The sequence below is a fragment of the Amycolatopsis decaplanina DSM 44594 genome (assembly GCF_000342005.1).
In the GTDB taxonomy this organism is placed as follows: domain Bacteria; phylum Actinomycetota; class Actinomycetes; order Mycobacteriales; family Pseudonocardiaceae; genus Amycolatopsis; species Amycolatopsis decaplanina.
Genome location: NZ_AOHO01000048.1, coordinates 338,459 through 394,873, shown reverse-complemented (window position 1 = coordinate 394,873; position 56,415 = coordinate 338,459). Strand labels below are relative to the sequence as shown.

Below are 56,415 nucleotides of genomic sequence, written 5' to 3'. Positions count from 1 at the left end.
TCGGCCTGGGCGAGGGAAACGGAATCCGCGCCCGTCGCCTGCACGGTGATCTGACTCAAACTTCCGTAGCCCGCCAAGGAGTTCTGTACCGCGGAGATCGGCGCGATCGCGATGTCGTCGGCGTTCTGCGGCCCGGTGCTCCCCTGGGCTTTCAGCACTCCGGCGACGGTGAACTGGATACCGTTCAGCAGCACGTTCCCGCCGACCGGCTCGGCCGTGCCGAAGATCGACTGCGCTGTCGTCGCGCCGAGGACGACGACCTTGCGCGCGGCCGTGACGTCCTCGGCGGTGAACAGCGCGCCGGCGGCGATCTCCTTGTTGGTCGTGGTGAAGTACGCGGGTTCGGTACCCACGACGCTGGGGATGTCGTACGACGTCTGGCCGCGGGTCGCGGTGGCCGTCGTGGTCACCACGGGCGAGGCCGCTTCGACGTCCGGCGCACCGATCGGGTCGACGAGCGCGTGCGCGTCCTGCACCGTGAGCGGACGCGCCGTCGCGCTCTGCCCTCCACCGCGCGCCGGGGAGACGTTGACGACGTTCGTGCCGAGGCCTTGGATGCTCGCCGCGATGGCGGCGGAAGCGCCGTTCCCCACCGCGACGAGCAGGATCACCGCCGCGACGCCGATGGTGATGCCGAGCGTCGTCAGCGCCGAACGCAGCTTGTTCGCGGTGAGACCGCGGACCGCGAACCGCAGGATCTCCAAGAGGTTCACGACGCCGCCCCCACGACGCGGGCCGGCTCGTCGGAGACGATCAACCCGTCGTCGACGCGGATCACCCGGCGGGCGTGCGCGGCCACCTCGTCCTCGTGCGTGATCACCACGATGGTGCGGCCGAGCCTGTTCAGCCGGTCGAAGACGCCGAGGACATCCGCGGTGCTACGCCGGTCGAGGTTGCCGGTGGGCTCGTCGGCCAGCAGCATCGCGGGCCCGGTGACCAGTGCTCGCGCCACGGCCACGCGCTGGATCTGCCCTCCGGACAGCTCACTCGGCAAGTGCTTCGCGCGATCGGACAGGCCGACCATCTCCAGCGCGGCGAGCGCGCGTCGCCGTCGCACGGACCGGCGGAGTCCACTGTAGACCAAAGGAAGCTCTACATTGGACACCGCGGAGGCACGGGGAACCAGGTTGAAGGACTGGAACACGAAGCCGATCTTGCGGTTGCGCAGCAACGCCAGCTGCCGCTCGGTGAGTTCGCCGACGCCGAATCCGTCGAGCAGGTACTCGCCCGAGGTCGGCACGTCCAGGCAGCCCAGCATGTTCAGCAGCGTCGATTTGCCCGAACCGGACGCGCCCATGATCGCGACGTACTCGCCGGGCAGGACGGTGAGGTCGACCCCGCGCAACGCGTGCACGGCGGTTTCCCCGTGCCCATAGGTCTTGCGCAGCCCGGAGACCGCGATCACCGGGTTCATCCCCGACCACCGAATCCGCCTCCGGTGCCGCGCTGACCACCGCCGGGGAATCCACCGGCCCCGCCGCCGGGAAGGCCGCCGGTGCCGCCCGTCCGTCCGGCGCCCGCGGTGCCGGCGGTGGCCGTCGCGGTCAGCACGACGTTCTCCCCCTCGCTCAACCCCGAGGTGATCTGCACCGTGGACTCACCCCGGATCCCGACCTGCACCTGGCGCTGGACGTTCTGGCCATTCTCCTGGACGGTGACGATGTTCGAGCCGCCGGCGGTCCGCACCGCGGCGGCGGGCACGCTCAACGCGTCCCGAGCCTCGGCCACGGTGACCACGACACTCGCCGATTGGCCGGGCCGCAGGCCTTCCGGCGGATCGGTCAGCGCCAGCTTCGTCCGGTAGGAGACGACGCTGCCACTGGTCGTCGGTGTCAGGTCGACGCTGGAGACGGTCGCTTGGACCGGTTTGTCCGGCGACGAGTTGAGCGTCACCGTCGCTTTCTGTCCCCCCTTGACCTTGCTGACGTCGATTTCGGCGATCGAGGTGTCGACGACCAGGTCGGCCAGGTTCGTGATGGTGATGAACCCGCCGCCACTGGACGAAGACGACGTCGCGGCGCTGGAATTCCCCTGGTTTCCGTTCGGCGCGGACGATTGGGAGCTTGACGACGTATTGCTGGAGGACCGCTGCCCGACGGTGCCGTCGATCGCCGTGACCGTCCCCGCGCCGGGCGCGTGGAGCGTGGTGTCGTCGAGCGCGGTCTGCGCGTTCTGGACGTCGAGCTCGGCCTGGTCCAGCTTGGCCTGCGCCGAAGCGACACTGTTCTGAGCGCTGTTCTGCCCGGTGCTGGGGGTGTTCTCCGCCGTCTCGGCGGCGTCCAGGTTGTCCTGCGCGACCGAGAGGTTCGCCTTCGCGACCTGAAGCTCCTTCGCGGCCTGAGCGCTTTCGATGGTCGCGAGCTTCTGACCCGCCGACACGACGTCGCCGACCTTCACGTCGATCGACGCGACCTTGCCGGCCGTGGCGAAGTTCGCTGTGCCGGTGTAGCCGCTGGCGAGCGTCCCCGCGGCGGAGACGGTCTCGGTGACCGTGGCCCGGCGCACCGGCGTACTGCGCGTCTGCGCCTCCGCCGCGTTCTTTCCGGGGCTGAATGCCTGATATATCCCGAAACCTGCTCCGGCCAGCAGCACGATCAGGACACCGTTGATCACCCAGGCCTTGAAGGAACGAGCTCGCGTCATGCGGTGACCCTGCTGCCGCCGCTTGGCAAGAGACTGTTGATGGGCTGTGTGTCAGCTGTGTATCCGTGAACGAGCGTCTTCGCGGCGACAAGCTTGATGATCACATGGTGATGGGCGGAGCGTCCTTCGCTTCCTCCATGAGCTCGTCGAAATCCTCGCCGGACACTTCGGCCACGATGCTCATGAGAGTTCCGAACATCGCGGTCCCGAAGATCGCGAAGGCGAGAAAGCCCAGAACCACTTGTAGCAGCCCCGATGTGACGGCCGCACCCCAGCCGACCAGGAAACTCGCGCCGACCACTCCGGCGAGAACCAGCACCCTCAGCATGCTCGAAGACCTGACTCCACTGCGAAGCACCGTCGCCAGCGCACATAGCAGCAGGATGATCACCCCTCCGACGGCGACATAGGCCAGAGGCGGGTGGTCCGACGACCACCAACGCTGCCACACACCGAACGCGAAAATGAACGGAGCCAGAACAGCGCCGGACACGACATTGGCGATCACATTGGCGACGACGTTGATCGTCACGTCTCGCAGCAGCTGCCGGGAATGTCTTTTTCTTCTTAATGTGAGGGGAATCATGGCGCACAGCCTAATGACGTCACCCCTTGCCGAAAGTGCGTCGAGGTTCGCGAATCGGCACGCCGGAAAACCCGCCGGTCGGCAGCGGACCGACCGAAGACCGACCCCAGGCATGAAAAAACCGCCTCGACATGCATCGAGGCGGTTCGTTGAGCGGTGGCCAGGGCCGGGGTCGAACCGGCGACCTTCCGCTTTTCAGGTCTCGGGTAGTGCGTTCACCAGGGTTCAGGTGACGAGTCTGCACAGGGCAGCAAGGTAGTACGTCCTCAGATGAACCTACTTGGACCCCTGCGAATGGACACCTTTCTGGGCACCTTGTGACACCTCCAGGTTTGACAAACCTTCGCTGTCACTTCCCGACTCCGCGTCATGCCCAAGCTGCGGTCGTGGCGTGGAAGTGGTCGCGGATGGCGCCTGAGGCGGTGGCGGCGGTTACGGGGAGTCCGTCGAGTTTCCCGTAGTCGTCATAGTCGGCGAGTGTGGGCGCGATGACGACCGTCAGTGTGTCGGGGTGGATCGCGAGGAGTCCGCGGTCGAAGAGCCTGTGGATGTCGACGCGCAGGAGCAGGCCATCCTCATGGGACTCGTGCTCAGCGAATTTCCGCAGGTGGGCGGCTTCGAGTACTTCCTCGGGGCAGGGGCCGGTGATCGCGCATCGAACACCGTGTTCGGCGAGCAGGTTCGCCTTGAACCTGTCCTGCCCGATCCGGACCCGCGACTTGCCCTCGCGATGCCCGCCTTTGGGCGTGTCCCGTTTCTTCCCCGCCGGCAGGTGGGGCGGGGGCGGAACCGAACGTCCCTGGAGCAGCGCCAGTAACGCGTCCCCTTCCAGCGGGCGAATGGCGTTCTGCGGAGCTTGATCCAACAGGTGTGCCTGCAACTCGTCCCAGGTGATCGCGCCGGCGAGGCTACGCCAACCACGGCCGTAGCTCGCGACGAACTGCGTAACGTCTTTGGTGGCGGTGCCGGGCTCGTCGAACTCCGCCTGGCAGGTAGGTCGACGGCATCGGTACTTCGGAAGCTGGCGTTTACGCTCGTCGAACCGGGTCCCACCGCAGGTGGGGCAGACCTTCTGGGGCTTGGGCACCCCGGCCTGAGCGTCGATCCGCTCGACCCTGCTCACTCCGAGGACCTGGTCCGCGTCTCGGATGACGATCAAGTCGCCGACCGCGACGCGACGCGAGTTCGACACCTGGTTGTCGTAGACGTACTGCTCCCCCAGCACGTCCGGATAGCCACCGTTACCGCCGTACTTACGTGCCCCTCCCGCCGAGAAGAGCGACCACGCCCGCTCCACTTCCGGCCCTGCCGCCTCCGCAGGCTCTACCGGCGAAATCTCGACATCGCCGTTGACACGGGCTCGGATCGTGGCGGCCTCGGCCATCATCGCCTCAGGGTCCCGCTCGAACTCAACCAACACAGTGGTGTCGAGATGCCCACCCCTGGTAGGCACTCCGGTGTACTCCCGAAGACGGGTCTGGAGGTCATAGAGCTTGCGCTGAACACTCGCCGGCGACCGATACGTCGTCCCGTACTGGCCCGGCGTACGGATGCCCATCGACCGCAGCACACGCGACAGCTCCACAGCCCGCGGATCCCCAGCCCTCAACGCCTTCCGATCGTTCTCGAACAGAGCAGCACAAGCCAACACCAACTCTTCCCGCTTCCACGGAGGCGACGTGACCTTCTGGACCAAGAACCCCAACCTCCCGAGACGCTTCTTCACCGCCAACTCATCAGCGACCTCGTCCGACGCCAGCGGCTCACCACCAGGCAAGAACCCGGGCGCGGCTGCGGCGATCGCGGGAGCGCTGTACCGACGGCGACCCGCGACAATCACCGAGTCATGTACGCGACTGAGCCCGTAACGCTCACAAAACGCCTGCAATCCCAGATCATCGAACTCCCGCATCGCCTCGCGGACCGACTCCTCGGTCAAGCTCTCAAGCCCCATCAAACGAGACTAGCCAACCCCACCGACAAGGCCGGCCACCCAAGGCGGTTGCCAAGGCCCGAAGCGGGTCATCTGTTTACAGAAGAATCCTCAGGAGTGCTGCCTTCAGGACCGGGTTCACCCACTGCGGCACGCCTAGCCCTCAGGACCTACTCAGCGCTAGCCTTCACGGTGCAAGATAGCCAACAGAGAGGCAGCATCACGTGTCCGACGACGCCATCGACCTCGACTCTCCACTTGACTATGACTCCGGCGAGTCCGAAGACGACGTAATAGGGCGGGTCGGAGCACAACGCGCAAATGTGACCGCCACAGACTGGACGATCGAGACGATCGTTACCCAAATGCGCAAGGGGCGCCTCGACCTCTCTCCGGCGTTTCAGCGACGTGCTGCATGGACGCCTGCCCTCAAGAGCAAATTCATCGAGTCAACAATCCTCGCTTATCCGATCCCGCAGATTGTTCTAGCCGAAAAACAGGACAAGCCAGGACATTTCATCGTAATCGACGGAAAGCAACGACTCCTTGCGATTCGGCAATTCTACGCGGGCCTCCCTGAATTCTCAGATGGCGGATTCTCTCCCTTTCGACTTTCCACGATCACTTCAATCACCTCAATAAAGAACTTCACTATTAGCCGCCTAAAAGAAGAGCGACCAGACCTGTTTGACGCCTTCGAAACCCATACAATTCGCACGGTAACAGTGCGCAACTGGGAGCACGAAGAATTCCTATACAGCCTGTTCTTGCGGCTGAACACAGGAAGCGTCCCACTTTCACCACAAGAACTCCGACAGGCGCTCGTTCCTGGGCCATTTGTCGAGTATATTGACGAATCATCCGGCGACAGCTTAGGACTAAGGAAGCTACTCAACAACACAGGTCCCGACCGGCGGATGGTTGATGCCGAGATTTTAACGCGACTTATCGGCCTTTATGGTGGCGGTCCCAAATACAACGGCAATCTCAAAGAATTCCTCGATCAGGTCTGTGTATATTTCAATAGGACCTGGGGGCGACACGAGATCGCCATCGGAAACTTCCTTGACGAGATGGAGAAGGCAATCGAGGCCGCGTATGTGATTTTCGACGGCTACGCCTGCAGGAAGTGGTCCGAGACCAAGTTCGAGCGAGCCTTCAACCGCGCACTCTTCGACGTCCAAGTAGGTTGCCTCATCGGCGGTGATAACGTTCGAGAAGCCGGAATTCGAAACAAAGTCAAGCTCGTGAAAGCCTTCAAAGAACTATCTAGCGACAACGCTGAGTTTCTCCGATCAGTCACGTCTACCACAAAGACTGTCGCCGCGTTCAACACTCGATACGAGGCATGGAATTCTATTTTCCGCGAGACCACCGGAATAGAGCCGGCCTGGCCTAGCGGCCTCCCTCGCCTTTCCGCAATCGAAGCACAATCGTGAGGGCGCGGCGTGCGAATCGAACGCCTAAAAGCTGCAATAGTACAGGTAGCGGAGTCGCTACTCCCCGACGTGCCGCTTGATCAGCAGCTATCCCCTTCTGAGCAGATACAAGTGCACGCCTTTGTAGTCATCTCCCATAGCGCAATAGAAGAGTACATTGAACAACTGCTCACCGACTCATTAGATGAAGCACTGAACAAAGGACTAGCACCGGGTGGCCCCCTGCCCCTGATCGCATTACCGCTAGCGGTGCACCATTCCGCCGAGATCATAGGGCAATCTTCAGGGAAAGGTGCATTTATCACCGCAAGGTCGGTCCACCAAAAGCTGCTAGGCTTGTATACCTCGAAGGTTGTAAAGCCAAATAATGGCATTAAGAGAAAGGACATTGAAAAGCTGTGCAAGCCCCTCGGGATCGATGTCGCGGGCTTTGATGGCGATCTCGAAGTAGCGGTGACAGCCCTAGACACGCTTGGCGCCAAGCGAGGCACACTGGCACACACCCTTAGCGTGGCCGCAAGAGAAGTAATCAGGCCCGAACAAGCAAGAGAATGGGTCAACGACTCTATCGATGGCATCGAGGCTCTCACGCAACATATCGAGGAATCTGTAGCCCGGACCGTACACCAAACCGAAGATACGTTAAAAGCGGGAGAGGTCGAGAACTAACCAACCTAGTCGCCGAAGTTTTTGCTAATTGCAGCGCCAAGTTAACGTATCCGATCGAGGGATCCCGCAGACAATTACCAAAGCGGCACCCATAATCCTATCGATAACCCGGCGCTTTCGGCAGCAGATGTCGAGATTTGTTCTTATGCCGTCAAATGTTCCGCGTTGCGGCGTTCGGCGGAACCTGCCCAGAAAGGTAGGTCTTTACCTGATCCATAGCAACGACATAGCACAACACGTTGGTACCTGGGACGGTTCGCGCGCTGTGCGGACTAATGATGACACCAGAACAGCTCCAGAGGGGATGGCTCTCGGGCAGGGGCTCCGGCTCAGTGACGTCGAGCGCCGCCCGAAGCCGGCCCGCTTGCAGCTCCGCCACAAGAGCATCGGTATCGACGATCTTGCCGCGCCCAGCGTTGACCAGGAGCGCACGGTCTTCCATAGCCGCAAGAAAGTCTTTGTCGACTAGGTTGAGGGTGGCCTCATTGAGCGGGGCGGTGATCACGACGACCTGGTGCCCGCCGATGAGCGCTGGCAGTTCTGCGGCCCCATGGATTCCATCACGTGCCGCACTGGCAACCAGCGTCGAACTTGCGCCGAAGGCGCCCAGGAGCCGCGCAGTCGCGAGCCCGATACTGCCCGCACCAACGATCAGAACTCGCTTGCCCCGAAGCGTGTCGGCATCGAATCGACGGTGCGCCCACGTGTGCTCGTCCTGGTACCGGACAAGTGCTGGCCACTGCCGGAGTTGGGCCAGCACAGCGGAAAGGATCCACTCTGAGACAGGCCCTGCGTGCGCACCGCGCGCACCTGCCAGAAGCACACCTTCCGGCACCTCATTGACCCACTCGTCAGTCCCGGCCGCCGTGATCTGAACCATCCTCAAGTACGGCATCTGCTCCATCAGCGCCATGGGACGGTTCGTACCTCGGTACGGCGGAACGAAGACGTTCGCTTTCCTCTGCGCCTCGTCTAGCTGCTTGGCGGTTGGGTCATAGCCCACCACCTCGACGCCATCGATCTGACCAAACAGCCCATGAGCGACGAGGTCATCAGTTTAACCCCGCCCAGCCGCCATCAAGAGCGCCGATGGCGTCGCTACGCGATGAGCTTCGCTCACTCTTGACAGCACCAGGACGGGGCTAAGGCTGGCAGGGGCGAGGGAAAGGCAGCGGAATGCCCACCGGCCAAGCCAGCTTCGCAGCCCGACCCACCTCAGACAGCCGCACGGGAAGCTCGGAGCGGCAGGGTAGCGGCACGTCAGGAAGCCCGCCGGCTCACCTGATCAGACCAGCGGACAGGATGGGCCGCCGTGCAACCCACGTGCAACAAGCGGCGGCCAAAGAGGGTCAACCAAGGTCAACAGTGGACAGGCTCAAGATCGACCCTAAACATGAAAAAACCGCCTCGACATGCATCGAGGCGGTTCGTTGAGCGGTGGCCAGGGCCGGGGTCGAACCGGCGACCTTCCGCTTTTCAGGCGGACGCTCGTACCAACTGAGCTACCTGGCCGGGAACGCCGGCAAGGAGCCGAACGATCTTGCGACCCTGACGGGACTCGAACCCGCGACCTTCGCCGTGACAGGGCGACGCGCTAACCAACTGCGCCACAGGGCCTTGCATACTGCTTTGTAACTGTACCGCGTACTCCCAACGGGATTCGAACCCGCGTTGCCGCCTTGAAAGGGCGGAGTCCTAGGCCGCTGGACGATGGGAGCCCGGTTCGGTTTCGGCGAACCGACCGACCCGCGCTCTCCGGTGTCCCCGGGAGCGAACATAACTATAGGACACCCCTGTTTCCGCCCCCGCACAGGGGGTCCCTTAGTTGTTCACAGGGCTGGGACCTGCGAGAACGCGGTGAGTTCAGGATATCAGGGCCGACGCGTCCCGCAGGGCTCCGAGACGCCATCGAAGCTCTTCTCTCTCATCGTCCGTAAGAGTGACGGCGAGGAGTTCGGCCACGCGCTGATCGGTCAGGTGCCCGGCGTGCCGCCACCGCCCCCGCAGATCGTCCTTCGCCTCCGCCGTGGAACTCCCGGAAACCATGAGCGCGAACGCCAGCCGCTCGACGTCGTCTTCCGGACGTTCGCCGGAGAGTCTGGGGCGACGACACCCGAAAGATCGACGCGCGCTCAGTTCGCCGATGACCATGAGCAGGAACGAACCGCGGAGGCCGCGTCGACGGGCGGCAGCGCGAACTCGAAGATCCAAGACGGGAAGATGCCGAACAGCTCCGCGACCACCTTCGGCGGCGGGTCGCCCAGCGTCTGCATCGCGCCCCGGATCTATCGCGCCACCGTGATCGCCGCTTCGTCGACCATGTCGCCACACCTTCCCGCCAGTTGATTGCCGCACAACTGGTGGACGGGCGCCGGGCACAAACGAAAGCCCGGCCGCGCGGCACGCCCCCGCACGACCGGACCTCTTGAACGAACGCAGCGTGAACGAACTCAGCGCTGAACGGGCGCCTGCCCGTCCTCATCCAGCGTCAACCCCAGCATGTCCAGCAACTGGACACAGTCATCGACACCCAGCGCCCCGTTGGCCACCGCCAGCCGGGCGCGCCGCACCTGATCGTCGGACACCCGCTGGGCGTCCCCCTGACCCGTGCGCTGCGCCGGCAGACCACCCGCCAACGTTGTTGAGCTTCCCCCATCGGCACCTTCGTACCGAAGGAGGAACTGTCGAACTTCCACAGACCCACCCATGGTTCCTCCAGACGGCCAACGAACAGCTTGGCCGCGAGGCTAGCCAGAGCCGGCCGCGGCACACAGCCCCCCGGAGAGTGAACCTGTCGCCACGCTCCGCACAACGCAGAGCAATCACGCGCACGCCGCACCACATGAACCACAGGCGAACCACAGGTGGCGCCCTGACCTGAATTCTGCCCTCGCCCACTCGCCCTTCTCAGCAAACCGTGCAACAATCGATTAGCTGACACACCCCCGGTCAGCGCCTGTGGAGATCCCCTCCGACCCCCGCGTTCCTCCCCCTGGCGCGGGGGTCGCTCCGTTGTTTGGGGGCCCACCCCCCAAGCCCCCAGGGGTCGTGGGGCGGCGGTTGCCAGCCCCCGGAATCGGCTAGGTCGCGTGCCACATCTCAAGTGTCGTGAACGGTTCTCGTTCGTGCCGATGATCGCGTTTAGTGATCACCGGTGATGTCCACCCTGTGAGTGCTGGGCCAAATGGGACAGAAAAGTGAGTGTGTCGTGGCTCACTGTGGTTGGTTTGCCGAGACCGAACCGTTATCGTGGCCCGGTGCCCCTTCCTTCCCTCAGCCGTCGTAGCGGCAGCCGCACGAACTTGAAGCCGGTCAACCCCGGTCGTCACCGCAACTCCTCTTCCAAGGAGGCCGAAGCGGTCGTCGAAGACACGGAGCTCACCAGCTACCTTCGTGCCCTCGCCCCGGAAAACGACCCGGAAAGCACCGGCACCGGCAAGCGCTTCGGCGAAGCACAGGTCTTCCAGTTGCGGATGAACCTCATCGCCTGCGAACAGCTCAAGGACGCCGCCGCCGAGCGCAACCTGTCGCCGCAGGCGCTGGCGCAGGAATGGATCCTCGAGCGCCTCTCGTGGGAATCGCAGGCCAACTCGGCCCAGCAGCGCCGCCACGAGGAAGCCCACACGGACGAATTCCGCTTCGACGCCGACGCGTGGGAGCAGCCCGTCCCCCGCTGACCCCCGTCGCCCCGGAACGGAACAGCACGACTGAACAAGCTTTCAAAGGCATAGAAAAGCCCCCGGTGAGATCGCCGGGGGCTTTTCTGTTCAGTCTGAGCAACGCCTGAAGGGCGGACTCAGATCGCGCGGACCTTCTGGGCCTGCGGGCCCTTCTGGCCCTGACCGACCTCGAACTCCACTCGCTGGTTCTCCTCGAGCGTGCGGAAACCGCGACCCTCGATCTCCGAGTAGTGAACGAAGACGTCGCCCTCGCCGCCATCCTGCGCGATGAAGCCGAAGCCCTTCTCCGCGTTGAACCACTTCACAGTGCCTTGCGCCACCGCTTTACTCCTCGTTGCACATCCGCTTCGAGTGCCTCCGAAGCGACACCCAGACCGTCCCGGGCGGTTCCAACGAGTCGAGCGAAGAGCGCGTCACCGGCTCATGGCTCGCGTCAGAAGTTCCGCGAGTGTGAAGCCACGAACACGCAAAACGACGGCCTGATGGCAGCGTACCGGGATCTGGCCATATTTGAAGCCCGTGATCGGACTCTGGGCACCCCCAAGTACCAAGGTCACCGGAACGTCGTAGACCGATCCGACTTCTGTCGTACCCCCTCGTTACCCTGTCGCCCGCACGCCGACCTCCGGTCATCGCCGGACACGGACCGAAGTCGGTCATGCCCCGATCGTGAACTATGATCCACCCGATTGTGACTCGCATCACTCTCGATGGGATCAACTTACGAGGCGGTCCGGACGTCATGGTCGGTGTACAGGGGAGCAAAGGGGAAGCTTTGAGGTTCACGGAAACCGCGCGCCGCCGGGCGGCGATCGCGGCACTGGGGTTGGTGGCCGTTCTGACGCTGGGGGCGTGCAGCAGCGAGCCGACCGTGTCGGCCAGCGGGCCGGACGGCGGCGGGCCGGTGAGCAGCGACACCGGCGGGAAGGCGCCCGCGCCCGCCAAGCTGACGTACGAGCCCGCCGCGGGCGCGCAGGACGTCGCGCCGGGGCAGCCCATCAAGGTCAGCGTCGCCGACGGCACGCTCGACCAGGTCGTGCTGACCAATCCGGACGGCAAGCAGGTCGCGGGCCAGCCGTCCGAGGACAAGAAGAGCTGGTCCACCACCGAACAGCTCGGCTACGGCAAGGCGTACACGTGGTCCGGCAAGGCCACCGGAACCGACGGCAAGACCGTCGAGATCGGCGGCGCCTTCACCACGGTCAAACCGCGCAAGCAGGTGGGCGCGAACATCAACGTCTTCGACGGGCAGACCTACGGCGTCGCCATGCCGATCACGCTGACGTTCCCGAGCAAGGTCACCGACAAGGCCTCGGTCGAGAAGGCGCTGTCGGTCGAGACCACGCCGAAGACCGAGGGGTCCTGGGCCTGGGTCCACGACGACACTTCGGTGCACTGGCGGCCGAAGGCCTACTGGCAGCCCGGCACCACGGTGAAGTTCAACGCCAAGATCTACGGCGTCAAGATCGGCGAAGGCGTGTACGGCAAGGAAGACCGCTCGGCGAGCTTCACGATCGGCCGCTCGCAGATCGTCAAGGGCAACACCCAGACCCACCGGCTCCTGGTGATCCGTGACGGTCAGCAGATCGCGGACTACCCGGCCAGCTACGGCCTCGACGCCGACCCGGGCCGTGTCACGCCGAGCGGCACGCACGTCGTGATGTCCAAGCACGACACGTACTCGATGACCAACGAGCGCTACAACTACGAGAACATCGTCGTCCCGTCCGCGGTGCGGTTCTCGACCAACGGCGAGTTCATCCACGGCTACGCGCCGTCGATCTGGGCGCAGGGCAAGAAGAACATCTCGCACGGCTGCGTGAACCTGGCGCCGGCGAACGCCAAGGCGTACATGGACGGCGCCCTGGTCGGGGACCCCGTCGAGATCGAGGGCAGCACCCAGAAGATCAACCGGGCGCGTGACTACAGCGACTGGACCTACTCGTGGGAGGAGTGGTCCAAGCTTTCCGCTCTCGCGAGCTGAAGTACTTCCATGGAACCGGGCGGCCGGAGACCCCTGCGGTCTCCGGCCGTTCGTGTTGGTCGCCGTGTGCTGACTGGAACCTTCCGCGGGGCGCGGCGCCACCTCCGTCGGGCGCGGAGCGTCCTTGGGAAGACAGCGTCATGAGACTTCCGAAAACTCGGTGCAACCCCGAAGTGAGCGGGACGCATGTCTAACGACGTAAGGCGCCGCGGCCAATGAGCGGCGCCCGGATCGAGGAGACACTCTTGCGTACTCGTATCGCTCTTTCCCTCGGCGCGCTGCTGCTGGCGGGCGGCGCCGCCTTCGCGACCACGTCGCTGGCGTCGGCCGATCAGAGCGCGCCGTCGTCGACGGTCACTCCGGCGCCCCAGCCGCCGACCAAGGCGCCCACCACCACGCGACCGGCGGAACCGCCCCGCGCCACCACCGCCCCGCCGCGGGACGTCCCGAAGACCCCGTCTGTCGCCGCGCCGGGCGAGCACCGCGTGCCCAAGGCCGTTCCCGCTGGGCCGACCGGGGATCTGCACCTTCCCGCCATCGTCGAAGGAGCCGGTAACTAGGTGACGCCGAGCCGCTCGTCGAAGACCGGGACGGGCTCGCCGTGGGACGGCGAGTTCGCCCGGTACTTCGACGAGCGCGCGCACAGCCTGCGTGCCACCGCGTACCTCCTGTGCGGGGACTGGCACCAGGCCGAGGACATCACCCAGGCCGCGCTGCTGAAGCTGTACCTGGCTTGGCCGAGGCTCTCCCGGCACGACGCGCTCGACGGCTACGCGCGCAAGATCGTGCTGCGGACGTTCCTCTCCGAGCATCGGCGCGTCTGGCGCAAACGGGAGAAGCTCACGGACGCCCTTCCCGACGTCCCCGGCGAAACGAATGGCACGGAGCAGGAGATGCTGGTCAGGCACGCCCTGTCCGGCATCGCCCCGAAGCAGCGCGCTGTGCTGGTGTTGCGCTATTTCGAGGATCTCAGTGTCGAAGAGACGGCCGCGGCGCTGGGCTGCAGCACCGGGAACGTGAAGAGCCAGAGCGCGCGGGGTCTGGCGACCCTGCGCAAACGACTCGGCCCGCATTTCAATGAATTGGCCTTGAGCGGAGCGCATGACGATGGGAGGTGAGGAGATGGACGAGGACATCAAAGGCGTGCTTTCGCACGGGGCGAGCGGTCCCCCGCTGGGCATCCGGGCGGCGGACATCATCGAGCGGGGTGGCCGGATCCGGCGACGACGCAAACGGCTGGCCGTGGCGGGGAGTTCGCTGGCGACGGCCGCCGTGATCGTGTTCGGTGCGATCGCCGTCGGTGGTCGCGGCGGGGAGGGAACCGCGCCGGTCCAACCCGCGGGGCCGGGCCTTTCGACCATCGCCCCGACACCGGTCTCGCCCGCGCCGTCCGAGTCGACCCCGCAGCCGGAGGTCACCCCCGGGAAGCCGCCCCCACCCTCTTCGGCCCCGAAGACCGACCAGCCGCGTTCGACGCCCAGGACCCTCCAGCCTGGCCGTACGACGACCGCCGTTCCGCCGCGCGCGCCCACCCCGACGAAGCAGCCGAGCGAGCCGCCGACGGCGGTCACGACCCGCTGACCTGCCGCCCGGAACGTCCGATTCCCGAAGTGTTACCCAAAGTAATCGGAAATTCTCCGACATCGGCCTCACCTGGTGGATCATCACCGTTTCGGGGGAACGGTGCTCGCGCGATCGATGCAAAGCGCAGAGTCCGGACGTTTGAACACCTACGGTCGAGGGAACAAACCCTCGACGATGGGTAAGCAAACGGGTGGGTCGGGAGGTCAAACCCATGGCCGAAGAGGCGCTGAGCGCGTCACATCAGGAAAAAGGGGAACCGGCGGAGGCCCCACCTGAGCAGATCAGAAAGGCCGTCGCCGGAGCGGCGATGGGTAACTGCATCGAGTGGTACGACTTCGGTGTTTTCGGCTTCATGCCCGCCATCCTGGGTCAGGTCTTCTTCAACGCTTCAAGCACTTCCGAAGGCGCGTTGGCGACTTTCGCGGTCTTGGCGATCACGTTCATCGTGCGGCCGTTCGGCAGCTTCGTGTTCGGTCCGCTGGGGGACAAGATCGGGCGCCAGAAGGTCCTCGCGCTGACGATCATCCTGATGTCCGGGTCGACGTTCGTCATCGGCCTGTTGCCGTCCTACGCGACGATCGGCCCGGCCGCGGCGGTCCTGCTGATCCTGTTGCGCACCATCCAAGGTTTCTCGGCGGGCGGTGAGTACGGCGGCGCGGCGACGTTCATCGCGGAGTACGCGCCCGCCCGGCGCCGGGGTTTCTGGGGCAGCTGGCTGGAGTTCGGCACGCTCGTCGGCTTCGCGATGGGTGCCGGCTTCGTCACGATCTTCACCGTCGTCCTCGGCGACGAGGCGATGCGCGAATGGGGCTGGCGCCTGCCGTTCCTGATCGCGGGCCCGCTCGGCATCGTCGGTCTCTACCTGCGGAACAAGCTGGAGGACACTCCGCTGTTCCAGGAGATCGAGAAGAAGGACCAGGTCGAGAAGTCGCCGCTGAAGGCGCTGCTCAAGAAGCATTGGACGTCGATCCTGCACCTGATCGGCATCGTGGTGATGCTGAACGTCGCCGACTACATCGTCATCACGTACCTGGAGACCTATCTCAAGGACGTGGTCGGGTTCAGCGGGCACGCGCCGTTGCTGATCATCCTGGCGACCATCGCGCTGATGCTGGTCCTGATCGTGCCGATCGGCATGCTGTCCGACCGCATCGGGCGAAAACCCATCCTGATCGCGAGTTGCGCGAGTTTCCTGGTGCTCCCGATCCCGGCGTTCTCGCTGATGGGTGCGGCCGCGGACGACCAGAACGGCTGGCAGCTCACCCTCGGCGTGCTGATGATCGCGGTGCCGCTGGTGCTGATCCTGGCCGTCCTGGCGGCGACACTGCCGGCGATGTTCCCGACGCAGGAGCGCTACGGCGGTTTCTCCATCGGGTACAGCGTTTCGACCGCGGCGTTCGGCGGCACGGCGTCGTACATCATCGGCAGCCTGGTGAACGCCACCGGCGACAACCTGTGGCCCGCGTACTACCTGATGGGCGCGGCGGCGATCGCGGCCATCCCGATCCTGCTGCTGCCCGAAACGGCCGGGGTGTCGCTGCGCGGCATCGTGAATTCGCGGATCGCGCGGCGCCGGAAACCGGAAACGGCCACTCCCGGCAGTACCTCGGAGCTACCGGCGAGTTAACGTCTTTCCATGAGCCGTATCTCGCAGCCGTGGCCGCCGGTCGAAGTAGAACCGGCGACCGTCCACCCGGAAGCCCCGAAGCAGGGCAGCCACCTCGGCATCCACTTCGGTGAGTGTTTCGGATGCGGCGACGAGATCGAGGCCGGGCTCCACCTGCATTCGACGGTGGGCGAAGGGACGACGGTGTACTCCAAGTTCACCGTCACCTCCGCCCATCAGGGTGCGCCCGGTCTCGCCCATGGCGGACTGCTGGCTTGTGCCTTCGACGAGGCGCTCGGCGCGACCGTCGGCAACCTGCTGCGCCGCCCCGCCGTCACCGGGAAACTGGAGACGGACTTCCTCCGGCCGGTCCCGGTCGGCTCGACCCTGTACATCGCCACGAAACTGGACGGCATCGCCGGCCGGAAGATCTACGTGAGCGCCGACGGACGGCTGGACGCCGAAGACGGCCCTGTCGCGGTGCGCGCGCGGGCGTTGTTCGTGCGGGTCGAGTTCGAGCACTTCAGCACCCACGGGGATCCCGAGGCACTGCAGAAGCTCGCCGCCGCGCACGAGAAGGCCAAGCGCGAACGCGAGTGGGACATCAACCCCTGAGCATTTCGTCATCTGAATGCGGTGGTTCGTAAGCCGAACTGCCGCATTCAGATGACGAAATGCGTTTCTAAGTGAGAGTGCGGGGCCGGATCGCGTTCGCCTTGTCGACGAGTTCGACACGCTGGTCGACCGAACCGGCCAACCGGGCCAACGTCCGGTAGCAGCGCTCGAGCCCGAACCGCAGATCTCGTTCGTCCAGGGCGCAACCCAGTACCTTCGCGCCCGGTGTCGGCTGGTTCTGCGAGTTGAGCCAGCTGTACGCCGCTTCGAGCACCTCCGCCGACAAACGCGTGCGGCGTTCGGCGTCGAGCTGCAGGCGCTCCAGCCGGGTCGAGGCGTCGACGAGATCCCGCTCGGACACCATCACCGGATCCTTGCCGCCACCGTTGATCCTGGTCTTGATCTTGATCGCGGCGACCTGCGCGGCGACGTAGTGCGACGACGACGCCGGGACGGCCTCCAGTACCTCGATCGCGCTCGCCCTGGCGCCCTGCGCGAGGTACACGCGAGCGAGCCCGAAGGCGGCGCTGACGTACGACCGATCCGTTCGCCACACCAGCTCGTAGTAGCGCGCGGCACCGAAGTAGTCTCCGACGCCCTCCGCGCTGACGGCCAAAGCCAGCTTCGGCGCGATCTCGCCGGGAAGGTCGTCGTACACCGCTTCGAACGCGACGTGCGCGACGCGGGACCGTCCGCCCGCGAGCTCGATCAGGCCGCGATACCAGTCGATCCGCCAGTCGTGCGGGAAACCGGCCTTGATCGCGAGGTACTGCGCGGCCTGCAACTGCCGCTGTGCCTCGACCAGTTCACCGAGCTCGATCCGGGCGCGGACGATGCGCAACCGGACTTCGATCGACTCGCGCGGCGCCCCGGCCAGCGACTCGATCGCGCCCCCGGGATCGAGCGCGACCGTCGACGCGAGCACGCCCGCCGCCGGGTCGTCCGTGTCGACCTGCGGGATCGGCAGTCCCGAGACCACTTCGTTCGGATCCGGCAGCGGCACGCTTCCGCCGTGCTCCGGAACGACCATGTCGACGCCGAACGTGCGGGTCTCCGGGCCGAAGACGGTCGACGCGCCAGGGCGCGGTTTCCCGGTGCCCAGCGCCATGATCTCGCGAAGCACACCGGTCAGCTGGTCGGCCATCTCCTCGGCCGCGATGAACCGGCGGTCCGGGTCGGTGTGCGTCGCGCGCTTCAGGAAGCGGTAGTACGAACCGAAGAGCGCGAACAACGGGACGACGTCCGGGCCGGGCAAGGTCGTCTTGTACTTGCTGGTGTAACCGGAGAATTCGAAGCTGAGAACGGCGAGCGTGCGGCCGACCGTGTACAGGTCCGACGCCACCGAAGCGCCGTGCGTCGCCAGCTCGGGCGCGCTGTAGCCGGTGGTGAAGAACAGCGGGCTCTCGTAGTCGTCGATGCGGCGGACCGCGCCGAGGTCGATCAGCTTGAGCTGTTCATGCGTCTGGATGACGTTGTCGGGCTTGAGGTCGCAGTACAGCAGGTTCTGGCCGTGCAGGTAGCCCATGGCGGGCAGGATCTCGAGCCCGTAGGCGATCACCTGGCCGATCGGCAGCGGTTCCGGGCGCTTCGTCTCGCGGTGGTGCGCGAGCGCGAGCTGGCGCAGCGACTGGCCGCCGACGTACTCCATGACGATGTAGCCGACCGAGTTGCCGGTGTCGCCGTCCGGGTGCTGCACGAAGTTGTGGATCTTGACGATGTTGGGGTGTTCGACCTCGGCGAGGAACCGCTGCTCGTTGGCGGCGGCCGCCATCGCGGTGGCGTCGCCGGTGTCGATCAGGCCCTTGAGCACCACCCAGCGGTCGCTGACGTTGTGGTCTTGCGCGAGGTAGATCCAGCCGAGGCCGCCGTACGCGAGCGCGCCGAGCACCTCGTACTGGCCGCCGACGATCTCGTTCGGCCGCAGCTTCGGGACGAAGGAGAAGGGGTTCCCGCACTTCTCACAGTTGCCCTCGGGCGAGCCGGGCTTGCCGTCCTTGCCGCGGCCGACCTTGGCACTGCAACTGCCGCAGAAGCGTTTCTCCTCCGACACCATCGGGTTCTCGAGGACGGCGGACGCCGGGTCGCGGTACGGCACCTGCGGGACGTCGACGAGTCCGGCGCCGAGGCGGCCGCGGCGTGACGTGCGGGACGACGTCCGGCGGGCGGTGCCGGGGAACGAACCCGTTCCGGTGCCGGTGCCCCGGCTGCCCGATCCGGTCCCGGTGCCGGTGCCGCGGCTTTCGCTGGACCGTTCGGGGAGGACGCTTTCCGTGCCCGGATCCGGCAGTGGCCCGGGTCCGCTGTCGACGCGCGGCGTCGGCGGCATGATGCTCTGCGTCTCCGGCGTCGGCGAGGAGAGCACGCTGGTCGGCTGCGGCGCGTCGGCGGGTGCCTGCCATTCGGGGCGAACGACCTGGGTCTGCGGGCTCACCGGGGCCATGTCACCCGGCGGACGTGTCGGGTCCTCGGCTCCGGGGATCGACCGCTGCTGACCGCGCGGTGGAGTCTGCGGACGCTGGACGGGCGCGTGATAGACCGTGCGCTCGGCATCCTTCTCCGGCCTTGGCTCCTGCTTGGGCGCTTGCTTGGGCTCTTGCTTGGGCTGCGGAGGCTCGCCGAGGTCGAGCCTGCCGGAAATGGACGGTTCGGGCGTTTCCCAGCGGACCGGCGCCGGCGGTGTCCAGGAGGCGGACTCCGCCTCACGGTCCGGCGTGGCGTCGTCCGGCGCTGCGTGCCGAGGACGGCGCGGCTCTTCCGACACTGGTACCTCCCGAAATCCCCGCGACAGCGTCGAGCTAAGTCTAGGCCTGGGAGCGCAGCTCCTCCGTTGAGGGCGGTGGCGGGGGCATGGATGGACTAGACGTGAGCGGGCAGGTCGTGCCCGCGCCGGGTCGAACCCGCTACGGTGCGGGAGAGAACCGATTCAGCAGGTGATGAGGGGGAGGACCGGTGCCTGCGTCATTTTCGATGTCGATGGCCCAGCTCGACGTCGTACTCGAAGAACTCGGGCTCGGCAGATTCGTGCTGCCCTTCGAAATCCCGACCGTCGGAACCACCATCACCGAACGCGAGCGGCACTGCGAAGAGATCTGGGCGGAACTGGCCGATCGAGGCTTCGCCCGCGGCCGCGAACTCCTGCGCGACCACGAACAGACTCTCCGGCTCTGGGCCACCGGGGATTTCGTCGTCACAATGGAGGCGCACGAAGTCGAGCAGGACGCCGAATACCTCTATCGAGGTGCGTGGAACAGCCGCGTGGGAGTCGTCAGCCAGCAACGCGGATTCGACATCCTCTTCGAGCCGGTCTATCCCGAACAGGTGGTCGCGACCCTGCTCGGTTATCTGCCGTCGCTGCAACCGTTCCCCGGACGGGTGACGACGTCCAGCACACTCCCCCCGTCCAAACGACCGGACGACCCGTTCGACGAGGACCCGGACAACCTTCGCCTGGGCGCGGCCGGCCGCTTCTTCGAACACCCGCTCGCGCGGCTGGGCACGATCAGCGTCACCCTGCGCGACGATCGGGGCAAACCGCAGCAGAAGAGCGTCCAGTGGTTCGACAGCGTCCAGGGCCGCTTCATGCTCACCACCGACCGCTTCCCCGACGGCGAAGTCCGCCGCACGTTCACCCCGACGAGCGGCTCCCACCTGGCACGATGGGTCCACGACCTGGTCGAAGCCGCCCGCGTCGGTAGCGCGTGATCCTCGCCGGAAGGCGGCCTTCGAGGCCGTTTCCGCTGATATCGTGATCTGACGAGCGCTACGAGTAACCGGGACTTGGTACAGGGGAGAGACCATGACTGACGGCACCGGCGGACCGCCGGGCAACTTCTCGGACATTCTGGGCGACTTCTCGGCGCAGGCCGACCGGATGATGACGGCAGCCAAGGAAGGGCAGTTCGCTGTCAGTCCCGAAATGGGCGAGGCGTACAAGACGGCACTGCGCGAATATCTCGACAGCTGGCTCGGGACCAAGACGCGGTTCGACCATCTCGCCCAGAGCCCCAAGCTCGGCACGGGCCCCTACTCCCAGCAGGTCGGGGATCATGCGGCGCGGGTGGCAGACGGTGACGATCTTTCCGCCAAGACACAGCTCGACGCCCTGCAAGATGTCACGAACAGGGCGCGCGAAGCCATCGAAATCGCTATGACCAAATACAAGCAACGAGATTCGGATGGCGCCGACCATCTCAAGCAACTTGATCGGGACTGATAAAGAGCCAATGAAGACCAATGTCCGCAGCGCAGTGATTCCCGCAATCCTCGCGATCGCACTGATTTCTTCAGGTTGTTCGCCCGAAAAGACAGGCACGCCGAGTCCCGAGTCAACTTCCTCCTCCACCGGCTCTTCGTCACAGACAGTGCCACCTGGAAAGATATTCGGAGACCTGAAGGCCTGCACACTGCTCGAACCGGTAACAACACCAAAAGGGTTCTCGAAACCCACCGAAGAAGACTACGAGAGCGACAACGGATGCCAGGCGCAGAAAAGCGAATACGGTGTTATCAGCACCTACCTGGTGGACGAAGCCGGAATCGATGAACTCACTCCTGGTCGCGGTACCAAGGTCCCCACGCAGATCGCCGGCCGGGACGCCGTAGAAATACCGGGGTCAGGTGGAACCTACACCTGCATGGTCGGCGTCGCGGTAGGCCCCAAGGCCCGCCTGACCGTGGGAACCACTCTTATCAAGGGCTCGAACGAAGAAGCCTGCGCCTCTTCCAAAGAAGTCGCCGAACAACTCGCCCCAAAACTGCCTCAGGGCAGCTGAAGCGGAGGGACAATGGCTGGAGACCACGACCGGACCGAGTCCGGAGTCGACGTGAGCTTGACCGGCAAGGTTCACCGCACCTACGAAGGAAAACGCTACTCCGAAGAGTACGACCGGACCGCCCAGGGACCCGGCGGTAATTCGGTCACGGCCAAAGCTACCGCAGAGATGCGGGCAGGTGAGTACTCAGCCCAGCAAGGCGAAAAGTTAGCACAGGGTCAGGAGTTCAGGGCGGGTCTCAACGCCTCCGACCAGCGCTATGAGGCCAGGCCGCATGGCGAACTAAAGAACATGGTCACCGACAACCTTGATCCTGTCGACGTCGACAGACAGGGTGAGCTGTGGAATGCCCAGGGAGATGCGCTCCATACCTTCAGTGACGCTCTCATGAGAGCGTCGAACAAAGAAGGAGCGCACTGGCAAGGGACAGCCGCCAACGCGGCTCATGGGTTCTTCAAGAGTTTGAGCACCTGGGCTAAAACGTCGGGCGACGGCGCGTACCTGGCGTCCAACCGCTTCTCCCAGTCGGCCGCCGCGGCCACCACCGCGAAGAACTCGATGCCCGAAGAGGTCCCCTTCGACCGCAACACCGAATACAAGAACGCTCTCAACCAGCTCGCGACGGGCAACTTCGCGGGCGCGGTGGACACGGTCAGCAACATCTCGGCCAAGCAGGAGCAGTCGTTCCAGGCGCATCAGCAGGCCGCTCAGGTGATGCACACTTACGACCAGTCACTCTTCGACGTCAACTCCAAGCAGCCCACCTTCGCCCCGCCGCCGGAAATGGGCGATTCGACCACCGCGTCCGGGTTCTCCGGGGGTACCGAAGTCAAGGGCTTCAGCGGCGGGCCGGGGCCCAACAGCGGTCCTGGGCCGGGGATGCCCGGGCCGGGTGGGCCGAGCGGGCCGACGCCGGGGCCCGGGATCACCACTGGTGGCGGGCACACCGGCGGGCCGGGGCCGAGTCAGCCGCTCAGCGGGCCGCCTGGGTCGTTCCGGCCGGGGCCGACGCCGGGGTTGGCGGCACTGAACGGCCCTGGCCCCACGGGTCTCGGGCGGCTGGGCAGCGAGCAGTATCGCGGCAAGCCCGGCCGGACGACGAGCGGGCCGGGCGGCAGCGCGGCGAGCCGGTTGACCCGTGGCGGTGGTGGCGGGTTCGGGCGCAACGGAGGTTCGGGCAACGTCGCCGAGCGGCTAGCGGGCGGCAAGGTTTCGGCAGGTGAAGCGGAAAAACTCGCGGGCAAGGGCGGCGGGTCCGGGTCCGGCAAGCTGCCGGAGGAGCGGGTCACCCGGGGTGGCGCGGCCGCGGCGGGCAAGGGCGGCGGCCAGGGTCCGATGGGCGCCGGTGCGCCCGGTGGCAAGGGACAGAAGGAAGAGGACAAGGAAAAGAAGGCCGCGAACTACCTGCAGGAGGAAGACGCCGACGTGTTGTTCGGCGGCTACGACGGCGAAACGAAGCCGGTGCCGCCGGTGATCGGCGAGAAGTCCCCGTAATACGAAGCGGGCCGTTCGGGAGCGAATCCCGAACGGCCCGTTCTCACTTGTATTGCGGTTGAGGCGGCGTTCCGCCCTCGAGTTTGTTCCCGATCCACTTGGCGTAGATCGCCTGCCACGCGCCACCGCGCACGTTCTCCAGCACGGCGTTCACGTACCGCACCATGTCCTCGTTCTCCTTCGGGATGCCGATGCCGTAATTCTCCTCGGTGAACCGGTCTCCCACGATCTTCAGCGTCGGGTCCTGCGCGAGCATCCCGGCGAGGATGACGTCGTCCGTCGACACGGCCTCGACCTGCTTCTGCTGCAGCATCACCAGGCAGTCCGACCAGTTGTCCACCGAGACCGGCACCGGCTTCGAGGGATCCGCCGCGATCTTCGTCAGCGAGGTAGACGTCTTGGTCGCGCACACCCGCCGCCCGGCGAGGTCCGACAGCTGAGTGACCTTCGAGCCGGAGTCGACCAGAATCCGTTGTCCCGCCTGGTAATACGCCGTCGAGAAGTTGACCCTCTTCAGCCGGCTGCAGGTGATGCTGTAGGTCCGCACCACGATGTCGACCTGCTTCTGCTCGAGCACATCTTCCCGCAGCTTCGACGGAATCGCCCGGAACTGCACGCGGCCTTCCGCGCTGCCGAAAATCGCCTTCGCGATCTCGTTGACCATGTCGATGTCGAAGCCTTCGAGCTGGCCCGACGTCGGGTTCCGGAAACCGAACAGGAACGTCGTCTGGTCGACGCCCGCGACCAGTTTGCCGTTCTGCTTGATCTTCGCCATCGTCGAACCGCTGGTGATCGACGTGCCGTTGGTCGGCCGCAGACTGGCCAACGGGTTACAGCTCGTGTCGGTCGTTCCGCCACCGCCGGCGTTGTCGGCGCCGCCGACGTTCGCGGGCAGCGGCGGCGCGACGTCACCGACCGGAGCCGGATCCACCGGCGCCCCCGCGCTGCCGCAAGCCGTCGCCAGCACCAAGACCGCGCCGAGCACGGCCGCTCGCAGACCGTTCCGCATCACCGGTACTCCCTCAGCCGTTCACGGATTCCCAAGGCGGACCCCGCCGCCGCCAGCAGCGCCAGCACCGCGATCCCCGGCGCGAGGAGGGTCAGCGCGCGTTCGGCGCCGCGGGTGTCGTCGAGGAATTCCTGCCGTCCCACGTTGATCGCGGCCACCAGGTTCTCGTCGAGCCGCAGGAACGCCCCGGCCGCGCCGTCCTTCTTGTCGTCTCGGATGGCCGTGGCGACGGCGTCCTGGTAGAAGCCGTCGTCGTCCTGGCGCCGCACTTCGCCGTGCGCCTTGAACCACGCCGACGCCGCTTGAATCGCCGCGTCCACCTTCTCCGCGGCCGCGCCGCCCGCCGCGAGACCGCGGGCCTCACCCAGCAGGCCGCCTTGGCCGTCCGTCCCGCCGAGTTGCCCAGCGAGGTCGATGAAACCCTTTTCGTACGCCGCGCCGTCGCCGCGGGCGACGAGGGTCAGCGTTTCGTCGGCTCGTGCCTGCAGCGCCGCGATCCTGGCGCGGACGAGGACGTCCACCTGGTGTGAGCCGTCTTCTTCACCGCTGCCGACGAGGGTGCTCTGCACGATCAGCGCGACAGCGCCCCACAGCAGGGCCACCACCACCGACACTGTCGCGACGACGAGCCCGACGTTCAGGAGCCGGTTGGTCTTCCGGGTCAGATGCACCTGCGTGACGATCAGCGCGGCGAGCAGGACGAGCACCAAAGCCGTTGCCAGCCAAGGGAATCCGGTCGCGTCGTCCTGTTCGGCGGCGAGCCGGTCGGTGTCGATGCGGTACAGATCCTGTGCGGCGGGAAGGATTTTCGCCCGCATCAGCTCGGAGGCCTCGCGCAGATACGAGGCGCCGACGGGGAAACCCTGCCGGTTGTAGGTGCGCGCGGTCTCGATCAGTCCTGTGTAGACGGGGAGTTCGCGACCGAGGGTGTTGATCTGCTCGGCGGCTTCGCCGACGCCGGAGGAGTCCGATGCCGCCTTCGCCAGCGCCGCCCCGGCCTCCGCGATGTCGCGTTCGTAGCGCTGGCGCATCGGGAGCGGCTCGGTGCCGATCGAGAGGAACGAACTGGCCGCTGTCGCGTCGGCGTCCGAAAGCGCGCGGTAGACCTGTTGCGCGGCGGCGGCCAGCGGTTCGCGGTGGTCGATCAGGCCGTTGATCGTGTCCTTCTTGTCCTGCACGGCCAGCGTGCCGAACAGTCCCGCGACCAGCGACAGCAGGACGAGCCCGATCGCGATCACCGACAGCCTGCCCGGCGTGGTCGCCGCGGACCGGATGATCGCGCGGATCCCGTTCCCCGGCAGTTCGAGCAGCCCGGCGATCCCGCCGCGGCCTTCCGGCGCAGGGGGCGGCGCGGGGCTCCCCGGCGGCCCCGGCCGGGTCACAGTGCTCGTCATCGCCGATCCTCCCCATTGGCTCTACCCGCAAAGAAGGTATCCGAGTCGGGATCAGCGCAGCCAGTGACACCGGCGTGTGTCATCGGCACGTGATCTCCCGGCAGGCTCAAAGGCTTTTTTCCAGGCCGTACCGCACGGCCTCCGCACGATTGCGCACACCGATCTTCGCGAAGGCGTGGTTGATGTGGCTTTTCACGGTGGCCTCGCCGATGAACAGTTCGGCGGCGATTTCCGGATTCGACAGCCCCCGCGCGATGAGGCCGAGCACCTCGGCTTCGCGTGCGGTGAGTCCGTCCGGGAACTCGGTCTTGGCCCGCGTGACCGTTCTCGAGTCGAGCGCGGCGACGAGCCTGTCGGAGACTTCGGCGGCGAAGATCGCCTGCCCGTTGGCTGCGGAGCGGACGGCCGCCCCGATCTCGGCGCGTCCGGCGTCCTTGGTCAGGTAGCCGCGGGCTCCGGCGCGCAACGCGTCGGCGATCGAAGCGTCGTCCGCGTACGTCGTGAGGACGACGACCGCGACCTCCGGGTGATCGCGTTTGAGCAGCCTGGTCGCGGCCACCCCGTCCAGGACGGGCATGCGCAGGTCCATCAGCACGACGTCGGCCGCGGTGTGGCGGAGCAGGTCGAGCGCCTGCCGCCCGTCGCCCGCGGAGCCGGCGACCTCGATCCCGTCGATCAGCCCGAGCAACGCGACGAGCCCTTCGCGCATGACCTGCTGGTCATCGACCACGACCACCCGGATCACGCCCGCACCACCGCCTCCACCGTCCAGCGCCCGTCGTCCGGGCCCGCGGTCAGCGTGCCACCGGCGAGCGCGAGCCGCTCCCTCATCCCGGTGAGACCGAACCCTCCGCCGTCCTCCGATCGGACGATTTCGCCGAGTTCGTTCCACACCCGCAAGCGAACCTCCGTTCGGGTGAAGACGAGCCGGAGCGACACCGGCCGCCCGGCGGCGTGCTTCGCCGCGTTGGTCAACGCCTCCCGCGCGACGCCCACCAGCGAGACCACCTCGGCCGACGGCAGGGGCCGCTGCTCCCCCACCACCTCGAAGGACACCCTGTCGTGGTGCGCGTCCGCCAGCTGCCGCAAGGCTTCGGCCAGTGAGGGGACGTCGCTGCGCAAGGCGGCGACCGCGTCGCGCGCCTCGGCGAGCCCGTCCGCGGCGAGCTTCCTGGACGACCGGACCCTGCCGAGCGCACCGTCCACATCGGACTTCTCGGCCAGCAGGGCCTCGGCGACCTCCAGGTGGATCCCCAGTGCCCCCAGCGAATGCGCGAGGACGTCGTGGATCTCCCTGGCGATCCGCGTGCGCTCGTCGAGCGCGGCGGCCCGTGCGTGTTCGGTCTGCGCCAGCTTGGTCTGCTCCAGCAGCGCGGCCGCCTGTGCGGCCTGTACCTCGTACTGCCGCCGGTTCAATCCCAGCAGCATCAGCACGAGCAGCACGCCGACGTTGCCGAACACCAGCGGTTCGGACGCGCCCGCGACCAGGCCGGTGACCGCCGCGAGGCTCGCGTCGAGCCCCACCACCCCCATGATGGCGGCCACCGACGGCTCGGTCAGGGTGGCGAACCGGCTCACCGTGACCACCCCCAGCACGATGGCGGAGGAGTCTTCCGCCCAGCCGAGCGCGATCGACGGCGCGACACTCGCCACCGCGAGCAGGACGGTCGCCACCCGGGGGAAGCGCGGGGAGGCCGCCACGAAACCCAGCCAGCAGGCCCCGCAGACGCCGTACGCCGTCCAGATCCACGGACTGGACTCGCTCGCGGTCAGCAGCACCACCACGACCGCGGCCGTGCCGAGCAGCTGGACGACGAGCCAGCTGGGCGCGATCGTGTCCGGCAGCAGCGGCCTTTCCCGCTTCCCCATGTCTCCCCTCAGTGATCGCTCAGACGCGTGATCATCTCCACCAGGATCAGCCGGTAGGCGAGGAAGCCGAGCAAAACGACGACACCCACGACTACCAGCCCCAACAGGCCTTTCACGTTCATTTTTCCCATGTCACGGACGTTAGGTACGCCGAGGGGTGGACCGGGACCGTCGCCGGGTTGAGCCCGGGGTGGAGTTCAGGCGCGGACGGCGGGCGCGACCTGCTCGGCGAGCCTGGGACCGGAAGGTCTCTGTGATCCGGGCGCGGTCTACCCGGGGAAGCGTGCGTCCGCCAGGCGTGCCGCGGGAAGGACCTCCGCCGGCTTCCGGCCCAGCAGCAAACCGGTCCTGGTGGCCTCGGCCATCACGGCGCGGACGTCGACGCACCACGGGCCATCGGGCTTCAACTCGACGAAAGCGCTCTCTCCCGGCTTGAGCACGAAATGCGGTTGGCCGTCGAGCGCGATGGAGCCACCGCCGGCGGCGAGGTCGACGCGGACCCCGGCGTGCAACACGCTCCAGCCTCGTACGCCCACCGCGCGGACCTCGCCGGGCGCGATCGGCGCCTGCACGACGTACGGCGTCTCGTCGACCGGCCCGAGCGAGACCGCGACACCGTCCACAGTGGACTTGGGGCTCGGGCACACCCGTCCGGGGATGCTCGACAGCCCGGTCCCGTCCGGGACGGCGTACGTGCAGTACAGCTCGGTCAGCGACGCGGGGTCCCACCGGCTCTCCGAGCACACGCTGACGTCGGTCAGCGCGATCTCACGGCGGGCCTTCGTGACGACCTCGAGCACGGTCGCACGGTTGGTGACCAGGTCCGTGTCCACCTGATGGGTGGCCAGCAGCCCGGCGGCGAGCCCGGCGACGGCGGACTCGTCGGCGCCCCCGGCGGGCAGCATCAGCAGCGGGACGTCGCCGCAGGCGGCCGCGGCGGCCCGCATCATGCTCTCGTTGCCCAGGCAGATGAGCACGCTCGCACCCGCGTCCACCATCCGGCGGACGGTGCCGATGATCTTCCCCGCGTCCGTCCACACCATCACGCGGCCGACCCCGGCCACCCTCAGTGCCGAACGCAGGCCCTGGATGTCACGCTCCGAAGCGGGGTTCGCCACGATCCCCGCAACCGCTTCGCCCACATGTCCTCCGCTGCCGCGCCAAGTCCCTACAAGGAAACGACGTCCGAGTCACGAAAGAAAGAGTTGCACGAGGTTGCATCGTCACTTCGGTGGTAATACGGCCGTTTTGGTCACCCAAGGCAAATCGACGGTAAAAAGCAGCAGGGCCGCCTCCCCGAGGGGATGACGGCCCTGCTTGGAAAACCTGGATCAGATCACGGTGACCGAGGTGGCCTGCGGACCCTTCGCGCCCTGCCCGATCTCGAACTCCACGCGGGCGTTCTCCTCGAGGGTACGGAAGCCGTTGCCCTTGATCTCGCTGTAGTGCACGAAGACGTCGCCGCCGCCGTTGTCGGGAGTGATGAAGCCGAACCCCTTCTCGGAGTTGAACCACTTCACAGTGCCCTGAGTCATAAAATCTCCATATGCAACACAAACAAACAGGAAGCCACGTCGGCAGCCCGGGTCATGACCAGACGGTTTGCTTCCCCGGAAGCACGAGGAGACACTACGCCCGCTGAGTTCTGCGAGCGTGAACCAACACGAACACAAAAATCGAGACCTGAATCAGTAAAGCACACCTCACGCAGGCCGACAAGCGTCATCACCCGGGTGTGCTCGGCCGCACTGTACCTCTGCGGCCGACGCCCTTCCCGCCCGGCCCTACTCGCCGCTGGCCGCGCGCAGGGGTACCTCGGCGCCGAACGGCGAACGGCGCAACGCCTCCCGGTTCGTGGCCACGACGGCGATGTCGTGGGTTTCCGCGTCCGCGCTGAACAGTACCGGCACCACACCGGACACGGACTTCTCTTGTGGCTTCGTCTCGTCAGCCATGTTTTCTCCCAGTGTCAACACAACGCTCTCTACGTACTGCGTGCCAACAACTTCACCGGTGATCGCTCCCGGTCCATATCGGACCCTCGGTGTTGCGGCGATTGTGCCACGACCGGCCGACAAAATCCGGTCTCCGCGACCGAAAGTCGGCCGAGTCGTCACCTCGATCCCACCCTTTGGGGCTGGTGAAGGCGGCACCACAAGGGTTTCTGTGTATCCCCTGAGAAAACCGCACCCCTACTGGCCGCCCTGCTGCGGCCTCGCGGCGCCCAGCAGGCTCGTCAACCGGATGTCCGGCGTCACCACGTCCGGATCCGTCCGGACGTCGATCACGCACGGCCGTTGCCGCACCAGCGCGCTCGCGATGATCGGCTCCAGCTCCTCACGGTCGTCCACCGTGTACCCGGCGGCGCCGAGCCCGCGCGCCCACGACGCGAAGTCGGTGATCGGGACGGTGACCCCCGACAGCCGTCCGTGCTTGCGCGCCTGGTGCACGGCGAGCGGACCGTGCAAGCCGTTCTGGAACACCAGTACGGTCACCGGCACCCGGTAGCGGACGGCGGTCTCGATCTCCTGCCCGGTCATCAGCGCGCCGCCGTCGCCCACCATCGCGATCACCGTCCGGCGCGGCTCGGCGAGTTTCGCCGCGACCGCCGCGGGGACCGCGTACCCCATGGCCGCGTTGCTCGGCCCGAGCTGGCTGCGCGGCGCGGTGAAACACCAGTAGCGGTGCATGAACTGGGCGAAGTTGCCCGCGTCGCTGGTCACGATCGCGTCTTCGGGCGCGAGTTTGCGCACCGCGCGGATGACGTCGGCGGGGTGGACGCGGGTGGCGCCACTGGTGTCGGGCGGCGTCATGAAGGTGTGCACGGCGGCGTTCGCGGCCGACGCGCGCCGCTGCCGGGGCGAAGCGACATTGCGCAGTTCACGCAGGAAGGGCTCGACCTCGGAGTCGACCCGGAAGGTCAGGCCACCGCGGCGGGCCGGCTCGATCCCGGTGCCGACCAGCACCAGCGTCTGCGACGGCGTCGGGTAGCGGAAGGACTGGGTGGTGACCTCGTCGAGTTGCGTGCCCAGCGCGAGTACGAGGTCGGCGCGCTCCAGCGCGTCGAGCTGCCGCGCGGGGATGCCGATGCCGAGGTGGCCGGCGTAGCGCGCGTGGTTCTCGGGGAAGGCGTCCTGACGGCGGAACGCGTTGTACACCGGCAGCGCGAGCTCGTCGGCGACGGCGATCAGCTCGTCCCGCGCCGCGCGGGCCCGGCCGCCGACGATCACCACCGGGTAGCGGGCCTCATCGACCAGCTGCGCGACCGCCTCGGCGGTCCGGCCGAGCGCGCCGGTGGCGGGAGGCCGCACGGCGGCGACCGGTTTCGCCGAATCGAACGGGACTCCCCAGAAGTCGGCGGGGACGGCGACGACGGTGGGTCCCGGCCGCCCTTCCCGGCAGCGGGTCAGCGCCTCGACCAGCAGGCCGGGGACCTCGTCCGGGGATTCCGCGCGGCCGGTCCACTTGACGATCGGCTCGAACATCGCGGTCAGGTCCGCGGTGGGCAGCTCGCTCGTCGGGCCGGGATCCTGCGGCGGGTTCTCCAGGAGGACGACCATCGGGCTTTCGTCCTGGTACGCCGTGGAGACGCCGATCGCGAGGTTCGCCGCGCTCGGGCCGCGGCCGGCGAGCAGGACCGCCGGATGCTCGGTGAGCTTGCCTTCGGCCTCGGCCATGAAGGCCGCGCCGGAGTCGTGCCTCGCCGAGACGAAGGTGATCGACCGCTCGCGCTGCAGCGCGTCGAGCAGATCCAGGAAGGACTCACCCACCGCCGCGTACACGCGGTGGATCTGCGCCTCGGTCAGGATCCGCACGACCGTCTGGGCGACGGACGCTCCCGGTTGGTATCTAATGATAAGAGCTTAGGCGGGCGGTGATCGGTGCCGTCAAGCGATCTTCCGATTCCGGCGACCCCGGAGCGGCGGAATGTCCGATATTCGGAACGTGTTCGAGCAAGGGAGCACGAAAACGTGACCTCAGCCACCGCCGGACGTGAAACAGTTTTCACTTATGGGGCCCCGGCCTTGAAATACGGCACCGGGTCGAGCGACGAGATCGGTTACGACCTCACCCAGTACGGCGCCCGCCGGGTGCTGGTCCTCACCGACGCCGGCGTCGCCGCGACGGGCTGGCCACAACGGATCGCCGAGGGCATCGAGACCTACGGCATCGAAGCGCTCGTCTTCGACGGCGTGCACGTCGAGCCGACAGACGTCAGCATGCGGAAGGCCGTCGACTTCGCCCGCGGGCAAGGCGAGTGGGACGCCTTCGTCGCCGTCGGCGGCGGGTCGGCCATCGACACCGCCAAGGCGGTGAACCTGTTGACCAGCAACGACGGCGACCTGATGGACTACGTCAACGCGCCGGTCGGCGGCGGACGCGCGCCGAGCGCACCGCTGAAACCGCTGGTCGCGGTGCCGACCACCACCGGGACGGGCTCGGAGAGCACCACGGTCTGCGTGCTGGACGTGTTGTCACTGCGCGTGAAGAGCGGCATCAGCCACCTCCGGATGCGGCCGAGCCTCGCCGTGGTCGACCCGAGGCTGACGGTCTCGCAGCCACCGGAGGTCACCGCCGCGAGCGGGATGGACATCCTTTGCCACGCCGCGGAAAGCTACACGGCCAAGCCGTACACCGAGTTCGACCGGAAGCGGCCGGAGGACCGGGTCCCTTACTGTGGCTCGAATCCGCTGGCCGACATGTTCGCCGAGCAGTCGCTGCGGCTGCTGTCGTGGGCGCTGCCCGCGGCCGTGCGGGACGGCTCCGACCTGAAGGCGCGCGAGGCGATGGCGCTCGCGGCGACGTTCGCCGGACTCGGGTTCGGTAACGCCGGCGTGCACATCCCGCACGCCAACGCGTATCCGATCGCCGGGCAGGTCCGGGAGTTTCATCCTTCCGGGTATCCGGGCGACGAAGCGATGGTGCCGCACGGGATGGCGGTCTCACTGACCGCGCCTGCCGCGTTCCGCTTCACCTTCGACGCCGCGCCGGACCGGCACATCCGGGTGGCCCGGTTGCTCGCGCCGGACTACGAATGGCCGGGCGATCTGCGGGACCACCTGCCCGCCGTGCTGCGGCAGGTCATGCGGGAGATCGGGATCCCCAACGGGATCGGCGCCGTCGGTTACACCGAGTCCGATGTGGACTCACTGGTTTCCGGCACGGTGAAACAACAACGACTGCTGGCGACGGCGCCGCGCGAGGCGTCCGAAGCGGATCTCGCCGTCATCCTGCGGGACTCGGTGACGCTGTGGTGAACGACGAGTATCCGCACTGGCAGACGGTTCCTTTGCGGTGGAAGGACAACGACGTCTACGGGCACGTCAACAACGTCGTCCACTATTCGGTGATGGACACCGTGATCAACACACTCCTGATCGAACGCGGCGGCCTCGACATCGAAACCGGCGAAGTCATCGGGTTGTGCGTGGAATCGCAGTGCAAGTACCACGCTTCGGTGTCGTTCCCGGGAGAACTCGAGGTCGGCCTGCGGGTGGGACATCTCGGCCGGTCCAGTGTCCGCTACGAGGTCGGGATGTACTCGAAGGAGACGGTGATCGCGGAGGGGCACTTCGTGCACGTCTTCGTCGATCGCGAATCCCGGCGGCCCGTCCCGGTCGAAGGTCTACTCAGGAGCGCGCTGGAAGAACTGCGCACTGGGCTGGGGTAGCCGCGGCGACCACGCGTGCATGAGCTGGGCGTAGCGCGTGGACCGGTCCATGAGTTCGAGGTGGGTGCCCAGCGCGGTCTCCTTGCCGTCCATCACCAGGACCCGGTCCGCGCGCAACGCCGACGTCAGCCGGTGCGCGATCACCACCAGCACCCCGCCCCGCTCGGCGAACGCCCGTTCCGCGCGGGCTTCGGCGGGCGGGTCGAGGTGTGATGTCGCCTCGTCGAGGATGACGACGCCCGCGTCGCTCGCGTACACCCGCGCGAGCGCGATCAGCTGCGCCTCACCGGCGGACAGCGTGCCGTGGCCGATCTCGCCGTCGAGCCCGCCCAGCCGGGTCACCAGCGGTTCCGCGCCGACGGCCGTCACCGCCGCCAGGAGTTCGCCGTCCATCGCGGTCTGCGCGAACAAGCCGACGTTGTCCCGCACGGACCCCGCGAAAACGTAGGCCTCTTGCGGGATCAGCGCGACCATCCGGTGCCGCAGCGCCGCCGGGACCTCCCGGACCGGGACCCCGCCGAGCAGCACCCGGCCCGCTTGCGGTTCGAGCATCCCGGTCAGGAGCCCGGCCAAGGTCGACTTGCCGATCCCGCTCGGCCCCACCACCGCGAGCCGCTCACCGGGCCGCAGGTGCAGGTCGAGCCCCCGCACCACCGGCCGCGCGGCCGCGCCCCAGCTGAAGGTCAGATCACGCACGTAGATCGCGGTCCCGTCGGGTTCGGCCGTGCCGTCGGCCTCGGGTTCGGCCTCCTCGGTCTCCGCGAGCCGCCGCAGCGCGACGATCAGCCGCAGCACCACGGTGCTGGCGGTCGCGGCCAGCCCCCGCAACGCCGGCTGCATCGTCGTCGCCAGGTAGACGAGCGCGCCGAGCGCGGCCCCGGCGGTGAGCACCCCGTCCTTGACCATGCCCGGCGCCACCAGCAACGCCAGGAGCAGCGGCACGAAACCACCGGTCGCGATCACCACCGTCCGGGCCGCGCCGGACCGCGCCACCCGCACGGCCGCCTTGGCCTGCGTGTCGATGGCGTCGTAGAGCTCCATCGCGGCCAGCGGTTCCGCGCCGCAGGCGACGATGTCACGCATGCCGGACAGCGACGCGCCCGCGACCTCGGCCGTCCGCTCGTCGGCCAGTGCGAGCGCGCGCTGGCGCCGGGCCAGCGACGGGAGCAGGCAGGCGAACACGAGGACCGCGACCACCACCGGGATCGCGACGATCAGCGCGAGCGAACCGGCCACGGTGAACAACCCGGCCAGCGCCGCCACCGTCGTCACGATCATCCCGCGCGCCTGCACCAGGAGCCCGGCCGTGGCGTCGCGGACCACCTCGACGTGCTGGGTGATGCGGGCGACGCCGCTGGCGTCCGGCTGGTTGCGCGGCGGCGCCGGATCGTGCAGGACCCCGCGTACGACGGCGGTCACCAGCGCGTCGCGCAACGGCTCGACGACCTTGCCGAGCTGATGCCACACCAGCCGTGAACCGAACGCGCCGATCACGGCGACCAGCCCGAAGACCGCGAGCCAACGCAGTCCGGTGCCTGGCCGATCCGCGGCAAACCCCTCGTCGACCGCGAGTTCGACCAGGCGACCGGACAAGAACGCGGGCGCGCTCTCCAGTACGGAGCAGGCCAGCAGCACCAGCCCGCCTCTCCACTGCCCGGCCAGCGCCGAGCGGTAGAGCCCCCAGACGCTCACTGTTCACCCTCGGTGAAAACAGCCTGGTAGGCCGGATTCCGCCACAGCGCGTCGTGCGTGCCGACCGCCAGGACGCGGCCGTCTTCCAGCCACACCACCGAGTCGGCCCGCGACGCGGTGGCCGCGCGATGCGTCACCACCACCCGGGTCCGGCCGGGCAAGCTGCGTTCGATCGCCTCTTCGACGGCGGCTTCGGTGACCGTGTCGAGACTGGCGGTGGCGTCGTCGAGAATGAGCACCCGCGGCGCGTGCGCGATCGCGCGCGCCAGCCCGATCCGCTGCGCCTCCCCGCCGGAAAGCGGCGTCTGGGCGAGCGGCGTCCGGTAGCCGTCCGGCAGCCGGACGATCAGGTCGTCGACCTGCGCGGACCGGCACGCGGCGCGCACCGCCGCCTCACCGGCCCACGAGCCGTAGCCGACGGCGTCGCCGATGGTCGCGCCGAGCAGCGCCGGCCGCTCGAAAGCGAACCCGACGACCGCGCGGAGTTCGTGCGGCCGCAGCCTCTCCAGCGGACGGCCGTCGAGCAGCGCCGTCCCTTCGTCCGGGGACAGCAGTCCGCCGAGGACGTTGACCAGCGCGGACTTCCCCGAGCCGGACCGCCCGACGACCGCGGTGAACCGGCCGCCCCGCACCAGCAGGTCGACGTCCCGCAACGCGCCTTCGACGGTGACACCGCGCAGTTCGAGTGTGCCGCGCCCGGGGACGACGCCGAGGTCGCCCGGTTCGGGGACCGGCGACTCCAGCACCTCGTTGATCCGCCGTGCACACGACCGCGCACGGGAAAGTGTTGTCAGCAAGGGAATCTGGGTGATCAGGCCCATGCCGAGCGCGACGTAACCGAGCGCCGCGAGGACCTGGCCGACGGTCAGCCTGCCTTCCAGGACACCGAAACCGGCGGCCGCGAGCACCGCGAGTTCCACCGCGGGCAGCAGCAGACCGGAACGCCACACCATCCTGGCCTGCGTCCGCCACATCCCGCGGCCGGCGAGGCTCAGTTTCGGCAGCGGCCGCAGTACGCGCTCGGCCTCGCGATCGGCGGTGCCCGACGCGGCGATCGTGCGGAGCCCGGCGACGGCGTCGACCATCCTCGCCGCGAGCTCGCCGGACACCTCCTGATAGGTCAGGACGTCGTCGGCGGTGTTCTTCAGATGAGTGCGCGCGAGCATCAGGCCGAACGGGATGCTGCCGAGGAAGACGAGCGCGAGCCGCCAGTCCATCAGGGCGAGCAGGACGACGGCTCCGCCGGAGATCAGAGTGGTCGATCCGAGCTGGACCACGACCGAGGCGACCAGTCCGGCGCCGGTGCAGTCACCGGTGAGCCTGCTGATCGCGTCGCCGTCGGCGAAGGTCGATCGGGTACCGAGCGCGAGATAGCGGTCGGTGAGCTCGCGGCGCAGCCAGGCGGTCGCGGACGCGGTCATCCGCGCGGTGAGGATGCCGCCGATCAGGCCGACGGCGATCTCGGTGACGCCGAGGACGATCAGCCAGGAGACTTCGGGAAAGCTGTGCCGTCCGGCCACGACGGCGTCGACCGCGGCGGCGAGCGCGCCGGGCAGGAGCAGCCCCGTCGCCGTCCCGGCGAGCGCGCTGAAGATCAGCGCGATCAGGCGAGGGCGATCGAGCGCGGTCACCGTGACCAGCAACCGATCAGAACCCGCCATCCCACTCCTCGATCCGTGATCCCAACGAGATGAACCGGAAGGCAAAATGAAGGCGCGGGAGCGGCGCACTTGGCCTGTGCCGCTCCCGCGCCCTCAGTGCTCAGCCGCCGATCAGTGGCAGGTCAGCAGGCTGACGGTGCTGTTCGCGCAGGAGGCCAGCAGGCTGAGGTTGCTCGCGCCGCCGTGGCTGCCACCGCCGCCGCCGCCTTCGAGAACCTCGGGGGTTTCGAGGGCCTGCAGGTCGAGAACCAGTTCCATGATCTTGTTCCCTTTCGTTGTTTTCCTGGTCCGCCGGTCGTCAGCGACCGGCAGTTCGGGAGGACAGGAAAGGCAGCGCGGCCTTCCCGTCCAGGGTGGCGGCCAGTGCGAGCAGAACGCCCGCGCCGCCGGTGACGACGTCCATCGACAGCCGCAGCAGCTGGTTGCCGGGGAACGCCAGGCCGCCCTTGTACGGCACCGCGTACCAGGCCAGCCGGGAAAGGTGCAGGTCGATGGCGTCACGGACGCGCTGGTCCGGTTCGGCGCCCATGGCCAGCGCGGTCATCAGCCCGCTCCGGCCGAACAGCAGCCCGGGGTGGATGACGAACTCGCCGCGGCACGATTCACGCAGGCCGGGAAGGCTCTTCAACGCCTTCGCGTCCGGACGGTGCTTCGCCAGTTCCTCGGCGACCATGAGGATCCCGGCGCTGCCGACGCCCGCGTAGGGCAACGTCCGGGTCTCGCCGTCGCGGACCTGCAGTGAGCCGTCGTCGGACTCGACACACTCCTCGATGTCCCGCTCCAGCGCCTGATCGGCGAAGGACAGCCAGCCTTCTTCGCGGGTGCGCTCGAACAGCCGCACGAACAGCAGCGCCGGACCGGACCAGCCGTTGAGCAACCCGGCCCTGGCGAAGTCGCCGGGTGGGTCGGCGATCTCGAGCGCTTCGGCGAGCCGGACGGCGGTGGCGAGCGCCTGCCTGCCGAACTCGTTGTCCTTGCGGGCCACCGCGAAGTGCAGCTGGGTGAGCCCGATACCGGACAGGCCGCCTTCCAGACCGTGGTCGGTGGTCTGCTCGACCAGCGTCGCCGACGCCGCCAGCAGCTTGGTGGCCTCATCCCGGTACCCGAGCTCTTCGAGGACGTACGCGATCCCGTACGAGCCGTCGTAGAACCCCGGACGCCCCGGCGGCTCGCGGCGGATCGAGTCCAGCAGCCAGCCTTCGTGCTCGGGGTGGCGCTCGCCGCCGACCGTTTTCAGGGCGTAGAGGACGCCGGCCGCGCCGTAGCCGAAGCACGCGCCGCCGACGCGGAACTGTTCGATGTCGCCGGGGAAGAGCCGGTCGGTGCGCTCGGGGGTCGCGCTGGCGAGGATCGCCCCGGTGATCTGCTTGCGGACGAGCGCCCAGTCCGGTTCGTCCTGGTCCAGCTCGGTGTCACTCGTCAGCGGCGGGATGTTCCGGGGCGCGAGTTCCGCGACGATCGAGTCTGCGTAGCCCTCCGGAACGTCGAAACGCTGTTGGACGAAGTCCGCGAGCCCGCGCAGCTTCGCCGGGGCGAGCTCGAGGAGCGTGGTGAGCGGCAGGAAGATCCACAGCTTCAGGACGGCGAGCGCGTAATCGTCGACCTCGAACCCGTTCCGGTCCCGCGGTGCACGGAAGCCGGGCGCGCCGAGGGCCGGCCGTTTGCCGCTTTCGATGTCGGACGCCATCTCGAAGTCGATCAGCGAGACCGTGTCGTCACCGTCGTCCCCGTCGACCAGGATGTTCAGCGAGTGCAGGTCGCCGAAGACGATCCCGCGGCCGTGCACCTCGCCGACCATCGCCTCCACCCGCCGGACCAGCGCCAGTGCGCGTTCGGTGTACGCGGCGATGTCGGCCTCGGTGGTGTCGCGCCGGGTGAGCGGGTAGTTGCGGGCGAGCCAGTTGCCGAGCGAGACACCCGGCATGTACTCCATCGCCAGAAAGTGGTGCTCCCAGACCGTGAAGCGGTCGTAAGCGGTGGGGATGCCGTCGATGCCCTTCAACCGCTCCAGCACCTCGTGCTCGCGGCGGAGGCGTTCGACGGCGTCGATCTCGTCGCGGTCCAGGCCGGCGAACGGCCTGGCCTCCTTGAGGACCACCCGCTCGTCGTCGGCCTTCCGGTCGGCGAGGTACACGCCGCCGCCGTTGGAGAAGTGCAGTGAACTTTTCACCTGATAAGGGAACTGATCCGCACCGCCACTCTTACGAGCTGCGAGATGAGGCGCGAGGAACTCCGGAATCGTCACCCAGTCTGGCACGGAGAAGGTCGGTTCGCGCTTGTCCGGGACCAGCGTCCCGTCCGGTTTGCGCACCGCGAGGACACGTTTGCCGTCGAGTTCGACCCATTGCTCGGCGAATCCGCCGTAGCGGACGTAGAGCGGCCCGGCACCATATCGAAGATCACTGAGAATGTATGCCCCGGGTTCGCCGTCGAGCTTCGCCGACAACTCGGCGAGAACACGCTCGAGCTCGTTGTTGTCAGCCGGATAAAGAGTCAGTAACTTACCGCTTCCGTCACGCGGAGCGTATTTGGAATTCCTGGCCAGCAGGGTGGTCCGTGAACGCAGATGCTTGTAGGACACATCGTGCTCGACGCAATGCTCGTGCACCTTCACGAGCACTCGCTCGGCGTTGTCCAAACCTGCCGACACGTGAATTTTCCAGCCCTGTAAGGGAAGGTTTCGAGCAATAGGGTGCAACAGCCGCCACACTCCGCGCACTCCGGCGCGCCAGCCGATTTCGGGAGCAGGCAGCAGGGAGGCGAAATCGTCGGCGGCGTCCCCGGTTTCCCGCTGCTCATCGAAGAACAGTGGATCGGCGAAGCAATACGCTTCGTACCGGACGTCCATCGAGCGCCCCCTCCTTGGCACCAATCGGATGGGCCATGTGCACCATCGCGATGGAGAATATTCCACCCGCCGGATAGCGAACGGCCAATCCGCCATACCGGGGGTTCGGATGGGCTGTTCAGGGACGTGAATTCGAAAGCTACCGAAAGGTAGGGGTACCCAGCGTAAGATCAACTGACATTTCAACCACCCGGTCGGTGTGTAACAGAACCGCATCTGCGTCGTAATCCCTGGTCCAGGTGCCCGGCGCAATAAACGCGCGACCGAATTGACCGGACGCCAACCGGCCGCGCTTCGTGATCTATTCACCCGAGGTCTGGACCACTGCTCGCCTCGTGGTCCCCGCCACGCGGCTCACCGGTCGCCCGTCGGCGGTCATCCGCCCGGAGGTACGTTGTGGCCGGTGGAGCAGGCAAGGAGGCGGGTGTGATCACAGGCTTCGCGGTGACCGTCGCGATCTGCGCGGCGCTGGTCGCGGCGTGGAGTTTCGTACAGGCCGCACGCAAGAAACTGCCGGACAACGCGCTGCTCGCCGGCCTCGCCGTGGTCGAGGTCCTCCTGGTGGCCCAGCTGGTGATCGGCGTCGTACTGCTGATCGGCGGCGGACGGCCCGGCAGCATGGCCACCTATCTCGCCTACCTGATCGGCTGTCTGGTCGTGCTCCCGCTCGGGACCTTCTGGGCGCTGGCCGAGCGCACCCGGTCGAGCACCGCGATCCTCGGCATCGCCTGCCTCGCCATCCCGGTGATGGTGCTCCGGCTGCACGAGGTGTGGGCGGGTGCCAGTGCCTGAAGAAACCGAGGAGAAGACGGTGGACACCGCGACCGACAAGGCTTCCGGCCCAGGACGGATCCTGGTCGCCGTGTACGCGATCTTCGCGCTGGCGGCGACCTCACGCGCCGCCGTGCAGATCAGCACCAAGTTCCACGAGGCCCCGCTGGCCTACGCCCTCTCCGCGTTCGCGGCCGTCGTCTATCTCCTTGCCACCGTGGCACTGGCCCGCCGCGGCGCGGGCTGGTGGCGGGTCGCGCTGGTCGCCTGTGGTGTCGAACTGCTCGGCGTGCTGACCGTCGGCACGTTCAGCCTCTTCGACCGCGAGGCCTTCCCGCACGCCACCGTGTGGTCGGTTTACGGGCAGGGCTACCTCTTCATCCCGCTGGCACTGCCGGTGATCGGGCTCTTCTGNCGGACCCCCAAGACATTCCGACACCTTCACGCTCACTCGTCGAAACAGCCCTTTTCGTTGAGCGGGCCGAACGTGGGCAGGATGAGCCCGCACAGGTAACCGTCGATCCAGCGCCCGTTGCCCGCGACGTTGGTGAGCACCCGGATCGCCGGCGCGAACGCGGCGATCCCCTTGGCCAGCGAGTCCTGATTGCGCTGGAGCATCGACGTCAGCCGGTCGAGTTGTTCGAGCACCGGCCCGAGTTGCCCGTCGTTGTCGGCGATGATGCCGTCGAGGGCGGTCGCGAGCCGTTTCGACCCGTCGAGCAGATCCTTGATCGCCTGCTGCCGGGTGGAGATCGCGCGCAAAAGCGCGTTGCCGTCCTGGATCAGCCGCTGGACCTCGGCGTCGCGGTCGACGAGGGTCTGCGAGACCTGCCGCGTGTTCGCGAGCAGCGTCCGGAGTTGCCGGTCACGGGACGCGATGGTGCCGGAGAGCTTCGAGATCCCGTCGAGCGCGGCGCGGACGTCGGCCGGCGTATCGGCGAAGGTCGCCGAAATCGTGTCGAAGCTTTTCGCGAGCTGGTCGACGTCGATGGCGTCGACGGTTTTCGACAAATCCCGAAACGCTTCAAGAACGTCATACGGCGCGGTGGTCCGCCGCAGCGGGATCGGATCGCCGGGATCGAGGATCGCTTCGCCGCGCGGGTCGAGCGCCAAGTACTTCTGCCCCAGGACGTTCTTGATCCGGATGGACGCGCTCGTGGCGTCGCCGACCCAGGCGTCCTTCACCCGAAAGGAGACGAGCACGCGATCACCTTCGAGGTCGATCTCGGACACCTTGCCGACCTTCACCCCGGCGATCCGGACGTCGTTGTCCGCGCGCAGTCCGCCGGCGTCGGAGAATTCGGCGGAATAGGTGGTGCCGCCGCCGATCACCGGCAGGGCGTCGGCGTTGAGCGCCGCCGTCATCCCGAGGGCCATCGTGGTGAGCCCGGCGAGCGCCACCTTGACCGGATCCACCGCGCCGAAGGACCTCATCGTCTCACCTCGCAGGTCACGAGCGGCAAAGCTTAGGGGCCGCCCCTGACCATCGCCAGGCGAAACGTTGCACCGATCGGGTGGCAACGTTTGTCCATTGTGGACTCTATTCGGCGTCCAGCCGGACCTCGTAGTGGAGCGTCTTGTACTTCTTCAGCCGGTGGAAGAGCGGAACGAGGAAGCCGTGCAAGAGCCGATGCTTCGCCGCCAGGCGATCGGCCGCGTGCCGTGCCTCGTCGCCGTCGAGGAGGCGGACCCGTCCGCTCACGGGCTCGCCGGTCGGGATGCCGCGGAACGTCGAAGGAGTGATCTCGACGCGTGGATCGTTCCGCATCCGCTTGGCCTTCCACGCCGCGTCATACGTGCGGATGTACGCGTGGTCCCCTTCGACGGCGATGTTGACCGGCGTCCCGATGGGCGTCCCGTCCCGTTTGAAGGTCTTCAGCAGGATCGTCTTCTGGTCGGTGAACCTGGCGAGTCGTGTTGTCATGTCCTCGGGACGAGGCCGCCGCGCGAAACGTGACAGCTACCGCCAAAGTTCGTTCGCCGTCCCCCGCGCGACATGCTCCTCGTAGACCTCGACCTTCCGGCTGATCAGCTCCAGGCAGTCGGCCAGCTCGGCGATCCGGTCGCGGACGGTGTTCTGATGTTCCCGCAGCAGCTCCAGTCGCTTTTCCTCGTTTCCCGGCCCTTGCCGGACGAGTTCGGCGAATTCGCGGATGGTGGCGAGCGGCATCCCGGACGCCCGGAACTTCGTGCAGTTCAGCAGCCATTCGACGTCGTGCTCGGTGTACACGCGGCGGCCGTTCGCGTCCCGTTTCACCGGTGCCGCGAGCAGTCCTTCCTTCTCGTAGAAGCGAAGCGCGTGCACGCTGAGGCCCGTCCGGTCGGTGACCTGGCCGATCGCGAGTTCCGTCACGTCGCCGACGATAGCGTTTGACCTAGAGAGCCCTCTAGCTCCTAGCGTTCGCCGCATGACCACTTCACAGCACAAGATCGGATCCGGCTTCGGCGCGCGCAGCACCGCCGGTGAAGTACTGGACGGCATCGACCTTTCGGGCAAGCTCGCCCTCGTCACCGGCGGATATTCGGGCCTGGGCCTGGAAACCACGCGGGCGCTGGCGAACGCCGGCGCGCACGTCGTCGTGCCCGCGCGCCGTCCGGCCGACGCCGAGGCCGCCCTCGCCGGGATCCCCGGCACCGAGGTCGGCGAGCTCGACCTCGCCGATCTGGCGAGCGTCGAGGTCTTCACCCGCCGGTTCCTCGGCACCGGACGTCCGGTCGACCTGCTGATCGCGAACGCCGGGATCATGGCCGCGCCGGAACGGCGGGTCGGCCCTGGCTGGGAGTCGCATTTCGCGATCTGCCACCTCGGCCATCACGCCCTGGTGAGCCGTCTCTGGCCCGCGCTGAAGGCCGCCGATGGCGCCCGCGTCGTCACGGTGGCCTCCTCGGGACACCACTCGTCGCCGATGCGCTGGGACGACGTCCAGTTCGAGCGCGGCTACGACCGGTGGCTCGCGTACGGCCAGGCCAAGACGGCGAACGTGCTGTTCGCGGTGCATCTGGACACGCTCGGCGCCGAACACGGTATCCGCGCGTTCAGCCTGCATCCGGGTGCCATCCTCACTCCACTGCAGCGGCATCTGCGGCAGGAGGAGATGGTCGAACGCGGTTGGATCGACGAGCACGGGAACCAGGCCGACCCCGAGTTCAAATCGCCGGAGCAGGGCGCGGCCACCCAGGTCTGGGCGGCGACGTCGCCGCTGCTCGACGGGATGGGCGGGCTCTACTGCGAGGACTGCGATGTCGCCGAGGTCGCAGCCGAAGAGGGCGAGTGGGTCGGCGTGCGCCCGTATGCGATCGACGCCGGTGAGGCCGAGCGGCTCTGGAAGCTCTCCGACGACCTCACCGGGGTCTACCTCGGCTAGCTCCAGAATTTGATCTCGGGGTTATTCGGCACCGGCCCGTCGAGCAGCGGCTGATGCCCACCGCGCAGGTGCGCGTCGAAGAACGCGGAGACATACGACCTGGTCAGCTGCATTCCGCGCTCGCCGCCGAGCACGCCCGGCGGGTTCAGTCCGAGCTGCTCACCGAGCACGCCGACATCGGTGAAGGACGGATGCGTGGCCGTCGCGACGCTGATCCAGCGCTTCCAGCCGGTGAGATTCGGCCAGCTGCCCGCCCAGGTCGTGTCCGGGCCGGCCGGGGTGTACTCGCTTTCGCGGCCGAGCAGGAGGAGCGGCCGGTCGATCCCGGACGCGGGGATCGGTGACCACAGCCTGCCGTCCATGTCGGCTCCGGCGCGGATCCGCTGGTCGGCGACCATCGCCGTCGGCGTGCTGTACCCGCCGATGGAATGCCCCGCCATCCCGATCCGCGTCGGGTCGATCAGCCGGGACCAGTGCGACGAAGGCCTGGTCAGCGTGTCGAGGACGAACGAGACGTCCGCGGAGCGGATCGGCGGGAGCAACAGGGAGTCGGACCCGCACGCGGCGCAGTCGGTGACGCGTCCGTCGGGGAAGGCGGTGCCGTGGGATTCGTGGTTGTGGCCGATCAGCGCGACGACGAAACCCTCGCTCGCCAGCTCTTCCGCCAGTCCGGTGAGCGTGGTGCGCGGTTTGCCGAATCCCGGCGACAGGACGACGAGCGCGCGCTTCCCCGGCAGGGGCGGGGCGTCGACCCTGGCGCTGGTGCGGAGCCCGGCGAGCAGCCCGGGATCGATGTCGGGGAGACCCGATCCGGTCAGGAACGCCTTGGCCTCGGCCAAGGTGAGGTAGGGCCGTTTCGGGCCGATCGGCAGCAGCGCGGGGTAGAACATCGACACCATCAGCTCGCGTGGCCCGGTCGGCACCCAGGGGTCCTTGCGCGAGCGGTCGACGAGGTGCAGGTCGGTGGAGCCGACGGGATGCGAGCCGGTCGGCGGTGGCAACGTCAGTCGCGGGGCCGCCGCGGCCGGGCTCGCCAAGGACACCATGCCGGCGAGCGCGACCAGTGCGACGAGAAGCCTTCTCATGAGGATTCCGTTTCTGTCGAGGATCTTCCTGCGCCCAGCCTGGGACCGGGCTCCGTATTCGCGCGTCTGTCGCAGGTCGTATCCCGAGGTCTGCCGCGAGAGGGATTCGCGGCGCCCGATCCGGGATTACGCTCGACTGGTGCTGTCCTTCCTCAGGAATCACCCGAAAGCCGTGGACGTCGGGCTGACCGTGCTCATCGGACTGTCCACTGTGGTCGCGGGCGACGATCCGGAGGGGTTCGGGTGGTGGCTGACTTCCTTGGTTGCCTTGGCTTCCCTGCTGATCCGGCATCGCAATCCCACGATCACCTTCGCGACCGGAGCGACTGTCTCACTCCTGCATCTGGCCATGGGCAACGATCTCCGCCCGGTCGACGTCGTGGCGTTGATCGGCCTCTTCTCCGTCGCGGCATGGGGGTCGCGACGGCTTTCGCTCGCCCTGCTGGCGGCGGGCCTGCTGGTCGCCGGAGCTTGGTCGTTCCATGCCGCCGACGCGAATTCGCGGGAGCCTGCTCCGATGCCACTGCGAATCATCGTCATCGATCCGCTGGCGCCTCCCGGGCCCGACGCCGACGACGACCAAGTGCAGGACTGGGGCGGGTTTCCCGGCATCGGGCTGTCGCTCGCGGTGGCGTGGCTGGCCGGGCTGAACACACGGCAGCGCCGGATCCGCCTGTCCGTGCTGGAACAGCGGGCCGCGGACCTCGAACGTGAGCGGGACACGCAGGCCGCGCTGGCCGTGGCCGCCGAACGCGGCCGCATCAGCCGCGAACTGCACGACGTCGTCGCGCACGCGCTTTCCGTGGTGGTGCTGCAGGCCCAGGGCGCCCAAGCCGAACTGGAGCGGCGGCCGGAACGAACGCGGGAGGCGCTGGACGCCATCGTCGGCACCGGGCGGACCGCGTTGAGCGAGATCAGGCGGCTGCTCGGCGCGCTCGGCCAGGACGAGCCGGACTGGGAACCCCGACCCGGCGCGGAACGCCTGCCGCGACTGGCCGCCGACATCCGTTCCGCGGGCACGCCGGTCGAGTTCCATGTCGAAGGGGAACCACGACCACTACCGTCCACAGTGGACCTTGCGGCCTACCGGATCGTGCAGGAGGCATTGACGAACGTGCTGAAACACGCCGGCCCGGACGCTTCGGTGACTATCGTGATGCGATACGGCCCCGGGACGCTGGAGATCGAAGTGACCGACGACGGCATCGCGACGGAAGCACCGTCGGGCACCGGGCACGGCCTCGAAGGGATGCGGGAACGGGTGAACGTACTGGGCGGCACCTTCGACGCGGGGCCGGGTGCGGACCGCGGCTTCACCGTCCGCGCGACCCTGCCGTCATGACGATCAGGGTGGTCATCGCCGACGACCAGGCGCTCGTGCGCACCGGCCTGCGGATGATCCTGGACAACGCGGAAGACATCGACGTCGTCGGCGAGGCGGGCGACGGCGCGAAGGCCGTCGCGCTGGTGGCGGAGCTCGATCCCGACGTCGTGCTCATGGACATCCGGATGCCCGAGATGGACGGTGTCGAGGCCACCGCCGCGATCGCGGCGGCGCATCGCGCCCGTGTCCTGGTGCTGACCACGTTCGACCTGGACGAATACGTCTACGCCGCGCTCCAGGCGGGGGCCAGCGGCTTCCTGCTCAAGGACGCGCTGGCGCCGGATCTGCTCTCCGGCGTCCGCGTCGTCGCCACCGGGGAGGCCACCCTCGCGCCCACCGTCACCCGCCGGCTGCTCGACCGCGTCGTCACCGGCCTGCCCGCGCCGCCGCCGGACGACAGGCTCGCCCTGCTCACCGGACGCGAACACGAGGTGCTGCAGCAACTGGCCCGCGGCCTGTCCAACGCCGAAATCGCCGAACTGCTGTACCTCTCGCAGGGGACGGTGAAGACCCACGTCGGCCGCATCCTCACGAAACTCGGCCTCCGCGACCGCGTCCAGGCCGTCGTCTTCGCCTACGAGTCCGGGATGATCAGCCGCTGACCGCGGCGGTCGCGCGCCAGTGCTTGCCGCGGCGGGGCCGCCGGTGCTGACCACGCCGTCCGCAGTCGGCGAGGGCGTCCGAAGGGCGCGCGGCGAATTCCTCGGCCGTGATGCCCATCCGCACCAGGTACTTGATCTCGCCGCGCACCACCTCGGTGTCGCGCAGCCTGCCTTCCTCACGGAAGCCGAGCCCGCCGTGCAGCGAAAGCGACGCCAGATTGCCGCCGTACACGCTGACCTCGCATTTGCGGAAGCCGCGTTGCCCGAACATGTGCGCCAGGAGGACGGTGATGGCGTCCGTCGCGTATCCGCAGCGCTGGTGGCGCGGGGCGATCCCGATGCCGTAGCCGAACCGGCCGGTCACCGGGTCGGCGCCGATGGTGCAGACCGAGCCGACCAGCATCCGGCCTCGCACCGTCTCGATGCCGAAATGGATGTCGTCGCCCGCCGATCCAGAGCGGTGCGATGCCCAATGCCGATGTCCGCCGCCGATCAGCGGCGTCGCCTCGCGGGCCATGTCACGGTCGAAGCCCATCAGGACCCGGCGGTCACGGAGACCGACCTCGCGCAACCGCACCTTCCGCCCGACCTGCTCGGGCTCCAGAGCGGAGCGGTTCACCGTGTCCGGCCGCACGGGTGCTCACGAACGATCACAAGCATGCTTTGACGATATCGGGTCATGCAACGCCCGAAGGCCCCCACCCGGTACGGATGAGGGCCTTCGGCGTGAAGAAAGTCAGATGGCGACGACGCGCTGGGCCTGCGGGCCCTTCTGACCTTGGCCGATCTCGAACTCGACGCGCTGCCCTTCGTCCAGGGACTTGAAGCCGCTGCCCTGGATCTCCGAGTAGTGCACGAAAACGTCCGGTCCGCCGTCGTCCTGAGCGATGAAGCCGAAGCCCTTTTCGCCGTTGAACCACTTAACGCTGCCCTGAGCCATACTTTTCTACCTGCTCTTCATAGCGAGTCTGAGCCCATTCGATGCCCCGATCTCGTCGACCATTCTCGCAGGTCTTGCCGGGACGCACACGTTGCCGTGCCAAACGCGAAGGTTTCCCCAGGTCAGCATCACCCTTGGCGCGTCGGCCGGATCGTCAGGTCGCCGATTTCGACGTCGCCGGGCTGGACGTCGAAATCGGCGACGGGGCCGATCTTGTACCGCCGCGATTTGGAGGATCTGGTCGCTGCCGCTGGAGCTGCTGCTGGCCGCCGGCCGCTCCGACGGCAGCGTCCGCGCCGACGCCGAACTCGACGCGCGCGGGCCGCGGTTGCTGTCGATCCTCGTCGACGGTCTCCGCGCGAAGGCTTGACCTTGACCCTGCGTCAGGGTCGGAGCCTTGGCGCATGACGAACACACCCCCTGTCGGAGGATTCCAGGAGATCGACGGCCGCCGCCTTTTCGTGCACCGGTCGGGTGACGGCGGGCCCGCCGTCGTGTTCTTGCCGGGCGCCAGCGCGGTCGGCCTCGACTACTTCGGTGTCCAGCAGGAGGTCTCGCGGTTCACCACCGCCGTGGTGTACGACCGTGGCGGGACGGGCTACAGCGACGCCCTCCCGCTGCCGCGCGGCGCCACGGCGGTCGCCACGGAACTGCGCGAACTGTTGCTCGCCCTGGACATCCGCGCCCCGTATGTACTGGCGGCGCACTCCCTCGGCGGCCTCTACGCGCACCGGTTCGCGCAGCTCTACCCGCGGGAGGTGGCCGGACTGGTCTTCCTGGACGCGCTCCATCCCGACTGGGACGACTTCATGCCGCCCGCGGCGAGCCTGGCCGCGGCCGAGCGGCCGTCACCAGGCCCGGACCGCACGGCCCTTCGCGCGATGTATGCCGAGTTGCGCGAGGACTACCCGGAAGACGTGCTGCAGGCGCTGGTCGAGGCCAAGGTGAGCGACGAATGGCTCCGCGCCGGTGCCGCGGAGCGCACCGGGCTGGTCGCGCTCGCCACCGAAGTTCGTGCCGGGCCGAGCCTCCCCGACGTCCCGATGGTCGCGCTCACCGTCGTGGGCACCGATCCCGCGCATCCGTCGCAAGAGCTCAACGAAGCGAAGATGAAGATGGAAGCGGCCCGGGTGAGCGGGTTCTTCCGCGGGGAGCAGCGCGTCCTCTCCGACACGCTGCACCACCGGCTCTGCTTCGACCGACCCGATGCCGTGGTCCAGGCGATCCGCGACGTCGTCGACGGCTCTTAGACTTCAGCCGGGAACAGGAGGACGGGTGCTCACGATCGGCCAGCTCGCGGCGACCGCCGGCGTGACCGTGCGCACCGTCCGCCACTACCACCACATCGGCCTGTTGCCCGAGCCCGAACGCGACGCCTCCGGCTACCGCCGATACAGCGCGCAAGCGGCGCTGGATCTCATCCGGATCAGGACCCTCGCCGACGCCGGGGTGCCCTTGGCCCGCGTCGACGCGCTGTTGCACGCCCGGCCTGCCGAGTTCGCCGCCGCCATCACCGACATCGACGCCGAACTACGACGCAAGATCGACAGGCTGACCGAGAGCCGCCTCCGGATCGCCGAACTGACCGGCGGCGAACGGCTCGTCCTGCCGCCCGGCGTGGTCGCCCTCCTGGACCGGATGCGCGACCTCGGCGTCAGCGAACAGCGGGTGCTGCTCGAACGCGACGCGTGGATCCTGATGCGGGCGCTGGATCCCGGCGCCATACCGGAACGGCTGCGGGACAAGAACGCCGCCTTCGACGATCCCGAAACGCTGCGTATCCATCTCGCCTGCGATCAGGCGGTCGGCTGGGACCCGCGCGATCCACGTCTGGACGCGCTCATCGACGACCTGGACGCCTGGGAGGTCGAACACGAACGGGACGGCGGGCGGCCGGGATACCGCGAGCTGGTCGTTTCCCGGATCTCCGAGGCGTCACCGGCGTGGCAGCGCATCGTCGGCGAACTCGCCCACCGTGCCCGGCTGCGTCAGTGCTCTTCCGGCTCGGAGCCGATCCGGTAGGACACGGGCCTGCCGTCCTCGTCCCGCACCTGGACCGGTTTGCCCTCGGCGTCCACGATCTTGCCGTCGACGATCCTGTCGCCGTTCTTGAGCCTGGAGAAGGCTTTGAGGTCGGAGTAGTCGATCACCCGGGTCGCCGTCGCGAACACCGACGGGTCGCTGCCCGCCTTGGCCGGCTTCAGATGGTTGAACAGCAGGTTCAGCGCGACGGCCATGAGCGCGGCGGAGCTGATGCCGGAATGGAAGATCGTGCCTACCCACGCCGGGAAATGGTGGTAGAACTCCGGCGCCGCGATCGGGACCATGCCCAGCCCGACGGAAGCCGCGACGATCACCAGGTTCATGTTCCCGTTGTAGTCCACTTTGGACAATGTCTTGATGCCGGACGCGGCGACCGTGCCGAACAGCACGAGGCCGGCGCCGCCGAGGACCGGGTACGGGATCGCGGCGACCACCCGGCCGAGCACCGGGAGCATTCCGAGGACCAGCAGGATCACGCCGCCGGCGGTCACCACGAACCGGCTCCTGATCCCGGTGATCGCGACGAGGCCGACGTTCTGGGCGAACGCGCTCTGCATGAACCCGTTGAAAATCGGCGCGATCGCCGAGGACGCCATGTCGGCGCGCAGCCCGTCGCCGATCCGGCGTTTGCCGACCCGCGTGCCGACGATCTCCCCCACCGCGAGGATGTCGGCCGTGGTCTCGGTGAGGGTCACCAGCACGACGATGAACATCGACACGATCGCGGCGACGTCGAAGGTGGGCGCGCCGAAGCCGAACGGAGTCGGTACCGCGAAGATCGGGCCGTCCCAGACGTGGGTGAAGTCGGCTTTGCCCAGCGCGGCGGCCAGTACGGTGCCCACCACGATCGACAGGAGGATCGAGAGCCGGGAGATCGCCGGGACGGCGACCTTGCTGAGCAGCAGCACGATCGCCAGCGTCATCGCGGCCAGCCCGATGTTGGAGACCGAGCCGAACTCCGGCGCCTTGGTGTTGTTACCCATCGCCCACTGAGCCGCGACCGGCATCAGGCTGAGCCCGATCACCGTGATGACCGTCCCGGTGACGACCGGCGGGAAGTACTTCACCAGCCGGGAGAACACCGGCGTGATGAGCAGACCGAGCAGCGCGGACGCGATCACCGCGCCGAATACGGCGGGCAGTCCGCCATCGGCCACGATCGCGGTCATCGTCGCCACGCCCGCGAAGGAAGTGCCCTGGACCAGCGGCAGCCGGGACCCGAAGAAGGGCACGCCGAACGACTGCAGGATCGTCGCCAGCCCACCGATGAACAGGCACGACGCGACGAGCAGCCCGATCTCGGCCGTCGAAACGCCCGCGACACCGCCGATGATCAGGGGCGGCGCGATGATCCCGCCGTACATCGTCAGAACGTGCTGGATGCCGTAAGTGAAACTCTTGCCGAACCCGAGCCGTTCGTCCTCGGGCCTCCCGCTCGCGGCCGCTTCGGCCTGCGTCCTCTTCACCATGGATCCGCCTCTCGATAGAAGCGAGCGATGCCGGGCAATTCCAATCTGCGGAGGTTAACTTCCACCTGGCAGAACTAGCAAGACTCGAATGTGGCGCCCCCGCCCAGGACTCCACCAAGGACCAGAACCGGCGGATGGCGCTGATCACCCGGCATTGCTCCAGCTCGATGCACTTTGGTATACCAAAGGGAGTGCGTCGAGAAAGGTGCTCCCCGTGTTGATCCGTGACGTCCGCCCGTGGGGTGGACCGCGCAGCGACGTCGAAGTGGCCGAGGGCCGGATCACCGCGGTGCGGCCGCACGATCCCGCCGCCGCGACGGCACCGGACACGGTCGAGGGGCGCGGGCGATTGCTGTTCCCGTCGTTCAGCGACGTGCACGTCCACCTGGACTCGACCCGTATCGGCCTGCCGTTCCGGCCGCACACGGGCGCACCGGGCGTGTGGGCGATGATGCTGAACGACCGCGAGAACTGGCGCGACGCCGAGGTCCCGCTGCCCGAGCGCGTCGCCGGGACGCTGGAGCGGATGATCGCCAACGGCACCACGCGGGTGCGCACCTACGCGCAGGTGGACGTCGACTGCCGGCTCGAAAAGCTCGACGCCGTGCTCGCCGCGAAAGAACGATTCGCCAAGCACGCGGACGTCGAGATCATGGCGTTCCCGCAGGCCGGGATCCTCCGCGAACCCGGCACCGTGGACGTGCTGGAGGCCTCGCTGCGCTCGGGCGCCACGGTCGTCGGCGGGATCGACCCGTGCTCACTGGACAAGGACCCCAAGGGGCATCTCGACGTCGTGTTCGGGCTCGCCGAGAAGTACTGCGTCGAGGTGGACATCCACCTGCACGAACCCGGTCACCTGGGCGTGTTCTCGACCGATCTGGTGATCGAGCGGGTCCGTGCGCTGGACATGCGTGGCAAGGTGACCATGTCGCACGCGTACGAACTGGGCTCGATCTCGGAGTCGGTGAGCCGCCGCCTGATCGACACGTTCGCGGAACTGGACATCGCCATGGCGACCGTCGCGCCATCCGTCGACGGCCAACTGTCCCTCGCGGACCTCACGACCGCGGGCGTGCGCGTCGGCCTCGGCGAGGACGGCCAGCGGGACTACTGGAGCCCGTACGGCAACTGCGACCTGCTCGACCGCACCTGGCAACTGGCCTTCACGAACGGCTTCCGCCGCGACGACCTGATCGAGATGGCGCTGGCCGTCGCGACGATGGGCGGCGCGTCGATCATGAGCCACGACGTCCCGCGGCTGGCCGGTATCGCCGACCGTCCGGGTGTGGCCGTGGGCGACCGTGCCGACCTGGTGCTGGTGGACGGCGAAACCCCGACGAGCGCGGTGATGGACCGCGGCAAGGACCGCACGGTGCTGCACGACGGCGTCGTCGTGGCGGACGGGCTTTCGGTGGTCGGCTAAAGGCGTTGGCGCGCGATCACGGCCGCTGCTACCTTGCCGGAGGCCGTGCGAGCGAACGAGGAGGTGGTACCCGTGAACATTTCGACATGGGTGCTCCCCTCAGGGGTCACGGTCGGGCGATAGGTCGTCCGGGAGCGCCGTTTCACGAGCACTCCCGAAAGGCACGACCATGCACTTCATTTCCGGACAACGCCTCGACGACGGTGTCCTCGAACGCGAATTCACCCTCGGCGAGATCTCCGGCATCCTGTGGACGCCCGAGTCCGTGTCCGCGCCGGTCCCCTTGATCTTGAACGGTCACCCCGGTGGACTGCGCAAGATGTACCCCCGGCTGGCGGCCCGGGCCCGAGACTGCGCGGTGGAGGGCTACGCCGCGGCGACCATCGAGCTCCCCGGAGCCGGTGACCGGCCCCGTTTCGCCGCCGTCGACGAGGCCCGCGCCGACCTGCAGCGGGCTTTGAAGGCCGGCGAGCCGGTCACTGACGACATCGTCGACCGACTCGTCCTCCCGCTGGTCGAAAAGGCGGTCCCGGAATGGCGGGCCACTCTGGACGCCCTCCTCGCGCTGCCCGGGATCGGCGGCCCGGTCGGGTTCTCGGGAGGCGTCATCGCCATCGGCACCCGGCTGGCGGTGGTCGAGCCACGCGTCGAGGCCGCCGTTCTGTTCGCCGGGAGCTACGTGCCCCGCGGCATCATCGAGGAAGCCCGGCAGGTCACCATTCCGCTGCACGTCCTGCTGCAGTGGGACGACGAAGGAAACGACCGGCAGCAGGCCCTGGACCTGTTCGACGCCTTCGGCTCCAAGGAGAAGACGTTGCACGCCAACATGGGCGGGCACACCGGCGTCCCGCGATTCGAAGGGGAAGCCGCGAGCCGGTTCTTCGCCCGGCATCTGAAGTGAGACCCGGAGTCGTGGCGGTGCCGTCCGTACCGCCACGACTCCGGCGAAGCTCGATGTCGAATCCCGGGCGGGCCGTTCGTGGAGTAGACGAGCGGCCGCCACGGGGCGCCGCCACGAGCCTCAGGGGATGAGATGTCGCACCCGGAACCCGTCGCCCGCCGCATGTACGACCTGATCGAGCCCATCGGCCTGGTGCCCTACCTCGCTGACGAGTCCGACGAGGCCCTGATGGCGCTCGGCCTGCGCAACCAATGGGACGCCTACTTCGCCGGACGAGCCGCGCCGTTCGGCCGGTCGGTGCCCGCCGAGGTGATCCACGCGATCTTCTACAACTTCGCCCCCGGCGAAGTGGCCCGCCACATCCCGAAAGTCTGGGACCTGACCACACCCGAAGCCGCACTGGCCGCCCGCGAGCGAGGATGCGTCGCGGGAATACGGCGGATCCTCGGTGATCTCGCCGACGACCCCGGTGTCGCGCGCGCCGGCGACCTCCTGCTGCGGGCGGCGAGCAGCGCACCTGCGGAGGGACGCGCCCTCTACGCCGCCCTCCGCGCCCTCCCCGCACCGCAGGAGCCCGTGGCCCGGCTGTGGCACGCGGCCACCCTGCTGCGCGAGCACCGCGGCGACGGCCACACCGTCGCTCTGCTGGCCGAGGGCATCGGCGGGACCGAGTCCCACGTGCTCCACGCCCTGTCCATCGACATGCCCGCGAAGGCGTTCGGCCGGGTCGGCCACCTCCCCGCCGCACAGCTGACCGCGGTCGTCGACGGTATGCGCGACCGCGGTCTGGTCGGGACCGACGGCTGGCTCACCGCCGCCGGCCGGGCCACGAAGGAACGAGTCGAGTCGCTGACCGACCGGCTCGCGGAGGCGCCTTACAACGCCTTGAGCCCCAGCGAACTCGAGCGCCTCGTCGCCTACCTCGAGCCGATATCGGCCGCCATCCAAGCGGTCATCCCGTGGTAGCCGTCGACGCGCTCACCCGGATGTCCGGCGAACACGGCGGTCCCCTGACCCAGCACCACCTTGCTCATCGCGAGGCCTCCTTCGCTCCTGTTGGCGCCGCTGTCCGGCGCGTTCGGTGTCGGATGCGGAGACAAAGGTGGGATTCAGTCGTCGGCGCGGAGTTCGGCGTTGACGCGCTGGGCTTCGCGGAGCTGGTCTTCGAGGGTGACGATGCGGCAAGCGGCCTCGACGGCGGTGCCCTGGTCGACCAGTTCCCGCGCACGGGCGGCCAGGCGCAGCTGGTACCGGGAGTAGCGGCGGTGGCCCCCGGCGGAACGTTGCGGGGTGATCAGCCCTGCCTCATCGAGGCTGCGCAGGAAGCCTTGGGTGGTCCCGAGCATGTCGGCGGCCCGGCCCATCGTGTAGGCGGGGTAGTGCTCGTCATCGAATTTGTCGGCCCCGTCGGGCGTGGCCGGTCCATTTTGGTCAGGGATCACTCCACCTCCACATCACAAAGGACCCCGGGTGCCAGGAACGGCACCCGGGGTCCTTAGGGTTGGGTTTCACCATTGTCAACCGGCGTGACCGCCGGCCTCCTGCACCCGCGTCCGACGGAAAGCCGGACCTCGCGGGGATCGCTCGTTCGTGACCGCGAACCACCTCCGAACTCGATGGAACTACGGCACCCGCGCGGCGCTACCTTGCCACTGCGGGCGATCCAATGATGTTGCCGTTCCCTTCTTTCCTGTGTTCTCACCTTGCTGGGTACTGCTACTTCATCTACCGCGAACGACAACGACGGGAACCCTTCCACTGATCGGTCCCAGCACGCTGACGCCGCTGGCCACTGCCCGGAGCCCCGTTCACTGATCGGCTCCGGCCACCTGACCGGTCCTGCAACTGCGTTTACCGACAACAACTACTGATACTGCTTGATCTTCACGAGCGCACAAGCTCCGCCCGCGTCCCACACTTTCGCTCCAGGACCGGCACTACCTGGTCGAACCTCTTCACAACCCGACCCTGGGGTCCTGCTTCCGATCACCGGCCGGGACCTGTTCCTGAATCGGCCCCGTGCCGCCCGACCGGCTTGTCTCACCTCGCGGGTAGTTACGTCATCTCCCGCGCCTGCTGGACGTTGTCTTTCTCGGTACGTCGAGAATGCTACCCACACCCGGCAGTGAATGTCTACCCCAGACAGCATAGATTTCCTGCGGCGTGTGGGACGGGTGGCGACAGAAGGGGGAGACGACCATGAACGACGACCTCACGGGGGATTCGCTCGACGAGCGATACGGCCTGGACCAGGTGCGCGACCTGGACGAGTACGCCGAAGCGCTGACACGGCTGGTCGAGCAGGGGCTCCTGGACCGGCGGGCGACCTTGCTCTCGGAGGCCGAGGCCTACGCCGCGGCGGAACTACTCGGGCGGTTCGCGCTCGATGAACCTTGGAACCCGTTGAACCGACTGGCCGCCTCCCTGGCCAGCCGGATCTACAACCGCCTCGGCGCCTGAACACGACGAGGCTCAGCGGCTCACGTCGATCTTTCGCGCTGTCCGGCGCGAGCACCGTCCTGGTGACGAGGGTGTGGTCGCCCCGCACCACCGGCCGAACGGGATCTACCAGCGAAGGCGCTCGAAAGTCTGCTGGATGAACCGGTGAACCCGGAAACCGGGGATAAGATCTTGCCCCGGGGTGGCCCACCACACGTGGGCCAGGCGAAAGAGTGGGCCGCCTGGGGCTCGAACCCAGAACCTACGGATTAAAAGTCCGCAGCTCTACCAATTGAGCTAACGGCCCGTGCGGCCGAGTCTAGTAGACCGCCGTCGACCACCAGGATGGCGGGGCCGCCGCCGGAACGCCACGGAATTGTCGGGGGTCTCTGCCACGGTGAAGGGCATGGAAACGATCCCCGACGAGAACTACTCGGCAGGTTGGGAAGGCGACCGGCCGGAGCCTCCGCGCGTGGCGAGCGAGCGCGAGATCCTGACGTCCACTCTCGACTGGCATCGTCGCACCTTCGAGCTCAAGTGCCAGGGTCTGACGCCGGAGCAGATGGCGCTGCGGGCGGTGGAGCCGTCGAGCATGTCGCTGCACGGGCTGCTCAGGCACCTCACGGGCACCGAGCGCTGGTGGTTCCGCCTGCAGTTCGCGGGCGAGGACGTCCCGATGCTCTATTACTCCGACGAATGGCCTGAGCAGGACTTCGAGGACACCGGCGGTGACGTCGAGGCCGCTTGGGCGGCTTGGCGAGAGGAGTGCGCGCGGTCGCGGGAGATCGTGGCGGCCGCGTCGCTCGACGACACGGGCACGAGCCGCCGCGACGGGGAGCCGTTC

The 56,415-nt window shown here is 67.7% G+C and carries 58 protein-coding genes and 4 tRNA genes (2 of these 62 only partly in view); 28 read left to right on the top strand and 34 right to left on the bottom strand.

Going from position 1 to position 56,415, the window contains the following annotated elements; all coding sequences use genetic code 11:
• The 5 genes from H074_RS14495 to H074_RS14475 all read right to left on the bottom strand — a co-directional run.
• On the bottom strand, window positions 1-713 hold the 5' portion of the coding sequence (locus H074_RS14495; RefSeq protein ID WP_007030796.1) for an ABC transporter permease. Its footprint begins 490 nt before the window's first position; 713 of the gene's 1,203 nt are visible here — the first part of the coding sequence; its start codon is at window positions 711-713; its stop codon lies beyond the left edge, outside the window.
• Entirely contained in the window at window positions 710-1,414 is a 705-nt protein-coding gene (locus tag H074_RS14490) for an ABC transporter ATP-binding protein (RefSeq protein ID WP_007030795.1), read from the bottom strand. The genes H074_RS14495 and H074_RS14490 overlap by 4 nt, the downstream gene beginning before the upstream one ends.
• Window positions 1,411-2,643, bottom strand: a complete 1,233-nt coding sequence (locus tag H074_RS14485) for an efflux RND transporter periplasmic adaptor subunit (RefSeq protein ID WP_007030794.1) — start codon at window positions 2,641-2,643, stop codon at window positions 1,411-1,413. Before H074_RS14485 ends, H074_RS14490 begins: the two co-directional genes overlap by 4 nt.
• A gap of 100 nt (window positions 2,644-2,743) precedes the next feature.
• Window positions 2,744-3,175, bottom strand: a complete 432-nt coding sequence (locus tag H074_RS14480) for a hypothetical protein (RefSeq protein ID WP_007030793.1) — start codon at window positions 3,173-3,175, stop codon at window positions 2,744-2,746.
• A 421-nt stretch (window positions 3,176-3,596) separates the two neighbouring features.
• Window positions 3,597-5,183: an HNH endonuclease signature motif containing protein gene (locus H074_RS14475; protein WP_039922392.1), complete on the bottom strand. Its 1,587-nt coding sequence runs from the start codon at window positions 5,181-5,183 to the stop codon at window positions 3,597-3,599.
• 203 nt (window positions 5,184-5,386) lie between these two features.
• Here H074_RS14475 and H074_RS39265 point away from each other — a divergent pair, with 203 nt between their 5' ends.
• Entirely contained in the window at window positions 5,387-6,601 is a 1,215-nt protein-coding gene (locus H074_RS39265; RefSeq protein WP_007030791.1) for a DUF262 domain-containing protein, read from the top strand.
• Between the two features lie 9 nt (window positions 6,602-6,610).
• Window positions 6,611-7,270: a HEPN domain-containing protein gene (locus tag H074_RS40250; protein WP_152521418.1), complete on the top strand. Its 660-nt coding sequence runs from the start codon at window positions 6,611-6,613 to the stop codon at window positions 7,268-7,270.
• A 151-nt stretch (window positions 7,271-7,421) separates the two neighbouring features.
• Here the strand turns inward: H074_RS40250 and H074_RS14470 are convergent, their stop codons facing one another.
• The 4 genes from H074_RS14470 to H074_RS14455 all read right to left on the bottom strand — a co-directional run bounded on the left by H074_RS14470 (window position 7,422) and on the right by H074_RS14455 (window position 8,988).
• Entirely contained in the window at window positions 7,422-8,183 is a 762-nt protein-coding gene (locus tag H074_RS14470) for an NAD(P)-dependent oxidoreductase (RefSeq protein ID WP_007030790.1), read from the bottom strand.
• Between the two features lie 525 nt (window positions 8,184-8,708).
• A tRNA-Phe gene (locus H074_RS14465) sits at window positions 8,709-8,782 on the bottom strand.
• 31 nt (window positions 8,783-8,813) lie between these two features.
• Window positions 8,814-8,887 (bottom strand) — tRNA-Asp (locus H074_RS14460).
• 28 nt (window positions 8,888-8,915) lie between these two features.
• A tRNA-Glu gene (locus H074_RS14455) sits at window positions 8,916-8,988 on the bottom strand.
• 139 nt (window positions 8,989-9,127) lie between these two features.
• Here H074_RS14455 and H074_RS40740 point away from each other — a divergent pair.
• A complete protein-coding gene (locus tag H074_RS40740; RefSeq protein ID WP_007030789.1) occupies window positions 9,128-9,616 on the top strand; it encodes a hypothetical protein in 489 nt (162 codons plus the stop codon).
• A gap of 104 nt (window positions 9,617-9,720) precedes the next feature.
• On the opposite strand, the gene H074_RS14445 is transcribed toward H074_RS40740, so the two are convergent.
• Window positions 9,721-9,978, bottom strand: coding sequence for a hypothetical protein (locus H074_RS14445; RefSeq protein WP_020633070.1), 258 nt, complete (start codon window positions 9,976-9,978; stop codon window positions 9,721-9,723).
• Window positions 9,979-10,527: 549 nt separating this feature from the next.
• Between H074_RS14445 and H074_RS14440 the strand changes: the two genes are divergently transcribed.
• Window positions 10,528-10,947 carry a hypothetical protein gene (locus H074_RS14440; protein WP_039922388.1) on the top strand — a complete coding sequence of 140 codons (420 nt, stop codon included), beginning with the start codon at window positions 10,528-10,530 and terminating at the stop codon, window positions 10,945-10,947.
• A 119-nt stretch (window positions 10,948-11,066) separates the two neighbouring features.
• Here H074_RS14440 and H074_RS14435 read toward each other — a convergent pair whose 3' ends face one another.
• The gene (locus H074_RS14435; RefSeq protein ID WP_003097368.1) at window positions 11,067-11,270 is read right to left on the bottom strand and encodes a cold-shock protein; all 204 of its coding nucleotides are present in this window, start codon (window positions 11,268-11,270) and stop codon (window positions 11,067-11,069) included.
• 422 nt (window positions 11,271-11,692) lie between these two features.
• On the opposite strand from H074_RS14435, the gene H074_RS14430 reads away from it, so the two are divergent.
• The 6 genes from H074_RS14430 (at window position 11,693) to H074_RS14405 (ending at window position 16,739) form a co-directional block, all read left to right on the top strand.
• On the top strand, window positions 11,693-12,934 hold the full coding sequence (locus tag H074_RS14430) for a L,D-transpeptidase (protein WP_007030786.1): 1,242 nt from the start codon (window positions 11,693-11,695) through the stop codon (window positions 12,932-12,934).
• A gap of 245 nt (window positions 12,935-13,179) precedes the next feature.
• A complete protein-coding gene (locus H074_RS14425; protein ID WP_476692301.1) occupies window positions 13,180-13,494 on the top strand; it encodes a hypothetical protein in 315 nt (104 codons plus the stop codon).
• Window positions 13,495-14,052: a SigE family RNA polymerase sigma factor gene (locus H074_RS14420; RefSeq protein WP_007030784.1), complete on the top strand. Its 558-nt coding sequence runs from the start codon at window positions 13,495-13,497 to the stop codon at window positions 14,050-14,052.
• Between the two features lie 4 nt (window positions 14,053-14,056).
• The gene (locus tag H074_RS14415; RefSeq protein ID WP_235096759.1) at window positions 14,057-14,515 is read left to right on the top strand and encodes a hypothetical protein; all 459 of its coding nucleotides are present in this window, start codon (window positions 14,057-14,059) and stop codon (window positions 14,513-14,515) included.
• 214 nt (window positions 14,516-14,729) lie between these two features.
• On the top strand, window positions 14,730-16,145 hold the full coding sequence (locus tag H074_RS14410) for an MFS transporter (protein WP_007030782.1): 1,416 nt from the start codon (window positions 14,730-14,732) through the stop codon (window positions 16,143-16,145).
• 9 nt (window positions 16,146-16,154) lie between these two features.
• The gene (locus H074_RS14405) at window positions 16,155-16,739 is read left to right on the top strand and encodes a PaaI family thioesterase (RefSeq protein ID WP_007030781.1); all 585 of its coding nucleotides are present in this window, start codon (window positions 16,155-16,157) and stop codon (window positions 16,737-16,739) included.
• Between the two features lie 67 nt (window positions 16,740-16,806).
• On the opposite strand, the gene H074_RS14400 is transcribed toward H074_RS14405, so the two are convergent.
• Window positions 16,807-19,500, bottom strand: coding sequence for a tetratricopeptide repeat protein (locus H074_RS14400; RefSeq protein ID WP_007030780.1), 2,694 nt, complete (start codon window positions 19,498-19,500; stop codon window positions 16,807-16,809).
• A gap of 188 nt (window positions 19,501-19,688) precedes the next feature.
• Between H074_RS14400 and H074_RS14395 the strand changes: the two genes are divergently transcribed.
• The 4 genes from H074_RS14395 (at window position 19,689) to H074_RS14385 (ending at window position 23,005) form a co-directional block, all read left to right on the top strand.
• Window positions 19,689-20,441 (top strand): ESX secretion-associated protein EspG, encoded by a 753-nt coding sequence (locus H074_RS14395; protein WP_235096758.1) that lies wholly within the window; start codon window positions 19,689-19,691, stop codon window positions 20,439-20,441.
• A 94-nt stretch (window positions 20,442-20,535) separates the two neighbouring features.
• The gene (locus tag H074_RS14390; protein ID WP_007030778.1) at window positions 20,536-20,952 is read left to right on the top strand and encodes a hypothetical protein; all 417 of its coding nucleotides are present in this window, start codon (window positions 20,536-20,538) and stop codon (window positions 20,950-20,952) included.
• On the top strand, window positions 20,915-21,511 hold the full coding sequence (locus H074_RS39255; RefSeq protein ID WP_083920417.1) for a DUF3558 family protein: 597 nt from the start codon (window positions 20,915-20,917) through the stop codon (window positions 21,509-21,511). Before H074_RS14390 ends, H074_RS39255 begins: the two co-directional genes overlap by 38 nt.
• A gap of 462 nt (window positions 21,512-21,973) precedes the next feature.
• Entirely contained in the window at window positions 21,974-23,005 is a 1,032-nt protein-coding gene (locus H074_RS14385) for a hypothetical protein (protein ID WP_007030777.1), read from the top strand.
• A 43-nt stretch (window positions 23,006-23,048) separates the two neighbouring features.
• Here H074_RS14385 and H074_RS14380 read toward each other — a convergent pair whose 3' ends face one another.
• The 9 genes from H074_RS14380 to H074_RS14350 form a co-directional block, all read right to left on the bottom strand.
• Window positions 23,049-24,014, bottom strand: a complete 966-nt coding sequence (locus H074_RS14380; RefSeq protein WP_007030776.1) for a glutamate ABC transporter substrate-binding protein — start codon at window positions 24,012-24,014, stop codon at window positions 23,049-23,051.
• Entirely contained in the window at window positions 24,014-25,408 is a 1,395-nt protein-coding gene (locus tag H074_RS14375; protein WP_007030775.1) for a hypothetical protein, read from the bottom strand. The genes H074_RS14380 and H074_RS14375 overlap by 1 nt, the downstream gene beginning before the upstream one ends.
• Window positions 25,409-25,514: 106 nt before the next feature.
• On the bottom strand, window positions 25,515-26,153 hold the full coding sequence (locus tag H074_RS14370) for a response regulator (protein WP_007030774.1): 639 nt from the start codon (window positions 26,151-26,153) through the stop codon (window positions 25,515-25,517).
• Window positions 26,150-27,277, bottom strand: coding sequence for a sensor histidine kinase (locus tag H074_RS14365; RefSeq protein ID WP_007030773.1), 1,128 nt, complete (start codon window positions 27,275-27,277; stop codon window positions 26,150-26,152). The genes H074_RS14370 and H074_RS14365 overlap by 4 nt, the downstream gene beginning before the upstream one ends.
• Before the next feature lie 8 nt (window positions 27,278-27,285).
• Window positions 27,286-27,408 (bottom strand): hypothetical protein, encoded by a 123-nt coding sequence (locus H074_RS42050; RefSeq protein WP_255432399.1) that lies wholly within the window; start codon window positions 27,406-27,408, stop codon window positions 27,286-27,288.
• A 138-nt stretch (window positions 27,409-27,546) separates the two neighbouring features.
• A complete protein-coding gene (locus H074_RS14360) occupies window positions 27,547-28,419 on the bottom strand; it encodes a hypothetical protein (RefSeq protein WP_007030772.1) in 873 nt (290 codons plus the stop codon).
• Window positions 28,420-28,608: 189 nt separating this feature from the next.
• Complete coding sequence (locus H074_RS14355; protein WP_005163378.1) at window positions 28,609-28,812, bottom strand: cold-shock protein; 204 nt, start codon at window positions 28,810-28,812, stop codon at window positions 28,609-28,611.
• Between the two features lie 249 nt (window positions 28,813-29,061).
• Complete coding sequence (locus tag H074_RS40995) at window positions 29,062-29,232, bottom strand: hypothetical protein (protein WP_007030771.1); 171 nt, start codon at window positions 29,230-29,232, stop codon at window positions 29,062-29,064.
• 237 nt (window positions 29,233-29,469) lie between these two features.
• Entirely contained in the window at window positions 29,470-31,131 is a 1,662-nt protein-coding gene (locus H074_RS14350; RefSeq protein ID WP_083920416.1) for a thiamine pyrophosphate-binding protein, read from the bottom strand.
• Window positions 31,132-31,302: 171 nt separating this feature from the next.
• Between H074_RS14350 and H074_RS14345 the strand changes: the two genes are divergently transcribed.
• Window positions 31,303-32,535: a hydroxyacid-oxoacid transhydrogenase gene (locus H074_RS14345; RefSeq protein ID WP_007030769.1), complete on the top strand. Its 1,233-nt coding sequence runs from the start codon at window positions 31,303-31,305 to the stop codon at window positions 32,533-32,535.
• Entirely contained in the window at window positions 32,529-32,948 is a 420-nt protein-coding gene (locus H074_RS14340; RefSeq protein ID WP_007030768.1) for an acyl-CoA thioesterase, read from the top strand. The genes H074_RS14345 and H074_RS14340 overlap by 7 nt, the downstream gene beginning before the upstream one ends.
• On the opposite strand, the gene H074_RS14335 is transcribed toward H074_RS14340, so the two are convergent.
• The 4 genes from H074_RS14335 to lanKC all read right to left on the bottom strand — a co-directional run bounded on the left by H074_RS14335 (window position 32,904) and on the right by lanKC (window position 39,149).
• Window positions 32,904-34,640, bottom strand: coding sequence for an ABC transporter ATP-binding protein (locus H074_RS14335; protein WP_007030767.1), 1,737 nt, complete (start codon window positions 34,638-34,640; stop codon window positions 32,904-32,906). The two genes, H074_RS14340 and H074_RS14335, sit on opposite strands and share 45 nt — an antisense overlap.
• The gene (locus tag H074_RS14330) at window positions 34,637-36,301 is read right to left on the bottom strand and encodes an ABC transporter ATP-binding protein (RefSeq protein WP_007030766.1); all 1,665 of its coding nucleotides are present in this window, start codon (window positions 36,299-36,301) and stop codon (window positions 34,637-34,639) included. The genes H074_RS14335 and H074_RS14330 overlap by 4 nt, the downstream gene beginning before the upstream one ends.
• Window positions 36,302-36,412: 111 nt before the next feature.
• Entirely contained in the window at window positions 36,413-36,559 is a 147-nt protein-coding gene (locus H074_RS39945) for a SapB/AmfS family lanthipeptide (RefSeq protein ID WP_007030765.1), read from the bottom strand.
• Between the two features lie 40 nt (window positions 36,560-36,599).
• Window positions 36,600-39,149, bottom strand: a complete 2,550-nt coding sequence (lanKC, locus tag H074_RS14325) for a class III lanthionine synthetase LanKC (RefSeq protein ID WP_007030764.1) — start codon at window positions 39,147-39,149, stop codon at window positions 36,600-36,602.
• Window positions 39,150-39,575: 426 nt separating this feature from the next.
• Here lanKC and H074_RS14320 point away from each other — a divergent pair, with 426 nt between their 5' ends.
• Both H074_RS14320 and H074_RS14315 read left to right on the top strand, forming a co-directional pair.
• Complete coding sequence (locus tag H074_RS14320) at window positions 39,576-39,941, top strand: hypothetical protein (protein ID WP_007030763.1); 366 nt, start codon at window positions 39,576-39,578, stop codon at window positions 39,939-39,941.
• On the top strand, window positions 39,934-40,434 hold the full coding sequence (locus H074_RS14315; protein ID WP_007030762.1) for a hypothetical protein: 501 nt from the start codon (window positions 39,934-39,936) through the stop codon (window positions 40,432-40,434). Before H074_RS14320 ends, H074_RS14315 begins: the two co-directional genes overlap by 8 nt.
• On the opposite strand, the gene H074_RS14310 is transcribed toward H074_RS14315, so the two are convergent.
• The 3 genes from H074_RS14310 to H074_RS14300 all read right to left on the bottom strand — a co-directional run bounded on the left by H074_RS14310 (window position 40,368) and on the right by H074_RS14300 (window position 42,273).
• A complete protein-coding gene (locus tag H074_RS14310) occupies window positions 40,368-41,354 on the bottom strand; it encodes an MCE family protein (RefSeq protein WP_007030761.1) in 987 nt (328 codons plus the stop codon). The genes H074_RS14315 and H074_RS14310 overlap by 67 nt on opposite strands.
• 106 nt (window positions 41,355-41,460) lie before the next feature.
• On the bottom strand, window positions 41,461-41,844 hold the full coding sequence (locus H074_RS14305) for a PPOX class F420-dependent oxidoreductase (RefSeq protein ID WP_007030760.1): 384 nt from the start codon (window positions 41,842-41,844) through the stop codon (window positions 41,461-41,463).
• 36 nt (window positions 41,845-41,880) lie between these two features.
• A complete protein-coding gene (locus H074_RS14300) occupies window positions 41,881-42,273 on the bottom strand; it encodes a MerR family transcriptional regulator (RefSeq protein WP_007030759.1) in 393 nt (130 codons plus the stop codon).
• Between the two features lie 55 nt (window positions 42,274-42,328).
• Here H074_RS14300 and H074_RS14295 point away from each other — a divergent pair, with 55 nt between their 5' ends.
• Window positions 42,329-43,285 carry an SDR family NAD(P)-dependent oxidoreductase gene (locus H074_RS14295; RefSeq protein WP_007030758.1) on the top strand — a complete coding sequence of 319 codons (957 nt, stop codon included), beginning with the start codon at window positions 42,329-42,331 and terminating at the stop codon, window positions 43,283-43,285.
• On the opposite strand, the gene H074_RS14290 is transcribed toward H074_RS14295, so the two are convergent.
• Window positions 43,282-44,370 carry an alpha/beta hydrolase family protein gene (locus H074_RS14290; protein ID WP_007030757.1) on the bottom strand — a complete coding sequence of 363 codons (1,089 nt, stop codon included), beginning with the start codon at window positions 44,368-44,370 and terminating at the stop codon, window positions 43,282-43,284. The genes H074_RS14295 and H074_RS14290 overlap by 4 nt on opposite strands.
• Before the next feature lie 139 nt (window positions 44,371-44,509).
• Here H074_RS14290 and H074_RS14285 point away from each other — a divergent pair, with 139 nt between their 5' ends.
• Together H074_RS14285 and H074_RS14280 are read left to right on the top strand one after the other, a co-directional pair.
• On the top strand, window positions 44,510-45,712 hold the full coding sequence (locus H074_RS14285; RefSeq protein WP_039922381.1) for a sensor histidine kinase: 1,203 nt from the start codon (window positions 44,510-44,512) through the stop codon (window positions 45,710-45,712).
• On the top strand, window positions 45,709-46,356 hold the full coding sequence (locus H074_RS14280) for a response regulator (RefSeq protein WP_007030755.1): 648 nt from the start codon (window positions 45,709-45,711) through the stop codon (window positions 46,354-46,356). Before H074_RS14285 ends, H074_RS14280 begins: the two co-directional genes overlap by 4 nt.
• Here the strand turns inward: H074_RS14280 and H074_RS14275 are convergent.
• Window positions 46,346-46,990 carry a GNAT family N-acetyltransferase gene (locus tag H074_RS14275; protein ID WP_007030754.1) on the bottom strand — a complete coding sequence of 215 codons (645 nt, stop codon included), beginning with the start codon at window positions 46,988-46,990 and terminating at the stop codon, window positions 46,346-46,348. The two genes, H074_RS14280 and H074_RS14275, sit on opposite strands and share 11 nt — an antisense overlap.
• 102 nt (window positions 46,991-47,092) lie before the next feature.
• Window positions 47,093-47,296: a cold-shock protein gene (locus H074_RS14270; protein WP_005149851.1), complete on the bottom strand. Its 204-nt coding sequence runs from the start codon at window positions 47,294-47,296 to the stop codon at window positions 47,093-47,095.
• A gap of 404 nt (window positions 47,297-47,700) precedes the next feature.
• Here H074_RS14270 and H074_RS14265 point away from each other — a divergent pair, with 404 nt between their 5' ends.
• Window positions 47,701-48,546, top strand: coding sequence for an alpha/beta fold hydrolase (locus H074_RS14265; RefSeq protein ID WP_007030753.1), 846 nt, complete (start codon window positions 47,701-47,703; stop codon window positions 48,544-48,546).
• A gap of 25 nt (window positions 48,547-48,571) precedes the next feature.
• Window positions 48,572-49,318, top strand: coding sequence for a MerR family transcriptional regulator (locus H074_RS14260; protein WP_007030752.1), 747 nt, complete (start codon window positions 48,572-48,574; stop codon window positions 49,316-49,318).
• On the opposite strand, the gene H074_RS14255 is transcribed toward H074_RS14260, so the two are convergent.
• On the bottom strand, window positions 49,285-50,808 hold the full coding sequence (locus tag H074_RS14255) for a nucleobase:cation symporter-2 family protein (protein WP_007030751.1): 1,524 nt from the start codon (window positions 50,806-50,808) through the stop codon (window positions 49,285-49,287). The two genes, H074_RS14260 and H074_RS14255, sit on opposite strands and share 34 nt — an antisense overlap.
• 214 nt (window positions 50,809-51,022) lie before the next feature.
• Here H074_RS14255 and H074_RS14250 point away from each other — a divergent pair, with 214 nt between their 5' ends.
• The 3 genes from H074_RS14250 (at window position 51,023) to H074_RS14240 (ending at window position 54,098) form a co-directional block, all read left to right on the top strand.
• Entirely contained in the window at window positions 51,023-52,231 is a 1,209-nt protein-coding gene (locus H074_RS14250; RefSeq protein WP_007030750.1) for an amidohydrolase family protein, read from the top strand.
• A 169-nt stretch (window positions 52,232-52,400) separates the two neighbouring features.
• Entirely contained in the window at window positions 52,401-53,132 is a 732-nt protein-coding gene (locus tag H074_RS14245; RefSeq protein ID WP_007030749.1) for a dienelactone hydrolase family protein, read from the top strand.
• Window positions 53,133-53,264: 132 nt separating this feature from the next.
• The gene (locus H074_RS14240; protein ID WP_007030748.1) at window positions 53,265-54,098 is read left to right on the top strand and encodes an SCO6745 family protein; all 834 of its coding nucleotides are present in this window, start codon (window positions 53,265-53,267) and stop codon (window positions 54,096-54,098) included.
• Between the two features lie 143 nt (window positions 54,099-54,241).
• Here H074_RS14240 and H074_RS14235 read toward each other — a convergent pair whose 3' ends face one another.
• On the bottom strand, window positions 54,242-54,574 hold the full coding sequence (locus H074_RS14235) for a MerR family transcriptional regulator (RefSeq protein ID WP_007030747.1): 333 nt from the start codon (window positions 54,572-54,574) through the stop codon (window positions 54,242-54,244).
• Between the two features lie 757 nt (window positions 54,575-55,331).
• Here H074_RS14235 and H074_RS14230 point away from each other — a divergent pair.
• Window positions 55,332-55,592 (top strand): hypothetical protein, encoded by a 261-nt coding sequence (locus H074_RS14230; protein ID WP_007030746.1) that lies wholly within the window; start codon window positions 55,332-55,334, stop codon window positions 55,590-55,592.
• Window positions 55,593-55,805: 213 nt separating this feature from the next.
• On the opposite strand, the gene H074_RS14225 is transcribed toward H074_RS14230, so the two are convergent.
• Window positions 55,806-55,878: transfer RNA gene (locus H074_RS14225), tRNA-Lys, on the bottom strand.
• A gap of 99 nt (window positions 55,879-55,977) precedes the next feature.
• Here H074_RS14225 and H074_RS14220 point away from each other — a divergent pair.
• Window positions 55,978-56,415: the 5' portion of a DinB family protein gene (locus H074_RS14220; RefSeq protein ID WP_007030745.1), read on the top strand. 102 nt of this gene lie beyond the right edge of the window; only the first 438 of its 540 coding nucleotides appear in the window; the start codon lies at window positions 55,978-55,980; the stop codon falls past the right edge of the window.

Bases quoted from the DNA above. Each gene is read 5' to 3' on its own strand.
- H074_RS14375 (WP_007030775.1), bottom strand. From the start codon at position 25,408: ATGACGAGCACTGTGACCCGGCCGGGGCCGCCGGGGAGCCCCGCGCCG.
- H074_RS14305 (WP_007030760.1), bottom strand. From the start codon at position 41,844: ATGACAACACGACTCGCCAGGTTCACCGACCAGAAGACGATCCTGCTG.
- H074_RS14445 (WP_020633070.1), bottom strand. From the start codon at position 9,978: ATGGGTGGGTCTGTGGAAGTTCGACAGTTCCTCCTTCGGTACGAAGGT.
- H074_RS40995 (WP_007030771.1), bottom strand. From the start codon at position 29,232: ATGGCTGACGAGACGAAGCCACAAGAGAAGTCCGTGTCCGGTGTGGTG.
- H074_RS14245 (WP_007030749.1), top strand. From the start codon at position 52,401: ATGCACTTCATTTCCGGACAACGCCTCGACGACGGTGTCCTCGAACGC.
- H074_RS14280 (WP_007030755.1), top strand. From the start codon at position 45,709: ATGACGATCAGGGTGGTCATCGCCGACGACCAGGCGCTCGTGCGCACC.
- H074_RS14230 (WP_007030746.1), top strand. From the start codon at position 55,332: ATGAACGACGACCTCACGGGGGATTCGCTCGACGAGCGATACGGCCTG.
- H074_RS14270 (WP_005149851.1), bottom strand. From the start codon at position 47,296: ATGGCTCAGGGCAGCGTTAAGTGGTTCAACGGCGAAAAGGGCTTCGGC.
- H074_RS14490 (WP_007030795.1), bottom strand. From the start codon at position 1,414: ATGAACCCGGTGATCGCGGTCTCCGGGCTGCGCAAGACCTATGGGCAC.
- lanKC (WP_007030764.1), bottom strand. From the start codon at position 39,149: ATGGACGTCCGGTACGAAGCGTATTGCTTCGCCGATCCACTGTTCTTC.
- H074_RS14415 (WP_235096759.1), top strand. From the start codon at position 14,057: ATGGACGAGGACATCAAAGGCGTGCTTTCGCACGGGGCGAGCGGTCCC.
- H074_RS42050 (WP_255432399.1), bottom strand. From the start codon at position 27,408: ATGGGAAAAATGAACGTGAAAGGCCTGTTGGGGCTGGTAGTCGTGGGT.
- H074_RS14380 (WP_007030776.1), bottom strand. From the start codon at position 24,014: ATGCGGAACGGTCTGCGAGCGGCCGTGCTCGGCGCGGTCTTGGTGCTG.
- H074_RS14240 (WP_007030748.1), top strand. From the start codon at position 53,265: ATGTCGCACCCGGAACCCGTCGCCCGCCGCATGTACGACCTGATCGAG.
- H074_RS14365 (WP_007030773.1), bottom strand. From the start codon at position 27,277: ATGGGGAAGCGGGAAAGGCCGCTGCTGCCGGACACGATCGCGCCCAGC.
- H074_RS14430 (WP_007030786.1), top strand. From the start codon at position 11,693: ATGGTCGGTGTACAGGGGAGCAAAGGGGAAGCTTTGAGGTTCACGGAA.
- H074_RS39945 (WP_007030765.1), bottom strand. From the start codon at position 36,559: ATGGAACTGGTTCTCGACCTGCAGGCCCTCGAAACCCCCGAGGTTCTC.
- H074_RS14390 (WP_007030778.1), top strand. From the start codon at position 20,536: ATGACTGACGGCACCGGCGGACCGCCGGGCAACTTCTCGGACATTCTG.
- H074_RS14255 (WP_007030751.1), bottom strand. From the start codon at position 50,808: ATGGTGAAGAGGACGCAGGCCGAAGCGGCCGCGAGCGGGAGGCCCGAG.
- H074_RS14405 (WP_007030781.1), top strand. From the start codon at position 16,155: ATGAGCCGTATCTCGCAGCCGTGGCCGCCGGTCGAAGTAGAACCGGCG.
- H074_RS14355 (WP_005163378.1), bottom strand. From the start codon at position 28,812: ATGACTCAGGGCACTGTGAAGTGGTTCAACTCCGAGAAGGGGTTCGGC.
- H074_RS14410 (WP_007030782.1), top strand. From the start codon at position 14,730: ATGGCCGAAGAGGCGCTGAGCGCGTCACATCAGGAAAAAGGGGAACCG.
- H074_RS39255 (WP_083920417.1), top strand. From the start codon at position 20,915: ATGGCGCCGACCATCTCAAGCAACTTGATCGGGACTGATAAAGAGCCA.
- H074_RS14290 (WP_007030757.1), bottom strand. From the start codon at position 44,370: ATGAGAAGGCTTCTCGTCGCACTGGTCGCGCTCGCCGGCATGGTGTCC.
- H074_RS14295 (WP_007030758.1), top strand. From the start codon at position 42,329: ATGACCACTTCACAGCACAAGATCGGATCCGGCTTCGGCGCGCGCAGC.
- H074_RS14475 (WP_039922392.1), bottom strand. From the start codon at position 5,183: ATGGGGCTTGAGAGCTTGACCGAGGAGTCGGTCCGCGAGGCGATGCGG.
- H074_RS14470 (WP_007030790.1), bottom strand. From the start codon at position 8,183: ATGGCGCTGATGGAGCAGATGCCGTACTTGAGGATGGTTCAGATCACG.
- H074_RS14265 (WP_007030753.1), top strand. From the start codon at position 47,701: ATGACGAACACACCCCCTGTCGGAGGATTCCAGGAGATCGACGGCCGC.
- H074_RS14310 (WP_007030761.1), bottom strand. From the start codon at position 41,354: ATGAGGTCCTTCGGCGCGGTGGATCCGGTCAAGGTGGCGCTCGCCGGG.
- H074_RS14485 (WP_007030794.1), bottom strand. From the start codon at position 2,643: ATGACGCGAGCTCGTTCCTTCAAGGCCTGGGTGATCAACGGTGTCCTG.
- H074_RS14330 (WP_007030766.1), bottom strand. From the start codon at position 36,301: ATGGCGGGTTCTGATCGGTTGCTGGTCACGGTGACCGCGCTCGATCGC.